At 70.3% G+C, this 57671-nt stretch carries 48 protein-coding genes (2 of these 48 only partly in view); 29 read left to right on the top strand and 19 right to left on the bottom strand.

Annotated features, from left to right (window positions below):
• From ASF94_RS13130 to ASF94_RS13095, 8 genes are all read left to right on the top strand, one after another.
• Positions 1–2040, top strand: partial view of a hypothetical protein gene (locus ASF94_RS13130; RefSeq protein WP_235505357.1) — the 3' portion only. 1566 nt of this gene lie to the left of the window's left edge; 2040 of the gene's 3606 nt are visible here — the last part of the coding sequence; the start codon falls outside the window, past its left edge; the stop codon is at positions 2038–2040.
• 87 nt (positions 2041–2127) lie between these two features.
• A complete protein-coding gene (locus ASF94_RS13125; protein WP_056666908.1) occupies positions 2128–2583 on the top strand; it encodes a hypothetical protein in 456 nt (151 codons plus the stop codon).
• Positions 2584–2711: 128 nt separating this feature from the next.
• Complete coding sequence (locus ASF94_RS13120; RefSeq protein WP_235505356.1) at positions 2712–3890, top strand: CsgG/HfaB family protein; 1179 nt, start codon at positions 2712–2714, stop codon at positions 3888–3890.
• Positions 3887–4765 carry a sel1 repeat family protein gene (locus ASF94_RS13115; protein ID WP_235505355.1) on the top strand — a complete coding sequence of 293 codons (879 nt, stop codon included), beginning with the start codon at positions 3887–3889 and terminating at the stop codon, positions 4763–4765. The genes ASF94_RS13120 and ASF94_RS13115 overlap by 4 nt, the downstream gene beginning before the upstream one ends.
• Entirely contained in the window at positions 4762–5235 is a 474-nt protein-coding gene (locus ASF94_RS13110) for a hypothetical protein (RefSeq protein WP_056666903.1), read from the top strand. Before ASF94_RS13115 ends, ASF94_RS13110 begins: the two co-directional genes overlap by 4 nt.
• Positions 5236–5336: 101 nt before the next feature.
• A complete protein-coding gene (locus ASF94_RS13105) occupies positions 5337–6023 on the top strand; it encodes a hypothetical protein (protein WP_056666901.1) in 687 nt (228 codons plus the stop codon).
• Complete coding sequence (locus tag ASF94_RS21930; protein ID WP_056666899.1) at positions 6023–6757, top strand: OmpA family protein; 735 nt, start codon at positions 6023–6025, stop codon at positions 6755–6757. Before ASF94_RS13105 ends, ASF94_RS21930 begins: the two co-directional genes overlap by 1 nt.
• A gap of 1 nt (position 6758) precedes the next feature.
• Positions 6759–7028 carry a zinc ribbon domain-containing protein gene (locus ASF94_RS13095; protein WP_056666896.1) on the top strand — a complete coding sequence of 90 codons (270 nt, stop codon included), beginning with the start codon at positions 6759–6761 and terminating at the stop codon, positions 7026–7028.
• Between the two features lie 159 nt (positions 7029–7187).
• On the opposite strand, the gene ASF94_RS13090 is transcribed toward ASF94_RS13095, so the two are convergent.
• The 8 genes from ASF94_RS13090 to ASF94_RS13055 all read right to left on the bottom strand — a co-directional run bounded on the left by ASF94_RS13090 (position 7188) and on the right by ASF94_RS13055 (position 17376).
• Entirely contained in the window at positions 7188–8372 is a 1185-nt protein-coding gene (locus ASF94_RS13090) for a DUF1513 domain-containing protein (protein WP_056666894.1), read from the bottom strand.
• On the bottom strand, positions 8356–9465 hold the full coding sequence (locus ASF94_RS13085) for an imelysin family protein (protein ID WP_056666891.1): 1110 nt from the start codon (positions 9463–9465) through the stop codon (positions 8356–8358). The genes ASF94_RS13090 and ASF94_RS13085 overlap by 17 nt, the downstream gene beginning before the upstream one ends.
• On the bottom strand, positions 9462–10943 hold the full coding sequence (locus ASF94_RS13080; RefSeq protein WP_235505353.1) for a di-heme oxidoredictase family protein: 1482 nt from the start codon (positions 10941–10943) through the stop codon (positions 9462–9464). The genes ASF94_RS13085 and ASF94_RS13080 overlap by 4 nt, the downstream gene beginning before the upstream one ends.
• 11 nt (positions 10944–10954) lie before the next feature.
• Positions 10955–12154 (bottom strand): imelysin family protein, encoded by a 1200-nt coding sequence (locus ASF94_RS13075; RefSeq protein ID WP_056667281.1) that lies wholly within the window; start codon positions 12152–12154, stop codon positions 10955–10957.
• 516 nt (positions 12155–12670) lie between these two features.
• Positions 12671–14614: a PhoX family phosphatase gene (locus ASF94_RS13070; protein WP_056666884.1), complete on the bottom strand. Its 1944-nt coding sequence runs from the start codon at positions 14612–14614 to the stop codon at positions 12671–12673.
• Between the two features lie 235 nt (positions 14615–14849).
• Complete coding sequence (locus tag ASF94_RS13065) at positions 14850–15716, bottom strand: BPSS1780 family membrane protein (protein ID WP_056666882.1); 867 nt, start codon at positions 15714–15716, stop codon at positions 14850–14852.
• Between the two features lie 112 nt (positions 15717–15828).
• Positions 15829–16779 (bottom strand): homoserine kinase, encoded by a 951-nt coding sequence (locus ASF94_RS13060; protein WP_056666878.1) that lies wholly within the window; start codon positions 16777–16779, stop codon positions 15829–15831.
• A gap of 225 nt (positions 16780–17004) precedes the next feature.
• Entirely contained in the window at positions 17005–17376 is a 372-nt protein-coding gene (locus tag ASF94_RS13055) for a hypothetical protein (protein ID WP_056666875.1), read from the bottom strand.
• Between the two features lie 96 nt (positions 17377–17472).
• On the opposite strand from ASF94_RS13055, the gene polA reads away from it, so the two are divergent.
• Both polA and yghU read left to right on the top strand, forming a co-directional pair.
• Complete coding sequence (polA, locus tag ASF94_RS13050; protein ID WP_056666870.1) at positions 17473–20265, top strand: DNA polymerase I; 2793 nt, start codon at positions 17473–17475, stop codon at positions 20263–20265.
• A 133-nt stretch (positions 20266–20398) separates the two neighbouring features.
• Entirely contained in the window at positions 20399–21277 is an 879-nt protein-coding gene (gene yghU, locus ASF94_RS13045; protein ID WP_056666867.1) for a glutathione-dependent disulfide-bond oxidoreductase, read from the top strand.
• Here the strand turns inward: yghU and ASF94_RS13040 are convergent.
• Positions 21274–22242, bottom strand: a complete 969-nt coding sequence (locus ASF94_RS13040) for a LysR family transcriptional regulator (RefSeq protein WP_056666864.1) — start codon at positions 22240–22242, stop codon at positions 21274–21276. The genes yghU and ASF94_RS13040 overlap by 4 nt on opposite strands.
• Positions 22243–22372: 130 nt before the next feature.
• Between ASF94_RS13040 and ASF94_RS13035 the strand changes: the two genes are divergently transcribed.
• From ASF94_RS13035 to ASF94_RS13025, 3 genes are all read left to right on the top strand, one after another.
• Positions 22373–22930, top strand: a complete 558-nt coding sequence (locus tag ASF94_RS13035; protein ID WP_056666861.1) for a carboxymuconolactone decarboxylase family protein — start codon at positions 22373–22375, stop codon at positions 22928–22930.
• Positions 22931–23024: 94 nt separating this feature from the next.
• The gene (locus ASF94_RS13030; protein WP_056666857.1) at positions 23025–24020 is read left to right on the top strand and encodes a tripartite tricarboxylate transporter substrate binding protein; all 996 of its coding nucleotides are present in this window, start codon (positions 23025–23027) and stop codon (positions 24018–24020) included.
• A gap of 120 nt (positions 24021–24140) precedes the next feature.
• Positions 24141–25067 carry a LysR family transcriptional regulator gene (locus ASF94_RS13025; protein ID WP_056666855.1) on the top strand — a complete coding sequence of 309 codons (927 nt, stop codon included), beginning with the start codon at positions 24141–24143 and terminating at the stop codon, positions 25065–25067.
• Between the two features lie 26 nt (positions 25068–25093).
• On the opposite strand, the gene ASF94_RS13020 is transcribed toward ASF94_RS13025, so the two are convergent.
• On the bottom strand, positions 25094–26317 hold the full coding sequence (locus ASF94_RS13020; protein WP_056666851.1) for a D-amino acid dehydrogenase: 1224 nt from the start codon (positions 26315–26317) through the stop codon (positions 25094–25096).
• Between the two features lie 333 nt (positions 26318–26650).
• On the opposite strand from ASF94_RS13020, the gene ASF94_RS13015 reads away from it, so the two are divergent.
• Positions 26651–27535, top strand: coding sequence for an amino acid ABC transporter substrate-binding protein (locus ASF94_RS13015; protein WP_056666848.1), 885 nt, complete (start codon positions 26651–26653; stop codon positions 27533–27535).
• A gap of 37 nt (positions 27536–27572) precedes the next feature.
• On the opposite strand, the gene ASF94_RS13010 is transcribed toward ASF94_RS13015, so the two are convergent.
• The 5 genes from ASF94_RS13010 to ASF94_RS12990 form a co-directional block, all read right to left on the bottom strand.
• Complete coding sequence (locus ASF94_RS13010) at positions 27573–28055, bottom strand: DUF2269 domain-containing protein (RefSeq protein WP_056666844.1); 483 nt, start codon at positions 28053–28055, stop codon at positions 27573–27575.
• Positions 28052–28486, bottom strand: a complete 435-nt coding sequence (locus ASF94_RS13005; RefSeq protein WP_056666842.1) for a DoxX-like family protein — start codon at positions 28484–28486, stop codon at positions 28052–28054. The genes ASF94_RS13010 and ASF94_RS13005 overlap by 4 nt, the downstream gene beginning before the upstream one ends.
• Positions 28483–29400, bottom strand: coding sequence for an NAD-dependent epimerase/dehydratase family protein (locus ASF94_RS13000; protein ID WP_056667278.1), 918 nt, complete (start codon positions 29398–29400; stop codon positions 28483–28485). Before ASF94_RS13000 ends, ASF94_RS13005 begins: the two co-directional genes overlap by 4 nt.
• A 94-nt stretch (positions 29401–29494) precedes the next feature.
• A complete protein-coding gene (locus tag ASF94_RS12995) occupies positions 29495–29944 on the bottom strand; it encodes a thiol-disulfide oxidoreductase DCC family protein (protein ID WP_056666840.1) in 450 nt (149 codons plus the stop codon).
• A 124-nt stretch (positions 29945–30068) separates the two neighbouring features.
• Complete coding sequence (locus ASF94_RS12990; RefSeq protein ID WP_056666836.1) at positions 30069–30659, bottom strand: GbsR/MarR family transcriptional regulator; 591 nt, start codon at positions 30657–30659, stop codon at positions 30069–30071.
• Positions 30660–30864: 205 nt separating this feature from the next.
• Between ASF94_RS12990 and ASF94_RS12985 the strand changes: the two genes are divergently transcribed.
• Together ASF94_RS12985 and ASF94_RS12980 are read left to right on the top strand one after the other, a co-directional pair.
• Positions 30865–31773 (top strand): dienelactone hydrolase family protein, encoded by a 909-nt coding sequence (locus ASF94_RS12985; protein ID WP_056666834.1) that lies wholly within the window; start codon positions 30865–30867, stop codon positions 31771–31773.
• 154 nt (positions 31774–31927) lie between these two features.
• Complete coding sequence (locus ASF94_RS12980; protein WP_056666832.1) at positions 31928–32827, top strand: ZIP family metal transporter; 900 nt, start codon at positions 31928–31930, stop codon at positions 32825–32827.
• Positions 32828–32952: 125 nt separating this feature from the next.
• Here the strand turns inward: ASF94_RS12980 and ASF94_RS12975 are convergent, their stop codons facing one another.
• Positions 32953–33702, bottom strand: coding sequence for a LytTR family DNA-binding domain-containing protein (locus tag ASF94_RS12975; RefSeq protein WP_056666829.1), 750 nt, complete (start codon positions 33700–33702; stop codon positions 32953–32955).
• A 38-nt stretch (positions 33703–33740) separates the two neighbouring features.
• On the bottom strand, positions 33741–34814 hold the full coding sequence (locus tag ASF94_RS12970) for a sensor histidine kinase (protein ID WP_056666826.1): 1074 nt from the start codon (positions 34812–34814) through the stop codon (positions 33741–33743).
• 50 nt (positions 34815–34864) lie between these two features.
• Here ASF94_RS12970 and argH point away from each other — a divergent pair, with 50 nt between their 5' ends.
• Both argH and ASF94_RS12960 read left to right on the top strand, forming a co-directional pair.
• Positions 34865–36352, top strand: a complete 1488-nt coding sequence (argH, locus tag ASF94_RS12965) for an argininosuccinate lyase (protein ID WP_056666823.1) — start codon at positions 34865–34867, stop codon at positions 36350–36352.
• A gap of 167 nt (positions 36353–36519) precedes the next feature.
• On the top strand, positions 36520–37356 hold the full coding sequence (locus tag ASF94_RS12960) for an SGNH/GDSL hydrolase family protein (RefSeq protein ID WP_056666820.1): 837 nt from the start codon (positions 36520–36522) through the stop codon (positions 37354–37356).
• A 77-nt stretch (positions 37357–37433) separates the two neighbouring features.
• On the opposite strand, the gene ASF94_RS12955 is transcribed toward ASF94_RS12960, so the two are convergent.
• Positions 37434–38675, bottom strand: coding sequence for an OpgC domain-containing protein (locus ASF94_RS12955; protein ID WP_082493240.1), 1242 nt, complete (start codon positions 38673–38675; stop codon positions 37434–37436).
• A 186-nt stretch (positions 38676–38861) separates the two neighbouring features.
• On the opposite strand from ASF94_RS12955, the gene ASF94_RS12950 reads away from it, so the two are divergent.
• The 11 genes from ASF94_RS12950 (at position 38862) to dinB (ending at position 57569) form a co-directional block, all read left to right on the top strand.
• Positions 38862–44903, top strand: coding sequence for an Ig-like domain-containing alpha-2-macroglobulin family protein (locus ASF94_RS12950; protein WP_082493239.1), 6042 nt, complete (start codon positions 38862–38864; stop codon positions 44901–44903).
• Positions 44904–45148: 245 nt separating this feature from the next.
• The gene (locus ASF94_RS12945) at positions 45149–45988 is read left to right on the top strand and encodes a DUF11 domain-containing protein (RefSeq protein ID WP_082493238.1); all 840 of its coding nucleotides are present in this window, start codon (positions 45149–45151) and stop codon (positions 45986–45988) included.
• 24 nt (positions 45989–46012) lie between these two features.
• Positions 46013–46327, top strand: coding sequence for an IPTL-CTERM sorting domain-containing protein (locus ASF94_RS12940; protein ID WP_056666812.1), 315 nt, complete (start codon positions 46013–46015; stop codon positions 46325–46327).
• Between the two features lie 317 nt (positions 46328–46644).
• Complete coding sequence (locus tag ASF94_RS12935) at positions 46645–48435, top strand: methyl-accepting chemotaxis protein (RefSeq protein ID WP_056666811.1); 1791 nt, start codon at positions 46645–46647, stop codon at positions 48433–48435.
• Positions 48436–48490: 55 nt separating this feature from the next.
• Positions 48491–50992 carry a penicillin-binding protein 1C gene (pbpC, locus tag ASF94_RS12930; RefSeq protein WP_156382533.1) on the top strand — a complete coding sequence of 834 codons (2502 nt, stop codon included), beginning with the start codon at positions 48491–48493 and terminating at the stop codon, positions 50990–50992.
• Positions 50993–51078: 86 nt separating this feature from the next.
• On the top strand, positions 51079–51936 hold the full coding sequence (locus tag ASF94_RS12925) for a DMT family transporter (RefSeq protein WP_056666805.1): 858 nt from the start codon (positions 51079–51081) through the stop codon (positions 51934–51936).
• 167 nt (positions 51937–52103) lie between these two features.
• Complete coding sequence (locus ASF94_RS12920) at positions 52104–53264, top strand: alpha-hydroxy acid oxidase (protein WP_056666801.1); 1161 nt, start codon at positions 52104–52106, stop codon at positions 53262–53264.
• 169 nt (positions 53265–53433) lie between these two features.
• The gene (locus tag ASF94_RS12915) at positions 53434–54372 is read left to right on the top strand and encodes a hypothetical protein (protein WP_056666799.1); all 939 of its coding nucleotides are present in this window, start codon (positions 53434–53436) and stop codon (positions 54370–54372) included.
• Positions 54373–54630: 258 nt separating this feature from the next.
• Positions 54631–55578 (top strand): DUF3034 family protein, encoded by a 948-nt coding sequence (locus tag ASF94_RS12910; protein ID WP_056666796.1) that lies wholly within the window; start codon positions 54631–54633, stop codon positions 55576–55578.
• Between the two features lie 2 nt (positions 55579–55580).
• Complete coding sequence (locus tag ASF94_RS12905; protein WP_082493237.1) at positions 55581–56144, top strand: group 1 truncated hemoglobin; 564 nt, start codon at positions 55581–55583, stop codon at positions 56142–56144.
• Between the two features lie 240 nt (positions 56145–56384).
• Positions 56385–57569 carry a DNA polymerase IV gene (gene dinB / locus ASF94_RS12900; RefSeq protein WP_056667272.1) on the top strand — a complete coding sequence of 395 codons (1185 nt, stop codon included), beginning with the start codon at positions 56385–56387 and terminating at the stop codon, positions 57567–57569.
• 10 nt (positions 57570–57579) lie between these two features.
• Here dinB and ASF94_RS12895 read toward each other — a convergent pair whose 3' ends face one another.
• A protein-coding gene (locus tag ASF94_RS12895) for a hypothetical protein (protein ID WP_056666793.1) crosses the window boundary here: on the bottom strand, positions 57580–57671 show its 3' end. 511 nt of this gene lie beyond the right edge of the window; 92 of the gene's 603 nt are visible here — the last part of the coding sequence; its start codon lies off the right edge, out of view; the stop codon is at positions 57580–57582.

The following is a 57671-nucleotide window of genomic DNA, read 5'->3' as shown; positions in this document are numbered from 1 at the left end:
TCCGCGTCGCAGCAGTCGGCGGCGCTCGCCAACACCCTGGCGGTCACGGGCTCGCAGCTCGATGCCTCTGGCGTCACGGTGGTGGGCAACGACGCGGCGCGGCTGGACGCGCGCGGCGGCAGCCTGCTGGCCAACAGCGTGGCGCTGGAGAGCGGCGGCGGCCGGGCGTCGCAGCTGTCCGCCTCGGGGGTGCTGGCGGGCAATACGGCCACCGACATCGGCACCGAGGGCGGTGCGGTCTCCGGCGCGGTCGGGGCGGTGTCCAGCGAGGCGCGCGCCCGGGCGGCCGCCAACGCGGTGCTGCTGCACGACGGCGCACTGATCGACCGGGCAGCATCCTGGACGGTGGCGGGCAACACCGCCCGCAACGTGCAGGCCACGGGCGGCACGGCCCTGGTGAATGCGCTGGCCGCGTACCGCCAGGCATCGGTGCGCGGCGGCAGCGTGGTGCTGGCGGGCAATACGGCGGACGGCGTCCGCGCGGAAGGGGGCACCTCGCAGATGCTGGGCGTGGGCTCCAACAGCAACGGCGTGCTGGCCGCCAACTCGGTGTACCTCGACGGCTCCGGTGCGGTGGGCCTGTCGCGCAGCACGGCGGTCGTGGCGGGCAACACGGCGCGGCAGTTGCAGGCGCAGGGCGGCCGCATCAACGCCAACGCGCTGTCGGTGAATGCGAGCGGCCAGGTCGATGACGCCAGCGTGCTGATCGCCGGCAACACGGCGGCCAGCGTGCGCAGCGAAGGCCGCGAGGGCACGGTGGGCGGGTTCGCCGCCTTCGGCAAGGGCGTGGGCCAGGCCAATGCCAACGCCGTCCAGGTGCTGGCGCGCCTGCAGGCGGGCAGCGTGCAGCTGGCGGGCAACACTGCGGGCGGCGTCACCGCCACCGAAGGGCTGGCCGCGGCCAACAGCTTCGTGCAGGGCGGCGGCGATGCCCGCGGGGTGCAGATCGCCGTCTCGGGCAACACCGCCGGCACGGTGCGGGCCGACGGCGGCCAGACCGCGCTGGCCAACAGCGTGCAGAGCGACGGCAGCCTGCAGTCGGCCGCCGTGACGGTGGGCGCCAACCAGGCGTCGGCCCGCACCGGGTCGGGCGACGCCCTGGCCAACAGCGTGCGGGTGAAGAAGCAGGCCCGGGTGCAGGGCGCCTCGGTCACGGTGGCCGGCAACCAGGGCCACTCCACGGGCGGCACGGCCAACAGCGTGGACGTGGAAGGCAGCGTGCAGGGCGGCAGCATCACCGTGCTGGGCAACCAGGGGCGCGCGGAGGGCGGCGGCTCCATCAACAGCGTGACCGGCAGCGGCCGGTTCTCCGGCAGCCAGATCACCGTGATGGGCAATTCCGGCACCGCCACGCGCGGCATGGCCAACAGCGTGGCCAACAGCGGATCGATCGCCGGCTCCAACATCACCATCCTGGGCAACCAGGCGTCGGTGCGGGGCGGTGGCACGGCCAACAGCGTGGACAACCACGGCACCATCGGCGGCAGCCAGATCATGATCGCCGGCAACACCGCGCAGGTCACCGGATCGGGCGTGGTCAACAGCGTGCGCAACCGGGGCAGCATGACGGGCGCGAACATCGCCATCCTGGGCAACCGTGGCAGCGCACAGGGCGGCGGCACGGTCAACAGCGTGGACAACCGCGGCAAGCTGACCGGCCGGGTCGTCATCGCCGGCAACGAAGGCAGCGCCACCATGGGCGGCACCGTGAACTCGGTGGTCAACCAGGGCGTGCTGACGGGCAACGTGCTGATCGCCGGCAACCGCGGGCGGGCGCTGGCCGGCGGCGTCTCCAACTCGCTCATCAACCAGGGCATCGTCACCGGCACAGTCGCCATCGTGGGCAATACCTCCGCCGCGGCGGCCGGGATCACCTCGGGCAGCGTGCGCAACGTGGGCGGGGCGATCACGGGCACGGCAGGGGTGGCCGGGAACGCGGCCTACGCGGCCAACCCTGGCTACACCTACACCGTCCCGTCCTCGGGGGTGATAAACCAGTCGGTGACCGTTTTGCCGGCGGTCAACCTGCTCAGCATGTAGTGCGAAGTCGTGCCTGATCGTGCGCGCCCCTCACCTGCCATGCATGCGCGCAGCAGCCCATTCTTTGTCGAACAAGGAGCTTTCTTCATGACAACAACGGTATCGGTAAGCCGCCCCTGCAGCGCCTGGTGGGTCCGCTGCGCGTGCGCGCTGGCAGTGGCCGGCGGCGCGGCGGGCGCCCAGGCGCAGCTGGTCAACTACAACGAGCAGCTGGGCAGCTACAAGGACTCGAACCAGAGCGGCGTGAAGCTGCAGGACAGCGTCTACCCGTCGGTGAGCGCGAAGGCCCGGGTCAACCGCGCCATCGCCCAGAACGCGCTGGTGGACCAGAGCGCGCTGGTGCAGCCCGACGGCACGTTGAAGCTGCCGGAGGACCAGCGCAACGTGGTGATCCGCTCCACCTATTCCGACGTGCAGCGCGGCACCGACGGCACGCTGCGCATCGCGAGCCCGGTGATCCAGGGGCCCGTGAACGGCAACGTGACGCTGTTCGTGGAAGGGCGCGGGGTCGAGAACATCACCGTCATCAACTCGCCGCGCTGAACCTCCGTTCCACTTTTTTTCTTCGTCTTGTCGTGCAGCGTTAAGAGACTGCACGGGCGCCGGCCGGAGCTGAAAGGGCTCCCACGCCGAGACGCCACTCCTTCATTCACATAAAGACCACAAAAATCATGATGCAAACAACACTGCGGTGGGGAGGCGCGCTGCTGGCGCTGGCTCTGCTGGGCGGCTGCGCAACGACCCAGAACGCCCTGGACGATGCGACCAAGCTGATGGCCGAGAGGGACGCCGAGAAGCTGCTGCCGGTGACCAACCTCAGCCCCTATTCGATGGCGCTCGGCCGCTTCGGCTCCATGCTCGACGTCTACAAGGACGGCGACCCGATCATCTACATGCAGACGCGCAGCATCCTCGATGCGACCAATCTGTCGAGCCCGCTGGCGGGCGCTGAAATCCCGGGCGACATCACCGAGATGGTGCGCACGGCGGTCAACCGCATCGGGGCGCGCGTGGTGTACGTGCCCTACCACCCCGACTACCTGGTGGCGCAGGCGCAGCTGGGCGCCAAGTTCGGCGTGACCATGCCCGACTTCCTGATCACCGGCGCGCTCACCGAGTTCGACCGCGCGATCTCCGGCGCCGGCCGGGTCAACTCGGCGGGCATCGAGTTCGGCGGCGGCAACGGCAAGCTCACGCTGGGTGCCGACGTGAAGCGCTCGGCCATCTTCTCGGCGCTGGCGCTCGACCTGAACCTGGTCAGCTTCTCGACCCAGCAGATGGTGCCGCGGATCCAGTCGTCGAACGTGGTCAAGGTGCTGAACTTCAGCTCGGAAGACAACGCCAGCCTGGGCTTCTATGGCGATGCCTTCGGCTTCAAGATGGAAGGCAAGTACCTGCAGGGCCGCCACTCGGCCATCCGCACGCTGGTGGATCTGAGCGTGCTGGAACTGGTGGGCAAGGCCACCAACACGCCTTACTGGCGCTGCATTCCCGGCGGCATGCCCGACCCGGTGGTGATCGAGAACATGCGCGCGGCCTACACGGGCCTCACCCCCGAGCTGAAGCTGGGGCTGATCCAGGTCATGCTGCGCAAGTACGGCGAGCCCGTGCAGGTCACCCAGAAGTACGACGAAGCCACCAAGACGGCCCTGCAGAAGGTGTATTCCGAGCGCTTCGCCGACAAGGGCGAGGTGGACGTCATGCAGTGGTCCGGCTTCGAGCCGCTGTTCTTCAACGTGCCCATGTCGTGGGAGCCTCGCTCGGCCAACGCCAACGCCAACGCCAATGCCGCTACCGCCATCGTGCCGGTCAGCGGCGCCGCCCAGCCCGCAGCGAAGGCCGGCACATGATGGCCCGCCATCCAGGCACCGTGGGCTGGCTGCGCGCCGCAGGCTGCGTCGCCGCGATGTCCCTGGCCGCCGCGTCGGCCCTGGCGCAGACGGTATCGGCCCCGAACGCCACCGTCACCACGGGCACCACCGGCACCACCGGCGCCAACGCGGCCCCCGCCGCGCCGGCCACGGCGGCGGCCGCCACCTCCACCGTGCGCGGCACGCCGGCCGCAGGGGAGGGTGCCCGCTTCGTCGAGGCCTGCAACCAGTCCATCGAAAAGGGCGTGGCGGGCCTCGGCTGCCAGGGTCCCATCTACCGCAACGAGCTCGAGCGGCTGAAGCAGGAGGCGCTGACCACCCAGAACCCCCAGCTGCTGTCGTTCGTGGGCGATGCCTACCAGAACCAGCGCTCCGGCATCGCCGACATCAGCCAGGCCTACCGCTGGTACCTGCTGGCCGCCGTGCGGGGCGATCCACGCGCCATGCAGCAGTTGTCCGAGATGAACCGCCAGGGACGCGCCGGGTTGCCGCAGGACCGCGTCAAGGCCCTGGGCTACGCGAGGCTGGCCGAGCGCCTGAGCAGCCCGGGCATGGCGGCGGCGACCGACGCCACCCGTGCCATCACCGAACTGGGCGGCCAGATGGCCGCCGAAGAGGTGGCGCTGGCCGAGCGCTTCTCGCAAGAGCTGGAAATGCAGGTCCGCCAGCGGCAATCCGGCGGCGCAGCCCCGTCGCCCGCCGCGACCGCGCTGCCCTCGGCCGGCGGAACCTTGCCGGGCGCAGGGCAGGTCGCGCCCTCCACCACACTTCCCGGCGGGGCTGCGACCTCGCCAGCGCCCGCCGGTGCGGCACCGCTGCCCGGCACCCGCTTGCCAGGAACCCCGATGCCATGACCCAGTCCTCTGCCCGTTTCAGCTTCCGCCTCTCCGTCGTGCCCGTGGCCGTGATGTGTCTCGCACCCGTCCTGGCACAGGCGCAGATCGGCCCCGTCGGGCCCATCGGCCCGGTGGGAGCCACCGGCACGAACGCTCAGGGCGGCAGCCGGGAGCGTGCCGCTCCTGCGACGCCGCCCGCAGCTGCCGCTCCGTCCACCGGGGCTGCACCGGTGAGGTCGGTGACGGGGCAGGGCAACCGTATCGAGGTGACCGGCAACACCGCCACGCGCACCGGCTGCGGGCCGGGCGGCGCGTCCGTCAATTCGATCCAGGTCGACCGGCAGAGCCTGGAAGGGCAGACCGTGATCGTGCAGGGCCGCAACAGCAGCGACGTGGACGTGCGGCCCTGTCCTGCGGCGGGGAACGGCAGCGAAGCCGCACCCGCAGCGGGCCCGGGCACGCAGGTCAACAGCATCCGGGTGCGCTAGCCGCCCCGCGTGGTCGCCCGCGCCGGCTGCGGCCGCCACGGCCTGCCGAGCCGGGGCGACCCGTCTCTCCATAACAAACAGGAACCAGAAAGGCCAAGGGAATGAATCTGATCCATACCGCCCTCTCCACCGACACGCGCCCAGCGCCCGCAGCACGCCGCTCCCTCGTGCGCCCGGGTGCCATGGCCATCGCGCTCGCCATGGTCGCGCTGGCCGGCTGCAAGGACCAGTCCGCACCTGCCGTGGCGGCCACGCCGGCCGTGCCAGCGGTGCCGGCCACGTCCGCGGCCCCCGCAGCGCCCGCTGCGGCGCAGGCCCCTGCCGCTCCTGCAGGCCCCGCAGTGCCGGCGGCCCCTGCCGCGACCGAAGTGCCCACCACCACCATGTCGCCCGCTGCCACCGCCGCGCCGCGCAAGCTGCCGCTGGGCCTGCAGGGCGTGGCCCCGGCCGGCGTGACGGTGCGCGTGAAGAGCGTGGAGATCGGCGGCGACGCCACGGTGCTGGATGTGAGCATTTCGTTCGCCAACCGGATCACCGACTCCACCATGCTGGCCCTGGCCGACACCTATCTGCAGGACGAGTCGGGCGCCAAGCTGCACATCAAGCGGCCCGACACCAACCGTGACCTGACCATCCGCGAGGGCGAAACGCTCAACGGGCAGCTCGTCTTCATGGGCAGCGTGGCGCCCACCGCGCGCAAGCTCAAGCTGGTGTTCAACGACGGCGCCCAGGGCGACAACATCGTCTCGCCCGGCTTCTCGATGGACCTGCCGCTGCAGGGCGGCTGATGGCAGGCGCCTACCGCAGTCGCCTGGCGCCGGCCGTGCTGGCCGCCTGCGCGTGCCTGGCCAGTGGCGGGGCCATGGCCCAATCGCTGGTGGTGGAGCGCAGCGGCAAGCCCCTGGCGCAGGTCGCCAGCACTCAGTTGCGCGTGGTGCCCGATGCGCCGCGCACGCAGCTCAGCCCGCAGCCCGTTGCGGGTTCGCTCGCGCCGCAGGGCCCGGCCACCCAGCTGCAGCCGCAAGCCGGCCCGCAGACCCTGCTGCGCGAGGCCGAAGTGCCGCCCGCCCGGCTGGAGCAGACGCGGGCGCTGCTGGTGGAACTGAACGCGCAGCCCACAGCGCAACAGGCCATCTCCGTCGATCTGCCGGCAGACGTGCTGTTCGACTTCGACAAGGCGACGCTGCGGCCCGATGCCGCCGCACCGCTGGACAAGGCGGCCGAAATCATCAAGAGCTATCCGCAGGCGCCCATCACCGTGCTGGGCCACACCGACAGCAAGGGCAATGACGCCTACAACGATGCCCTGTCGCTGCGGCGTGCAGAGACCGTCGCGCAGGCCTTGCAGCAACGCACCTCGCGCCTGCCTGCGGCCCGCGGCCTGGGCGAGCGCGAGCCGGTGGCGCCCAATGCCACGCCGGACGGCCGCGACGACCCACAGGGACGGCAGAGGAACCGGCGCGTGCAGATCCTGATCGGCGCGCTCTCGTCCGGCTCCGCCGCCGCCACTCCAAGGAACTGACATGGCCCTGATCCGTTGCCCCGAGTGTTCACGCGAGGTGTCCTCGCACGCCCCGGCGTGTCCGGGATGCGGCTACCCGATCCAGGCCGGCACGGCGCAGTCGCCCCGGCCCGGCGCGGGCCCGCACGCGCCGCAGCCTGCGTGGCAGTCGCCCGGGGTCTGGGGTCGTATCGCGACCGTGCTGGGCGCCTGGATGATCGTGCCCTGGATCGCGCGCCTGATCTTCGCCGTCGGCGCGCTGGTGCTGGGCTACTTCATGTTCACCAAATAGGCGCGGCCATCGGCCTACGGCCAGCAGCCAACTGCTAGCGACCAGCCACCAGCGGTCTGTGGTGCGGGGCTTCCGCTCGGGCGAGGGCTTCCGGCGGCATGCCGGCTCGCCCGTCGCCCGGTTGACGCACCGGCAGTCGCGTGGCCGGCCATGCCCGCTTCACCGCCCGGCCAGCGTCCAGTGGTTGTCCATGCGCGCACCGGCCAGGGCGCTGGCATGCGCATGCCGCAGCGGTGCGGCGCCTGCCGCGTCCTGCAGCGAATGGTCCAGCCCGGCAGCCCAGAGGCGGCCTGCAGCGGGGGCCAGCGCGCACACCTCAGGCAGCTCCACCAGGCCCCGCCAGCTCCCCTGCGGGGAGAAGGTGGCAATGCCGCCCGCCCGTGGGCAGCTCACCGCCCAGCCTTCGGCCGTGGCCGAGATGCTGCCGCCGTAGCCGCGCAGCGCAGCGGGTGTGGGCGGGGCTGGTTCCGCCAACCGCAGCCGTTGCCCGTCGAAGAGCGCCAGCACCGGCGCCTGGGCGCGGGCGCTGGCGTCGTCGTGTTCCGCCTGCAGCGCAATGCCCAGCATCGAGCCTTCGGCATTCCAGGCCAGGTGCCGCAGGCTGAGGCGCGGGTCCGCCAGCCGCCACTGGCCACGCAGCGCCCCGGTGCGGCCGTCGAGCTGCACGAGCGATGAATCCATGGTGTGCAGATCGCGTTTGACGCGGCCCGTTTCCGGGGCAGTGGGCACGCCGCCATTGGCCACGATGAGGGGCGCCGCCCGGCCCGCAGCTTCGGGCGCGAACGCATGGGGCGCCCACCGCAGTTCATGCGCGTCGATGCCGTGGGTGGGCCACTCGGCCACGGTCTCCAGGCTGCCTGCGTCGCGCATGGCCACCAGGCTGGCGCCGGTATCGACGTCGGTCTCGGTGGTGTAGAGCGCGCTGCCGTCCGCCGACGCGATCACGTGGCCGTTGAACGATCGGCTCGGATCCACCCAGTGCCAGCGCGGCGGCGTGGCCGTGCCCGGTTGCCAGTGCACCAGCCAGTCCCCCGGCCGGCGCGCGGTGGCGACGATGCTGCCGTCGGGCAGCACATGCACGCCGTGGGCCCGGGTGGGTACTTCCAGCGCGTGCAGCACCTGCAAAGGGGCCGCCGGATCGCGGCCCACGCCGAGCAGGCCGACGCGGTAGCCGCCATCGGCCTGCTGCCATGCCGCCGCCAGGCGCGTTTGCGGCCCTGCCGGCGCCGCTTGCGCCACGGCGCTGCAGGGCAGGCCGAGCAGGCCCAGCCACTGCAGCGCAAGGCGCCGGGTGGGCAGGCCGGGATGCCGGGTTCGCGGCGTCACGTCAGTCGCCATCCGCATCCGAAAAGCCGATGCTGACCTCCAGCGCCGGGGCAATGTCCGCCTCGGCCAGGCGTTTGAGCGCGGCCAGTTCGCGGGCCGCCTGCTGCACCGCAGCGGCCGGGGGTGGGCCGCCCGCCTGGTTCATAGCGGTGAAGGCCGCGTCCACCGACCGCGTGGCGGCCAGCAGCCTGTCGGCCAGCGGGTTCAGGCCCCGACCGCGCAGGTAGGTTTCGAGCGGCACCAGCGCCTGGCCGGGCGCGGGGGTGGCGGCACCCGCCGGCAGCACGGCCAGGGTGCGCACGGCCTGCCACTCGGCCTTCCAGGCGGCGACGGTCTGGCCGCTGGCGGCACGGGGGTAGTCGGGCGCCCGCGCGCCCTGTGCGGCGCGCAAGGGCTTTTCCATGTGCGCCCAGCGCAGCCGTTCGATGCCGCCCACCCACTGGTTGATGAACTCCGCCATGGCCTGCGTGGACCGCTCCTGCTCGTCCTCGGCGGCCCAGTCGGTGCGCGCGGCGGCATCGAAGGCCGCACGCAGCGCCACGGCCTCCCGCTCCACGTCCAGCGCGGCTTCGACGGCGTAGCCGCAGGCCGGGGTGCCCGCAGCGGCGGGCTGTGTCCACAGCAGCCACTCCAGCGCCGGCAGGCCCTTGCCGGGCGTGCCCACGCGCTCGAACGCCGCCGCGCCCTGGGGCTGGGCCTTGATGGCGCGCTCGATCAGGTGGGGCCGGGTGGGCGCGAAGTCGATCTGCCGCTGGCTGCGCCGGGCGATCACCGGGCCGACCGCCACGCCCGACAGGCCCTCCCAGGCCAGCATGGCGCCGGTCCAGGCGGCGCGTGCGCCTTGCAGTGCCGCATCGGCCTGGGCGGCCGGTGCCGCGCACAGGGTGCGCAAGGCCGGCGGCAGCGCCTGCGCCGCGGTGGCGAATGCGGCAGCGCGCGGCACGCCCCAGTGGCCGTAGAGGCCCTGCAGCGCCTGGGTGGTGTCATAGAAGGGTACGGCCTCGACCCGCCAGCCGGTCTGGGCCCGGGCCGCCGGCAGGGCGGCCGCCAGCGCCAGGCCGGCGCCCAGCAGGGTACGCCGCGCGGTCACACCAAGGGCGAAGGATTTCATAGCGACTCCACGAACCGGACCAGCGCTTCGCGGTCGGCCTTGTTCATCTTCAACACGTTGTTGCGCGCGTCTTCGGCTTCACCGCCGTGCCACAGCACGGCCTCCAGCACACCGCGTGCGCGGCCATCGTGCAGCAGTCGGGTGTGGCCGTTGACGTCCTTGATGAGGCCGATGCCCCAGAGCGGCGGCGTGCGCCACTGCCGCCCGTTCGCCAGGAAGTCGGGGCGCCCGTCGGCCAGGCCCTCGCCCATGTCGTGCAGCAGCATGTCGGTGTAGGGCCAGATGCGCTGGCCCGACAGTGCCTTGCTCGTCAGGCGCGGGAACGGGCCTTCCTTGGTGACGTAGCTGGGCCGGTGGCAGGTGGCGCACTGGGCCTGCGCGAAGAGGGCCTGGCCGCGCAGCACCTGCGCGTCGCTGGCGTCCCGCCGGGCCGGCGGGGCCAGCGTGGCCTGGTAGAACACCACGTCGTCGAAGGTCTTGTCGTCGATCTCCACGCCATGCTGGCCGCGCGCGCCGGCGCTCACGCCGCTGGGCGAGGCGCTGCAGTCGGCCTGGGTGGTGGTGCACGATTCGCTGGGGAAATGGCGCGAGGTGATGCCCATGTCGCCCACGAAGGCGCCACCGGTCTGGTGGGCGATGGTGGCTACGTTGGCCTTCCAGCCGAAGCGTCCCAGCAGGGTGCGGCCCGAGGGCGCGTCCCACACCCGGTTGGGCATGCCCTTGATGGGGCCGGGCGCGGCGGCCTGGTCGGCCGCGTTCGCCAGGATGTCGGCTTCGTCGATGGCCTCCAGAAGGCCCACGCCGATGATCTGCGGCGCGATGCGCGGGCCGATCATGGTGCCCTTGTGGAGCGGCCCGTAGCCCAGGTCGCGCACCCCGTAGGTCGGCTTCAGCAAGGTGTAGGCCGTCCCGTCGGCAAAGCGGCCGCGCTGGGTGCCGTAGCGCAGCGTGGCCTGGCCTTCGGGCTTGACGCCGTGCACCGCTGCCGTGTTGAGCTGGTCGCCGTACACCGGCTCGGGGTTCGGGCCGCCGTGCGGATCGGTGCCCGGAATCGACAGGCGCAGCAGCAGCGACACCAGCGGGTCGCGCGTCTCGCCCAGGCGGTTGAAGATGGCCGGCGGCTCGCCCCGCCCGTCCTGGATGTGGCAGCCGCCGCAGGACCGCGCGATGAAATGCGGGCCCAGCCCGTCGCGCGCGGTGGTGGAGCCGCCCGTTTCCACCCAGTTGCGGCGGAAGAACGAATTGCCGATCACGAAGCGCGTGCGCTCCGCATCCTCCAGGTTGGCGGCGGGAAAGGAAAACGCGTTGCGGCCGGTGGCGAACACGGTGGTGTCGCCGCCGACGCGCTCGCCCAGCGGGTCGGGCGGGGCGCTGGCCACCAGGCCCGTGGCGGCGGCCAGCCCGGCGCCGGCCACGGCAAGGCCGCGCCAGCCCCTGGCGGCGGGGCGCATGAACGGTCGTCGCGAGATCAAGGACATGGGCTCACGGCTCAGGGTTGCACCAGGGTGAGTTGCGTGATGCCAATGGCGTTGGCGGCCTCCACCAGGTCCTTGCTCTGCTGCGTCAGGCTGTTCACCGCCTTCTGGATGCGCTGGCGGCCGGGGGCATCGTTGCCGCCGATGATCTCGCGGTCGAAGGGCGCCTGGATGCCTTCGGTGGCGGCCACCGATGCGGCGATCTGGGCGGTGACCTTGTCGGCCAGCTGCGGATTCTTGGCGGCGACCAGCGCGCGCAGGGAAGCGCCCTGCACCTGGCTGCCGTCGGCACGGCGGTAGCTGCCCAGCCAGACGTTCTGGATGCCCATGGCGTTGGTCACGGCGTCGCGGTGGGTGTTGTCGGAGAAGCAGGAATGCTCGTCTTCCTGGTCCTGGCTGTTGAGCGCCACCTCCAGGCGTTCGCCCGCCAGCTCGCCGCGCGACAGCGACCCCAGGCCCACCAGCATCTTGCGCACCGACTCCTGGCCGCCACGCACGAACTGCGCGCGGTAGTTGTTCTTCGCCTTCGGGTCCCAGGCCTTGACCAGCGACGTCAGGTCGTCGATCAGCAGGTCGGTCACCACGTTCAGGTACTGGCGGCGACGGTCGGCATTGGGCTTCTTGCCGTCCACGAAGTCCTCGAAGTTGCGGTCGCCCGGGCCCGTGTCGGACAGGTCCTGGCCCCACAGGAAGAACTCGATGGCATGCCAGCCGGTGGCGATGTTCTCTTCGCCGCCCCGTTCGTTCTGTGCAATCAGGTTCTTCTTGTTGATGACGAACTTGCGGTTGTTGATCAGGCCGGAATCGGGCTTGCCCTCGACGCTGTCCACGTACGACTCGTCCATCGGCCAGGCGTTGAGCTGGCCCTCGGGGCCCTTGTCGTCGTCGATCGGGCCGCCGTAGAAGCGGAAGGCCTCGGTCTGGCCGTAGAACTCGCGCGCGGCAAGCCAGGTCTTGCGCGCTTCGGCCAGGGCCTCCGCCGAGGGCTTGGCGGTGAACGCCTTCACGGCGGTCTGCATGCGCCGGGCGGCGTTCAGCGTGTCTTCGTAGTTGGCATGCACCAGCACGGCGTAGTGCGCCGCCACGGCCTGGGCGGTGACCGGCTGCGCCGCCTGGGCGGCTGCGCCTTGGGCCTGCGCCACGCCCACAGCGCCCAGGGTGCCGGTGAACATCAGTGCGGCCAGCGCAGCGGTTTTGAACAGGGGTGTGGGCATGGGCATCTCCAGGAAGGCAAGAGGGTGTAGGGAAAAGGGCGCGGCTCCGTGGGAGCCGGGCCTGCGAGGCGGCAGTCGCGCGGTGTCCGCACCGCCTGCGTCAGCGCAGCCGGCGTGGCGGCCAGGCGCCGTCTCGGCCGCCCGCGAGCGTGCGGGCCGAAGACCTTGAGCGCGCCCGGTGCCGCCGGAGGATTGGACAGCGGGCCATTATAAGAATGCGATTTATTATCATTTGAGCGCCCCGGCGGTTTCGGGCGGAATGCGTGCAAATGGGGGGAAAGCATCGCGCCCTAGGTCCGTCGATTTGCTATCATTATGATAGCTATATGTGCTTATATATCAAGCGCTACAGGCCGATTTTGCTGTGAATCGTGCGGATCGGGGTCGGCGCCGGCCTTGCGCACAGGCCGCGGGCCCGGTGGGAAAGCCCATGCAAAAAGCGAGGCATAGGCCTCGCTTTCTGGATCGACCGCCCCCGGCCTGCGCCGGGGACAAAGGCGTGCTGCCGGCCTGCGGTCAGTTCAGCTTCATCTGCGACGGCGTGCCCGTCAGGTAGCCCACGGCCGAGCCGAACTTGTCCTTGTAGTTGGCGCGGATCATCGGATCGAGCTGGTCCTTGACCTTGCTGTGGATGCTGCCCCAATCACCGGCGTGCTGGAAGTTGCTCATGATGTAGGTGAAGCCGTTGATCTCGTCCACCGCGTGCAGACCGGTGGATTCGCCGCCGGCGGGCACCGACATCAGGCGCGACAGCTGCTTGGTGTCCACGTTGTACGCCCAGAGGAAGTTGTTCACGTGCTGGCTGCTGTCCTCGCCGATGAAGAGGGTGCGCAGCTTTTCCGAGAACTTCAGGTTGTCGGGGTTGGCGATGTTGTTCGGGTTGGCGGTGTTGCCCAGCGCGTCGGCGGTGATGTCCTCGCCGGCCAGCAGGGCCTTGGTGTCCACCGGCATCCAGTCGCTGTTGATGGCAGCGCCGTTCGTGTCCTTCTGGCCGCCGCGCAGGTTCAGCGCCATCACGGCACCGGCCACCAGCTGCTTGGGCACCGAGATGCCGTTGCCCGGCACGTTGGCCGCGTTGCCGGCCACCATGGACGACTGGATGTTCTGCAGGGCGGAGTAGGCGATCTTGTCCTTGGCGTTGACCGTGGTGCCTTCCATCTTGGTGAAGCCCAGGCTGGCGCCGCGCAGCGCGGCGTAGCGGTGGGTTTCGAGGAATGCGGCGGCCTTGTCCATGCCGGGGTTCAGCTTGATCCACTCGGTCTTGCCGTTGGCGACGATCTTGGTGAAGGTCGCGTCCTTGGGGTCGGTGGTGGCCACGGTCATGATGTCCGTGGGCTTGAGCGTGTTGGCGAGCTGCTCGATTTCGGCGCTGGTGGCCGAGCCCAGCTTGATCCAGGTGAGCGCCGCGGCGCTGGTGGCGGCCGGGTCGATGGAGAAGCCCGAGCCCACCTTGGCCGCGTACAGCGTGCCGGAGGACAGGTCCTTTTCCTTGTCGGCCACGAAGACGAAGTAGCCGCTGTTGGTGGCATCGTCCCCCATCAGCGCGGTGCGCTGGTCGGGCATGACCTGCACCAGTTCGTGCGAGATGCGGCCCATGCAGAAATGCTTCTTGATCGACGCGGTGCCATCGGTGTTCACCGTCACTTCGGGCATGTGGCCGTAGTGGTAGGGGTTGGCTGCCGTTTCGCTGCCGAACAGGTTCTTGCTGTAGGCCTTGAACTGCGCGTTCGACGCGGCGGTGAAGGCGTCGGGCTCGTACTCTTCGCTGGACAGGTGGGTGCCCCAGGGCGAGAGGCTCGCGCCACAGGTGATCCAGAGGCCATGCACCTTGGACGTATCCACGTTGTGGTACTTGACCAGCGACAGCTTGCCGGTGGCGGGGTCCTGGTCCAGGCTCAGCACGGCGATCGGCGAAGGCAGCTTGCCGTACATGTCGGTCTTGCCGTCCTGCGCCCAGGTGGTGTATTCGAACTGCACCACGGCGAACACGGGGTTGCCCTTGACGCCGTCCACCTTGGCATTGGGAACCGTGAGCAGCGAGGTGCCGTCCGGCGAGTCGGAAAAGAACTGGCGTTCCTTGCCGGCCACGGTGGTGTCGGCGATCGGCTTGTTGTTGATGTCCACATAGCCGCCGGCCAGGATCTTGCCGCCCTTGCCGTCTGCGACCATGTCGCCCGTCACGAAGAACGGCTGGTAGGCCAGCTGGTAGTTCTGCACCGAATCGTCGCTGAACTTCACGCTCATCGTGGAGCCGACCGAGGTGGTGGCCATGGCGGCGGGGTTGGTCAGGCTGGGCGCGGCCATCGACGTGAAGCTGGCCGACTTGAAGGTGGCGCTGTCGCTGCCGCCGCCGCAAGCGGTCAGGAACGACACGGAAGCGCTGGCGCCCAGCGGCAGCATGGGCACGCCAGCGAGGAATTGGAGGGCCTTGCGGCGGGTGGGCATCGGGGTGTTGGACATCGTTATTTCCGGCGGGTGAGGGGCGCAGCCTGCCGCTGCACGGCTCTTCGGAGCTGCGGCGCAGGCGAGCAAGAGGTGGCCACGGCAGCGGGGCCGCGATCACCGACCGGATGCTAGGCACCGGTCGTGACACCGCATTGACGGATCGATGACGGAAATATGACGGATTGGAGGCGGCGCGCCGGCGCCCCGTGCCCCGGTGCCCCGGTGCCCCGGGGGCCGCAGCCCGGCTGCGTCAGGGCGCGGGTGGCTCGCTGCCGGTGCGGCCGCTGGCGTCGGCCGGCGTGCCGTCTGCCGCTTCGGCCGCGGTGTGCGCGGTCCACTTCTCGGGCGGCTCGAAGCAGTCGCGGAAGGTGAACACCACCGAGCTGAAGAACATGGCGGCCAGCATCAGCGCGGTGCCCACCATGATCCCGCCGGCAATGCCCGTGCCCAGGCCGAACACGGCCAGCAGCGTCACGACCACGCTGACCAGGATGCCGGCGCCCAGGAACACGCCCGTCCAGGCGAAGCCGTACACCGTGAACGCGCCGAAATTGCGCAGGCAGGCGACGATGCTGAAGAAGAGCGCCTTGACCGGCGGCACGCCGTGCCAGTGCACCAGGCCGGGGGCGTGCCAGAACAGCAGCGAGAGCGGCACATACAGCATCAGCGACAGCCACATGGCGGCCTGGAAGTCGCCGGACTGGGCGATCTCGCGCGTCATGGGCGCGCCGCCCAGGTAGACGCGGGCGAACTGGCCGTCGTCCACCAGCGCCGAGATGCCCATCACCGCCAGGAAGCCGACGGCGTAGAGCGCGCCCAGCGACAGCATGGCGCGCAGCCGGTGCTGCCCGGTGCGAAAGGCCACCAGCAGCAGGGCCGGGGTGGGAAAGCGCCCCTGCGTGGCCTCGGCCGCCGCCACCATCATCGCGAGCGTCGCCGACGGCAGCAGCGCCAGCGCCACGGCCGGCCCCACCAGCGGCAGCAGCGACACCAGCGACATGGCCGCCATCGTCAGGAAGAACAGCGCCGCGAGCGCCATGGGCTGGCGCCAGAACACGCGGATGCCGAGGCGAACCCATTCCAGGCCCGTGCGTGCGGGAACGATGTGGAGTTTCATGAAGTGTGTGTGGAGTGCGGGCGCACGGCGCGGGAGCAGACGTCCCGGCGCGCGCGTGCGGTGAATTTACCCCACACGCCGTTGCGCGGGGTGCGCCAAGCCCTTGTGGCCGTCAGGCGTGTAGGGGATGCGCCACGCGCTGGCGCAGCACGCGCTCGAAGTGCGTGGGGTCGTGCGGCGTCAGCAGGGCGGCTTCGCGCGGCAGGTGGTAGTCCCAGAGGCGCGAGATCCAAAACCGGAGCGCACCGGCCCGCAGCATGGCGGGCAGCAGGGCGCGCTCGTCGCCGGTCAGAGGGCGTACCGCCTGGTAGGCGTCCAGCAGCGCCGCCGCCCGGGCCGGGTCGTGGGCGCCGCTGGCCAGTTCGATGCACCAGTCGTTCAGGCACACCGACAGGTCGAAAAGGAAGGTGTCCACGCCGGCGAAGTAGAAGTCGAAGAAGCCGGTCAGCTCCTCGCCCTCGAACATGGCGTTGTCACGGAACAGGTCGGCATGCACCGGACCGCGCGGCAGCGCGGCGTAGGCGGACGAGGCGGCCACATGGTTCTGGTAGGCCAGCTCGGCCCGCAGCAGGGCGGACTGCGCCGCATCCAGGTAGGGCAGCACCACGGGCACGGTGTCGTTCCACCACGGCAGGCCGCGCAGGTTGGGCTGGCGGCGATCGAAATCCTGGCCGGCCAGATGCATGCGCGCCAGCATGGTGCCCAGCGCCGCGCAGTGCACCGCCTGGGGCTGCAGCTGGCTCTGTCCGCGCAGCTTGTTGACCACGGCGGCCGGCTTGCCCGCCACGCGGTGCAGGATGTCGCCATCCGCATCGGCCTGCGGGTCCGGCACCGGGATGCCGGCATGCGCCAGATGCTTCATCAGGTGCAGGTAGAACGGCAGCTGCTCGGCCGACAGCCGCTCGAACAGCGTCAGCACGTATTCGCCCTGGTCGGTGGTGGCGAAATAGTTGGTGTTCTCGATGCCGCCCTGGATGCCGCGCAGCGCAGTCAGGGTGCCCAGCTGCAGGCGCTGCAGCAGCTCGCTCGCCTCGGGGAGGGAGACTTCGGTGAAAACGGCCATCGGTCAGGACAACGAAAATGGAGAAATGAAGGGGCCCATGCCGGTCAGTGAAGGACAGTCCGTTCGGCTCGAGCTTGCCGGAGCCAGGGCAGGTGGCTTGCAAGCCTTGGGGCGGGCTCAGGGCGATCGGGTTGACTGGCTGGGCATCGGGTTGCGGCTCGCGCCATGCGTCGTGCGGCCGCCAGCGGCTGGAAGGGTACGCCACGCAGGCGCTGGATGCGGCGGTCAGAACCGGCCGAGGTTCCAGACACGCGGCGCGGTCATCGTCTCGGCGCCGCTGCGGCTGCCGGGGCGGGCACGCACGCCGTCGGCCGGCTGCACTTCGTATTCGGGCATGGAGCCGGCCTTGGGCTGCACGGTGATGCGCTGGGTCTGGCCGCCCACGCGCAGCTCGTCCACGCGGCTGCCTTCGTCTTCGACGACGATGCGCTCCACGCGCTGGTTGTGGCGGTTGCCCGACTGGTCGCGGTCGCTCGTCACTTCGCGCTGCACCGTGCCGGCGGCAGGGTTGGCGGCGGGGGCTTCGGTGTTCTGGGCCAGGACCAGGGCCGGGGCCGAAGCCAGGGCCAGCAAGAGGAGGGTGTGGGCAGCGCGCATGGGGCGGATTGTAGGGTGTGCGCCCACTCACGCGCGCGCCCGGCCGCTATTCCCGCCCCCGCGGCAGCAGGGGCCGGTGGCGGGCACAATCCGGCCATGAGCAAACCCAAGACCCTGGTGCTGGTGGACGGCTCCAGCTATCTCTACCGCGCCTTCCACGCCATGCCCGACCTGCGCGCGGTGCCCGGCGACCCCACCAGCCCTGCCACCGGCGCGATCCGGGGCATGATCAACATGCTGCACGTGCTGCGGCGCGACGTGCCGAGCGCCTACGCCGCCTGCGTGTTCGACGCCAGCGGCCCCACCTTCCGCGACACGCTCTACCCCGAATACAAGGCCCACCGCGCGCCCATGCCCGACGACCTGCGCGCGCAGATCGAGCCGATCCACGAAGTCGTGCGGCTGCTGGGCTGGCCCGTGGTGTGCGTGCCCGGCGTGGAGGCCGACGACGTGATCGGCACGCTGGCCGCCTGCGCCGCGCGCCAGGGCATCGACGTCATCGTCTCCAGCGGCGACAAGGACCTGTCGCAGCTGGTCAACGAACGCATCACCATCATCGACACCATGAACGGCAAGCGCCGCGACGTGGCCGGCGTCACGGCCGAGTTCGGCGTGCCGCCTTCGCTGATGGTCGACTACCAGACGCTGGTGGGCGATGCGGTGGACAACGTGCCCGGCGTGCCGAAGGTGGGCCCGAAGACGGCGGCCAAGTGGCTCAACGAGTACGGCTCGCTTGACGCGCTGATCGCCCGGGCCGACGAGATCAAGGGCGTGGCCGGCCAGAACCTGCGCGGCGCGCTGGAATGGCTGCCCAAGGGCCGCGAGCTGGTGACGATCAAGACCGATTGCGACCTGGCAGGGCATGTGGAAGGGTTGCCTGCTATCGATTCGATAGCTGTAGGCGACCAAGAGACGGGCGCATTGCGCGATTTCTACGAGAAATTCGGTTTCAAGGGACTGGCACGCGCGCTGGAGGCGGGCGCACCGGCCAACGCCGCGGCCGCGCTGCCGGGCGCGGCGGGCGGCACCGGCGACCTGTTCGCCTCGCCCGGCCCGACCTTCGTCGCCGAGGCCGCCCAGGGCCGCGAGCTGGCCTACGACACCGTGCTGACCTGGGACGCCTTCGACGCCTGGTTCGCCAGGATCCAGGCGGCCGACCTGGTGGCGGTGGACACCGAAACCACCTCGCTCGACGAACTGCGCGCCGAGATCGTCGGCCTGAGCTTCAGCGTGGAGCCGGGCGCCGCCGCCTACATCCCCCTGCGCCACGAGGGCCCCGACGCGCCCGAGCAACTGCCCATCGACGACGTGCTGGCGCGCCTCAAGCCCTGGCTGGAGGATGCCGCGCGGCCCAAGCTGGGCCAGCACATCAAGTACGACCGCCACGTGTTCGCCAATCACGGCATCGACGTGCGCGGCTATGCCCACGACACCATGCTGCAGAGCTACGTGCTGGAGGTGCACAAGCCGCATGGGCTCGCCAGCCTGGCCGAGCGCCACTTGGGCCGCACCGGCATCAGCTACGAAGACTTGTGCGGCAAGGGCGCGCACCAGATTCCCTTCGCCCAGGTGGCGGTGGACAAGGCCGCGGCGTATTCGTGCGAAGACTCCGACCAGACGCTGGACGTGCACCGCGTGCTGTGGCCGCTGCTGCAGGGCGACGAGAAGCTGCGCGGCATCTACGAGCTGGAACTTGCCAGCAGCGAGACGCTGTTCCGCATCGAGCGCAACGGCGTGCTGATCGACGCCGCCACGCTGGCCGGCCAGAGCCACGAGCTGGGCCAGCGCATCCTGCAGCTGGAGCAGGAGGCCTACGAGATCGCCGGCCAGCCGTTCAACCTGGGCTCGCCCAAGCAGCTGGGCGAGATCTTCTTCGACAAGCTGGGCCTGCCCGTGGTCAAGAAAACGGCCACCGGCGCGCGCAGCACCGACGAAGAGGTGCTGGAAAAACTGGCCGAGGACTATCCGCTGCCCGCCAAAATCCTGGAGCACCGCAGCCTCTCCAAGCTCAAGGGCACCTACACCGACAAGCTGAGCCAGCTGGCCAACCCGCGCACCGGCCGCGTGCACACCCACTACGCCCAGGCCGTGGCGGTGACGGGGCGCCTGTCCAGCAACGAGCCCAACCTGCAGAACATTCCCATCCGCACGGCCGAAGGCCGCCGCGTGCGCGAGGCCTTCGTCGCGCCCCCGGGCCGCCTGATCGCCAGCGCCGACTACAGCCAGATCGAGCTGCGCATCATGGCCCACCTCTCGGGTGACGCATCGCTGCTGCACGCCTTCACCGAAGGGCTGGACGTCCACCGCGCCACGGCCGCCGAAGTGTTCGGCGTGGAGGTGGACCAGGTCAGCACGCAGCAGCGCCGCTACGCCAAGGTCATCAACTTCGGCCTGATCTACGGCATGAGCAGCTTCGGCCTGGCCAAGAACCTGGGCATCGAGACGAAATCCGCCGCCGCCTACATCGACCGCTACTTCCAGCGCTACCCCGGCGTGAAGCAGTACATGGACGAAACCAAGGCCCAGGCCAAGGCGCAAGGCTATGTGGAAACCGTCTTCGGCCGGCGCCTGTACCTGCCCGAGATCAACTCCCCCAACGGCCCGCGCCGCAGCGGCGCCGAGCGCGCGGCCATCAACGCGCCCATGCAGGGCACGGCGGCCGACCTGATCAAGAAAGCCATGGTCGAGGTGCAGCGCGTGCTGGACGCGCAGAAGCCCGAGGTGCTGATGATCATGCAGGTGCACGACGAACTGGTGTTCGAGCTGCCCGCTTCGGAAGAGGAATGGGTGCGCACCGAGGTGCCGCGCATCATGGCCGAGGTGGCCCAGCTGAAGGTGCCGCTGCTGGCCGAGGTGGGCGTGGGGCCGAACTGGGACAAGGCGCACTGACGGCGGGATGCGGGTTGTGGGGTGCAGCGGCGGCGGGGCATGGCCCGCGTCCTGCAGACCGCCACCCGAATCGATAGACTCGTTCGCCCGAGGCTGGCGCCCCGCCAGTCCAGCCCTTCGCGTGGAGCCCCGCATGTCCGACACCACCCCCTACACCCCACCCGCCGTCTGGCACTGGAACAAGGAAAACGGCGGCCAGTTCGCCAGCATCAACCGGCCCGTGGCCGGTGCCACCCATGACAAGGAACTGCCCATCGGCCGCCACCCGCTGCAGCTCTATTCCATGGGCACGCCCAATGGCGTGAAGGTCACGATCCTGCTGGAAGAGCTGCTGGCGCTCGGCCATGCCGGGGCGGAATACGACGCCTGGCTGATCCGCATCGGCGACGGGGACCAGTTCGGCAGCGGGTTCGTGGGCGTCAACCCCAACTCCAAGATTCCTGCGCTGCAGGACCGCAGCGACCCGGCCCGGCCGGTGCGCGTGTTCGAGTCCGGCGCCATCCTGATGTACCTGGCCGAGAAGTTCGGCGCTTTCCTGCCCCAGGAGGGCGCGGCGCGGGCCGAGTGCCTGTCGTGGCTGTTCTGGCAGATGGGCAGTGCGCCGTTTCTGGGCGGCGGCTTCGGGCATTTCTACGCCTATGCGCCGGTCAAGATCGAGTACGCCATCGACCGCTATGCGATGGAGGCAAAACGCCAGCTGGACGTGCTGAACCAGCGCCTGGCCGAGACCGAATACGTGGCGGGCGACGAGTACACCGTGGCCGACATGGCCATCTGGCCGTGGTACGGCCTGATGGTGAAGGGCGAGGCCTACGACGCGGGCGAATTCCTGCAGGTGCAGGAATACACCCATGTGCTGCGCTGGGCCGAACAGGTGGGCCAGCGCCGCGCCATCCAGCGTGGGCGCATGGTCAACCGGGTGCGGGGCGATCTGGCCAGCCAGCTGCACGAGCGGCACGACGCCAGCGACTTCGACCATCGCACGCAGGACAAGCTGGCAGCGGGCGCTTAGCCATCCGGCTTCTGGCCGGCCTTCGCGCGTCGCGGGGAAGGCGGCAGCAGCCAGTCCGGGTGCCGGGCCATCAAGGCCCGGCTGACGCTCGCGGCTTCCTGCATGGCCGCCGAGGCGATGGCGCTGGGCTGGCCCAGCCGCCGTGTGACGATGCCCGCCGAGCGCAGCGGCCCGTCGGTGATCTGCGAGACCTGCACGCCGCGCATGCCGGCCAGGATGGGCAGCACACCGAGGTAGGGCAGCACGGCCACGCCCACTTCCTTTTTCACCAGGCCGGCGACGGTGGCCGCCTGGTCCACCTGCATGCGCGGGCGGTAGTCGATGCCGCGCTGCAGGAAGGCCGCGCTCATGTAGCGCATGGCGGTGCTGGCATCGGTCAGGGTGATGAGGGGCAGGGCCCGTAATTCTTCCAGCCGCAACCGGCCCGCCACCTGCTGGCGCCATCGGCCCGCCGACAGCAGCACGAAGCGGTCGCGCAGCAGCTCCTCGTAGTGCAGGTCGGGGTGCGACGGCGCCACCGAGGCGAGGGCGAAATCGGCCTGGTGGTCCAGCAGCCGCTGGATGCAGGCGCTGTTGGCGCAGTCGTGCACCGCCAGCTGCGGGGCGCGGAACTGCCGCTCCAGCGCGGCGCACACCTCCGGCAGCACGGCATAGGCCAGCGACGGCCAGGCAGCCACGGCCAGCTGCTGTGCCTCGCGCTCGGCCGAAGACTGCATGCGCTGCAGGCCGGCGTCCAGCTCGCCCACCACCGACCGTGCCAGCACCGCCATGCGGGCGCCGCCCGGCGTGAGGCGCACGCTGCGCGTGGTGCGCTCGAACAGCGACAGGCCGAGTTCGGCCTCCAGGTCCTGGATGGCCTTGCTGAGCGCCGGCTGGGTGATGAAGAGCTTCTCGGCCGTCTTGCTGAAGTTCAGCGATTCCGGCAGCGCCAGGAACATGCGCAGCTGCCTGGGTGAGATATTCATTCCCTGGACTGATAAATCGATAGATGCAAAGAATTTCAAAAATATATCGCAGCCGCCTAGGATGACTTCACCGACCGCCGCTGCCGGCAGCCCCGCCGACCGCAGCAGCGCATCCAACAGGAGTGAACCCGTGGCCCGTATTCCCTATGCCGATTGCACCAGCGACGCCGTGCGACCGCTGGCAGACCGTATCGCCGCCGAGCGCGGCAGCGTTCTGCACCTCTACCAGATGCTGCTGCACAGCCCGCCGTTCGCCGAAGGCTGGCTGAAATACCTGACGGCCGTGCGGCACCAGGGCTCGCTTTCCGGCGCGCTGCGCGAACTCATCATCATGCGCGTGGCCCTGCTCAACAACGCCCCCTACGAGGCCGACCAGCATGCGCCCATCGCCCTGCGCGAGGGCATCACCCAGGCGCAGCTGGACGCGCTGGCCGCCTGGCACGACTCGGCGCTGTTCAGCGACGAGCAGCGCGCCGTGCTGGCCTACACCGACGCCATGACCCGCCAGGTGCAGGTGCCCGATGCAGTCTTCGCCGCCGTGGCGGCGCTTTACCCCGCGCAGCAGGTGGTGGAGATCACTGCCACCGTGGCGGCCTACAACATGGTGTCGCGCTTCCTGGAGGCGCTGCAGATCCACACCGCGGACGCCAACGCCGACGCCAACCCATCTGCGCCCGGCACGCACTGACTTGCTGACTCCCTGACGCACTGATGCCCTGACCCACGACCTGCCGACCGGGTCCTTCCGCCACCCACAACAAACCACAACGGAGACAAGCCCCATGATCACCACTCGCGCCTTCCTGGCCGCCGCAGCCGCCACGGCAGCCACTCTGGCCCTGGGCCTGCCCATCGCCGCACATGCGCAGCAGGCCGATGCCTGGCCCAGTCGCGCCGTCACCTTCGTCGTGCCGTATCCGCCCGGCGGGCCGACCGACCTGATGGCGCGCCTCATCGCCGTGCCGCTGGCGCAGCGGCTGAAGGTGCCGGTCATCGTGGAGAACAAGGCGGGTGCCGGCGGCAACATCGGCGCAGGGCAGGTGGCCAAGGGCAAGCCCGATGGCTACACGCTGCTGCTGGCGGCCAGCGGCAACCTGGCAGCCAATCAGTTCCTCTACGCCAGGCTGGGCTTCGATCCGCTCAAGGACCTGATGCCGGTGATGCAGATCTCGCGCTTCCCGCTGGTGCTGGAGGTCGCCGCCAACAGCCCGATCCGCAACGTGCAGGAGTACGTTGCCTTCGCGAAGAACCCGGCCCACCGCGCCACCTTCGGCTCGGCCAGCAACGGCACGCCCCAGCACCTGGGCGCGGAGCTGTTCAAGGCGCAAGCGAAGGTGGACATCTCGCACGTGCCCTACAAGGGCGCCGGCCCCGCGCTGGTGGACCTGATGGGCGGGCAGATCACCAGCATGTTCGACATCCTGGGCAGCTCGCTGCCGCACATCAAGTCGGGCAAGCTGCGGCCGCTGGCCGTGACCACCCAGGCGCGGTCGCCGCTGCTGCCCGACGTGCCTTCGATCAGCGAATCGGGCTACCCCGGCTTCGACTACTACGCCTGGCACGGCATCTCGGTGGCGGCGGGCACGCCTCAGCCTATCGTCGCGCGCCTGAACACCGAGCTGAACGCGATCTTCGCGGACCCGGCCTTCAAGGCCAGGTGGCAGGACATCGGCTCCGAGGTCGTCGCCGGCACGCCCGAGCAGTTCGACCGCGTCATCACGTCCGAGGCGAAGCGGATGGAAGCCCTCATCAAGGGCCTGAACATCCAGCTGGACTGAGCGCGCGGGGCACAGACGCGCTGCGTGCGAGGGACCTGGTCAAGGTTGCCCTTACCATCGCCGCAGCCATCCACCACCCCTGGCGGACACCTGTGCCACAGACCGTGTCCGCGCCCCCCAATGCGCCTGCGCCACATCGAAGTCTTCAACGCCGTCATGCTCACGGGCAGCGTCAGCGCCGCCGCCCGCCTCATCAACGTGACGCAGCCGGCGGTGAGCCGCATCCTGGCGCATGCCGAGCTGCAGCTGGGCTTTTCGCTCTTTCACCGCCACAAGGGCCGGCTGGTGCCCACGCGCGAGGCGCAGACGCTCTATCCGCACATCGAGCGGCTCTTCAACCAGCTGGACGACGTCCAGCGGCTGGCCGCCGGCCTGCGGGGCCAGCAGCGCGAAGGGCATCTGCACGTGCTGAGCGTGCTGGCGCTCAGCCATGAAGTGATGCCCAGAGCGCTCAAGGCCTTCCGTGCACTGCACCCGGAGGTGGAAGTGACCATCGACGGCCTGCACTCGCCGCAGATCGTCTCCTCGCTGGTGCTGCAGGAGGCCGAACTCGGCTTCTCCTTCATCGCGCCCGCGCACCCCGCGCTGGCGCAGCAGGTGCTGGCCGAAGGCCGGATGGTCTGCGTGGCGCCGAAAGGGCTGCTGCCGGCCGCGCTGGTGCAGTCCGGCACGGTGCGTCTGTCCGACCTGGCGCAGACCCCGATCGCGCGCCTGGGCTCGAACGACCCGCTGGGAGCGATGGTGAACCTGGCCTGCCGGGAAGCCGACGTCGGCCTGCAGACCGCCTTCACGGTCCAGACCTACCACGCCGCCCTGGCGCTCGCGCACCACGGCCTGGGCGTGGCCCTGCTGGATGTCTGCACGGCGGCCTCGGCCGACCCGGCCCGGGTCGATGTGCTGGAACTGGCGCCGCGCATTCCCGTGCCGGTGACCCTGCTGCGCCTGGCCAACCGGCCGGCATCGCTGCTGGCCGACGCCATGGCCCGCTGCATGCAGGAAGCGGTACGGCAGACACTGGATGACTACGGCCTCGCCGAGCCCGTTTGACAAGGGCCGGCCCGCAGTGACGGGGTTCAGCCGTTCGCGGTGGCGGCGATGTCGGTGGCGACGGAGCCCGCCGTGCCGAAGGCCAGCGTGAAGCCCAGCGCGCCATGCCCCGTGTTGACCCACAGATTGCGCGGCGCGCCAGGCCGCCGGCCGTAGACCGGCAGGCCGGTAGGTGTAGCGGGGCGCATGCCGGTCCAGGGCCGCGCCGCAGTGGCGGGCGTCTCATGGCCGAAGACTTCCTTCACGCTGGCGCGCAGGCTGTCGATGCGTCCCGCAGGAATGCGCGCGTCGTGGCCCACCAGCTCGGCCATGCCGGCCACCCGCAGCCGGTCGCCCAGCCGCGCGAACACCACCTTGCCGGCTGCATGGGTCACGCTCACGCGCGGCGCCCAGTCGCTGGCGGCTGGCGCGTCGACGGTGATGCTGTAGCCCTTGAGTGGATAGACCGGCAGGTGCAGGCCCAGCCCGCGCGCCGCAGCCGGGCTGCCGCTGCCCAGCGCCAGCACGAAGGCATCGGCCTCGATGTCGCCTTGCGCGGTGCGCGCGGCGTGGATGCGCCCCGCCGACCGGGCCCAGCCCCTGAACGGCGTGCCGAACACGAAGCGCACGCCGCGCGCGGCCAGCAGCGCATGCAGCCCGTCGCACACTTTCTGGCAGTCCGCCGCACATTCGCTGGGCGTGTGGATGGCCCCCGCGATGTGCCCGGCATAGTGGCCGAGCGCGGGCTCCAGTTCCACGCAGCGCTGCGCGGACACGGCTTCCTGCACGCTGCCCCAGCCGCGTTGCAGCTCCATCTGGCGCTGCGCGCTGGCGAAGGACGCGGGCGTGCCGTAGATCACCAGCTTGCCGGTGCGCGACAGGTCGCAGTCGATGGCTTCGGTCGCCAGCATGGACTCGAGGCCCGCGCGGCTTCGGGCCGCCAGCTCCAGCAGCGCCGCCGTGGTGCTGCGCGAGGTGGCGCCGTTGCAGGCCCGCAGGAAGCCCACCGCCCAGCGCCACTGCTGTGCATCCCACTGGGGGCGCAGCTTGAGCGGGGAGCGGGGAGACAGCAGCAGCGACGGCAGCTGGGCCCAGATGCCCGCGTCGGCCAGCGGCTGCACGTAGCTGTAGCTCAACTGGCCGCCGTTGCCGCCGCTGGCCCCGGCGCCGGGCCGCGACTGGTCGAGCACGGTCACCGCGATGCCGCGCTGCTGCAGTTCGTAGGCCGTGGCCAGGCCCACGATGCCGGCTCCCAATACACACACGTGCATGACTGTCTCGTTCTCCTGAATCGGTGGTGCCGACTCTAGAGGGCCGGGCGCTGCGCGAACAATGCCGTTTGCTGCGGCGGGCATTCCGCCAGGTTATGGGTGGGGCCGGGGCTGGCGGAAGCTCTCACCAAGCAGCGCCCCACCGCGGCATCGGTCGGATGGCAGAGCGGGCCCGGCACTTGCTTGCAGAGGCGCTACGGGTAAATGCTGGCATAACTTTTCGGTATGCCCTGCAGCATCGAATGCATTGTTCAAGCGCGCCGGTCCTTCCTAGAGTGCGACTGTGCCGCGTGCCGCATCCTGTTTTTTTCCACTGACCGTCAAGGAGTCTCCATGAAGTTTTCCCTGTCCCTCGCTGCCCTGGCCTGCGGCCTGCTGGCCTGCTCCGCTGCCAGCGCCGACACCCTCAAGAAGATCGCCGACAGCGGCAAGATCACGCTCGCCTACCGCGAATCGTCGGTGCCGTTTAGCTATCTGGCCGGCGCGGGGCAGCCGATCGGCTTCTCGGTGGACATCTCCAACGCCGTGGTGGACGCCGTCAAGAAGCAGCTGGGCCGCAACGACATCAAGGTGGAACTCCAGGCCGTCACCTCGCAGAACCGCATTCCGCTGATCACCAACGGCACGGTGGACCTGGAGTGCGGCTCCACCACCAACAACACCGCGCGCGGCAAGGACGTGCAGTTCGCCATCAACTACTTCTACACCGGCACGCGCCTGCTGGTGAAGAAGGCGGACGGCATCAAGAACTACGCGGACCTCGCCAAGAAGACGGTGGCCAGCACCACCGGCACCACCAACGCGCAGGTCATCCGCAAGTACAACCGCGACAACAACCTCGACATGGACCTGGTGCTGGGCAAGGACCACAACGACTCCATGCTGCTGGTGGAATCGGGCCGTGCGGCGGCCTTCGCGATGGACGACATCCTGCTCTTCGGCCTGAAGGCCAATGCCAACAAGCCGGCCGACTGGGACGTGGTGGGCGACTCGCTGCAGGTCGAGCCCTATGCCTGCATGCTGCGCAAGGACGATCCGCAGTTCCAGGCACTGGTCAACGGTGTCATCGGCGGCATGATGAAGTCGGGCGACTTCGAGAAGCTCTACAACAAGTGGTTCCTCTCGCCCATCGCGCCCAAGAGCCAGTCGCTCGGACTGCCCATGTCCAAGGAGCTGCGCGACAACCTGACGGCGCAGAGCGACAAGCCGGCGGTGTGACCTTCGGCGGGCGGCTGTGACGGCGACTGCCCGCCGCTCAGGCCCATCCCCAAAGCGCCGGCTTGGCCACCATCAGGTAGTAGATGGCCAGCATGGCGATGAAAGCCGGATAGCCCAGCCCTTCCCACCAGCGCGCAAACCGGGCGTAGTCGGCAGGCAGTTTGCCGCCGCGCGCTGCGGCATCGGTGGCCATGGCCGCCATGCGCCACTGCAGCCACAGCACCGGCAGCCAGCAGAGGCCTGCCAGCACGTAGAGCCCGATCGACGCCGCCAGCCAGGGCGTGGACAGCGGCCAGCCCGCCATGCCGGCCAGCGCCATGCCGGTGATCGGCTGCACGATGGCCGCTGGCGTGGTGAACCATGTGTCGGCCCGCACCACCAGCCGCGCGACCACCGCCTGCGCCGCCACGCTGCCGCTGCGATTGGCGAAGAACAGGTAGAAGGCCGAGCCGAAGCCAGTGCCCACCAGCAGCACGCTGGAGAGGATGTGCACCCACTTCAGCACCAGATAGGTATTCATGGCGTGCGCTTCGCATCGGCGCGCCACAGCACGCACAGGATGGCGGCGATGGGCAGATTCTTGAGCAGCCGGCCCAGCGGGTCCAGCCACAGCCCGGGCAGCAGCACCGTCGCCAGCATCGTCATGGTGCCCATCAGCAGCAGCGCGGCAGCGTAGGCCCCACGGCCCGGGCGCCACCAGAGCCAGGCGCCCACGGCCAGGTCGGCTGCGGCGCCGGACAGAATCAGCGCGGCGATCCAGAAGTCGCTCCGCAGGCCGGCGGCGAGCAGCAGTTCGCGGCCCTGCGTGTGCAGGCCGATGGCGCTCACCGCCGCCGTCCCCAGCCACACGGCGACCAGGCTGGCCAGCAGCCAGCGGCGGGCCGCGGGGTCGAGCCGGGCCGGCGCGCCGGCAGCGGCGGCTTGACCAACGGCGGCCGGGGGCGCGGTCATGGCGAGCGGCTCCAGGCGCGTGCCACCAGGTCGCCGTAGGCCACCGTGGGGCGGCCCAGCAAGGCCTGCAGCGGGGCGGCGTCGGCCGTGTTGTCGGAGCCCAGCAGTGCCAGGCTCTCGCTGCACCAGGGCGATGCCGGCACCAAGTCGCCCAGGCGCGCACTCAGCCGCGTGAGCGGCCCTGGCAGCGGCAGCACCCGTGCCGGCCGGTGGCCGCACTGGGCCCGCAGACTGGCGATCAGCCCGGCCATGGGCACGGCCTGCGGGCCCGCGAACTCCACCACGCCTTGGCGATCCATCGCGGAGCCCAGCAGCACTGCCACCGCATCGGCAAGGTCCTGCACCGCCACGGGTTGTACCCGGGCCGTCAGCACCGGCTGGGGCAGCACCAGCACGGGCAGCTTCGTCAGGTTCATGAACAGCGCGCTGCTGGCGCCGCCCCGGCCGAACACCACGCTCGGGCGCACCACGCAGGCCGAAAGAGGCGCTGCGCCACCGCTCGGGGCGCGGGCCGCCAGCCCCAGCAAATGCTGGTCGGCCGCCCGCTTGGTGCTGGCGTACTGGGTGTCGCCTTGCGCCACGCCCAGCGCCGAGATCTGCACCACCCGCCGCACCCCCGCCTGCACGCAGGCGTCGAACAGCGCGATCGGCGCGTCCCGATGCAGGGCCGCGATCGGTTGGCGTGGGCTGTCGCGCAGCACGCCCACCGCGTTCACCACGGCGTCGATACCCTGCAGCCGGGGCAGCCAGACGCCGGGCGCGAGGTCGCGGGCGAAGTCCACCACGCATTGGTCGGGGCCAGGCGGGCCGTGCCGTGGCGATACCGCCTCGACGACCCGGTGGCCGTCGGCCCGCAGGCGGGCGGCGAGGCGCCGTCCGATGAAACCGGTGGCCCCGGTGAGAAGAATATGCAGCATGGTGGACAGCCTTTCGGTCGGTGGGCAGGCGGGCGGCGTGCGCCGGTCGGGTTGGAGAAGAAGGGCAGGAAGGCGGGTCGAGGCCTGTGCCTCAGGGCAGGTCGCACCCGCCGTTCGCGTCGCAGCGCTGGCGTGCGGCGCGCTGGCTGGCCCGCTCGAACAGCGGCGCGATCAGCCAGCGCGGCAGCCGGTAGCGATTGCGTGCCAGCACGGGGTAAGCCCGGTCGGCCAGCGGCCCCAGCACCGGCCAGCGGGTGAACGCGGTGACCCAGCCCAGCCCGACTGCCTCGTAGGCCCTGCGGAACACTTCCACGCCGCGCAGCACCTGGCCGTTAGCGCCGCGCGCATGGATCAGCGCCAGCAGATCGTCGAACGTCGCGCTGCCCGGCGGGCCGGCGAAGTCGGGCGCCCAGATGTCGGCAAAGCGCAGTTGTCCGGCGCGGTCGCGCCGCATCAGGTTCTGCATTTCTGCGGTACAGAGCGGGCAGCGGGAGTCGTAGTAGAGGATGAGCGGGTAGAGCGGGTCAGTGGTCGGGGTCATGGAACACCTTTTTCAGCGGAATGGGCCGGCGTGTAGGACGAGAGCTTTTCTTTATTTCTGCAGAAACTGAAACCTCAGGGTAAAAAAAGGGCTGCGCGAAAGGAATGGGGTGGCTGCCGGCCATTCATTCGTCCACGGTTGCCCGCGCAGGCGGTGGCGGCGGAGGGGGCGGGGCGCCTTTCGCGGATGCATCGTCGCCGCGCACGAACCTCTGCACGCTGGCACCCAGGCGCAGTACCTTGTCCAGCGTGGATGGGCTGAGCCGCAGCATCTCGTCGGCCCACACGCCCAGCGATTCCATCAGGCGCAGCGTTTCGCGCACGCGGTCCTGGGCATCGGGCGTTTCGGCGGCCAGATCGGGCCTTTCCGACAGTTCGCGCAGCATGCGGACGGTAGGCTCGAACTCGCGCTGCTTGCGTTCGCGCACCACGGTGCGAAACAGCTCCCACACATCGGCGGAGGTTTCGAAGTAGTCACGCCGGTCGCCCAGCATGTGGGTGACGCGCACCAGGTTCCAGTTCACCAGTTCCTTCAGGCTGTTGCTGACGTTGGAGCGGGCGACCACCAGCGTCTCGCAGATTTCTTCGGCGTGCAGGGGCCGGCCGTGGAAGAACAGCAGGGCGTGGATCTGCGCCACGGTGCGGTTGACGCCCCAGGCGGTGCCCATTTCCCCCCAATGAACCACGAAGCGGCGAGCGATGTCGGACAGTTGCATGGCTGCAGTCTATTGTTTCCGTAATTTCTGTCAATAGAGAAATTTCACCCTGCGGCAACCCCGCGTTGGAGGGCTTCGCCTGCCGTCATGCTCCGCCGACCCGCTCCGCATGGCCCTAGACTGCAGCCCGCACGCCTCTTCACGGCGGCCCCTGCGCGTGCGCTGCCGCCATGCCTGTCGCAACACCCTCACCAGGAGCTTTCCCATGCAGCAAGACGATTTCAAGCAGGACTTCGATGCGCTTTTGCCCGGCCAGTCCACCGAGGCCGGGGCCAGCCGGCGCACGGCACTGCGAGTGGCGCTGGGGGCTGGTTTCGGCGTCGGCTATGCGGCGGCGGCCTTGCCGGTGATGGCGCAGACGGCCATCCAGACGCCGGCCGATGGGCTGACCGCCGGGCGGGTGGAGATCGAAGTGGATGGCTTCAAGGTGCCGGCCTACCGCGCAGCGCCTGCCGGCAAGACCGGCCTGCCGGTGGTGCTGGTGATCCAGGAAATCTTCGGCGTGCACGAATACATTGCCGACGTCTGCCGGCGCCTCGCGAAGGCGGGCTACCTGGCCATCGCACCCGAGCTGTACGCCCGCCAGGGTGACCCGTCCAAGTACACCGAGATCGCGAAGCTGCAGAGCGAACTGGTGTCCAAGGTGCCCGACGCCCAGGTCATGGCCGACCTGGACGGCACCGTCGCCTGGGCGGGACGCCATGGCGGCAACTTGAAGAAGGTGGGCATCACCGGCTTCTGCTGGGGCGGGCGCATCACCTGGCTCTACGCGGCGCACGGGCCGGTCAAGGCGGGCGTGGCCTGGTACGGCCGGCTGGTGGGGCAGGCGAGCGACATGACGCCCAAGCATCCGGTGGATGTGGCGCCCATCCTGAAGGCGCCCGTGCTGGGCCTGTACGGTGGGCAAGACAGCGGCATCGGGCTTGACACGGTTGCTAAGATGCAGACGGCGTTGCGGCAGGGGTCCGCCGCCGCCAAAGCGTCCGAATTCGTGGTGTACCGCGAAGCGCCGCACGCCTTCCACGCGGACTACCGCCCGAGCTTCCGCAAGGAAGCCGCGGAAGACGGGTGGAAGCGGGCGCTGGCCTGGTTCAAGACCCACGGCGTGGCCTGACGCGCCACCGCCGGCCGCCGCGGCGCAGTCTTTGCGCCCGGCATGGCAAGCGCACCGCATCCAAGCCCTTCGGGGCTTTTTTTGCGTTCGCGCGGGCGGGCGACAGTTGGTATGAAAACAGCCCCCGGGGCTTAGATTGGAAGCGCAAGCAGCTATGACATTGATAGCAATCATCCTGGCCACGCTGGCCGCAGGCATTGGCAGCGTGTGGGTGGCCGCATGGCTCATGCGGGCAGGGCTGGGGACCAGCAGCCGCGTCAGCCCGCAGCATCTGCTGAGCCTGGCGGCGGGCGCGCTGCTGGCCACGGCTTTCATGCACCTGCTGCCCGAGGCGTTCGAGAGCCAGGCCGGCGCGCACGACCTGTTCGCCACGCTGCTGGTCGGGCTGGTGTTCTTCTTTCTGCTGGACAAGGCCGAGTTGTGGCACCACGGCCACGAACATGGCCATCCCGCGCCGGGCCCGGCCCCGAAGGTCGAGCACGCGCACCATCACGAGCTTGGCCATGCACACGCCCACGGGCACGGCCATGAGCATGCCCATGCCAACTCCCATCCCCACAAGCACAGCCACGGGCATGACCACGCCCACGGCCATGGATCGCGCGGCGGCGGCTGGGCCTTGCTCACGGGCGACAGCGTGCACTGCTTCGGCGACGGCATCCTGATCGCATCGGCCTTCATGGCCGACATCAAGCTCGGCATCGTCGCCGCGCTGGCGGTGCTGGCGCACGAAGTGCCGCACCATATCGGCGACCTGGTGGTCATGCGCCAGAACAGCGCCAACCGCCGCGCGGCGCTGGTGAAGGTGTCGCTGGCGGGTGCGGTCACCGCCCTGGGCGGCCTGGTGGGCTACTTCCTGGTGGGCCAGCTCGAGTCGCTGCTGCCCTATTTCCTGGTCATCGCCTCCAGCAGCTTCGTCTATGTGGCTCTGGCCGACCTGATCCCGCAACTGCAAAAGCGCCTGACCGCCGGCGGCACGCTGGCGCAGATCGCCTGGCTGGTGGCGGGCATGACGGTGGTCACGCTGGTGAGTGGGCTGGCCCACGCGCACTGACGGGAAAGCCGCCTTACCGCCCTGATGCTATTAAAAATATAGCTAAGGATGGCCTATCCATGGGCGCGGAAGGCCAAAAAGGCTGCCAAGGCGGACGACCGGACAGCCGGAAGGCCGCCCGGCGCTCAGCTCGCCAGCACCTCGCGCACGGCGGCCACCTGCCGGCGCGACACGGCCACCAGCTCCGCCAGGCCGTGCAGGCGCAGCGCCCAGCCTTCGCCTTCCTCAGCGTCGTAATGCTTCTCCAGCGACCGCATGGCGCGGCGGGCCACCAGGGCGTTGCGGTGCACGCGCAGGAAATGCGCCGCGTGCCGCACCTCCAGCTCGGCCAGCGAGGCGTCCAGGATGTAGCTGCGGCTGCCGGTGCGCACCGTCACGTATTTCTGTTCGGCCTTGAGCACCAGCACGTCGGCCAGGGGCACGCGCTCTGTGCGGCCCCGGTCCTGGATCACCAGCGCTTCGCCCGTCGAGGGCGGCGCGGGTGGCACGGCGCTCGCGTGGCCGGCGCTGCGCTGCACCTTGGCCAGCGCCTGCTGCAGTCGCTCCAGCCGCACGGGCTTGGTCAGGTAGTCCACGGCGTCCAGTTCGAAGGCGCTGACGGCATGGTCGGCATGGGCGGTGACGAACACGATGGCGGGCGGCGCCGGCAGGGCACGCAGCTGGTGCGCCAGTGCCAGCCCGCTCTGGCCGGGCATGTGGATGTCGAGCAGCACCGCGTCCACCGGCTGGCGGGCGGCGCAGGCGGCCTGCACGGCGGCCATCGCATCGGCCGCATGGGCGGCTTCGGTGACGGCGTGGCCGGCGGCGCAGTCGCCCAGCAAGGTGCGCAGGCGGCTTCGGGCCAGGGCTTCGTCGTCCACGATGAGGATGTGCATGGCGGGCAGGGTGGGGGTGAGAGAGGGCGGGGGTGGTGTCAGTGCCTCGCCGGCAGGCTGATGCGCACTTGGTAGTGGCGGCTATTTTGCGGTCCCTGCGGGCCTGCGCTGAAGTCGCACTGCACGTCGTGCAGCAGGCGCAGCCGGTCACGCACGTTGGCCAGGGCAATGCCGTGGCCACGCGCTGCGCTGTCCGCCACCGGGGCGGCCGGCAGCGTGTTGGTGATGGTCACGACGACCCGGCTGCCGCGCAGTTCGGTGGCCACGCGCACGCGGCCGCCCGTGGGGCTGGGCTCGATGCCGTGCTTGACCGCGTTCTCCACCAGGGGCTGCAGCAGCAGGGGCGGAAGGCGCGCGCCGTCGGCCCGCGCATCCAGCAGCCATCGCACCCGCAGCCGTTCGCCGAACCGCACCTGCTCGATGTCCAGGTAGCGGCGCGCCAGCAGGATCTCTTCCCCCAGCGTGGCCGACTCGCCCTGTTCCACCAGGGCGTGGCGGAACAGGTCGCTCAGGTCTTCCAGAATGGCTTCGGCCTTGGCTGGTTCGGCCCGCACCAGGGCGATGGCGCTGTTGAGCGTGTTGAACAGGAAATGCGGCCGGATGCGCGACTGCAGCTCGGTCAGCCGGGCGGTGGTGGCCGCCGGGGTGCGGCCCCGGGCGCGCAGCACCAGCGCGGCCACCAGTGCGGCCGACAGCAGGGCTCCGGTGGCGGCGCTGGCCAGCCAGGGCGGCTCGGCCGCGGCGCCCACCAGCGCCAGCGTGCCGCAGGCCCACAGGCCCGCCAGCGCGCCCAGCACCACGCCCACCGCGTAGTGCCAGGGCGCCGGCAGGCGTTGGAGCACCTGCTTCAGGCTGCAGGCCGTCAGCAGCCAGGCCAGCGTGGCGGGCAGGGCGCCGCCAGTCAGCAGCGCCAGGCGGGCCAGCCATTCCACCGGCGACGGCGCCACGAACAGGGCGCCCACGCCCAGCACCGCTTCGACGACCAGCACAGCCCGCAGGATCACGCCGGCATGGCAGGCGTCGAACACCAGCGCGCGCCCCGTGGGCGCCGCGGCCGGGGCCGCTGCGGCGAGGGGGGCCGGCTGGGTCGATAAAATTTGCGTTTCTTGCATTGCGGCATCCGGGTGTTCCGGGTGTCTGAACCACCGGATTATTGCCCTCCATGTCCACCAGCCCCGCCTCCAGCCCAGCGTCCGCGCCCTCCCACAACCAGCTCGACACCAAGGCGCAGGCCTGGTCGGCGCTGTTTTCCGAGCCCATGAGCGACCTGGTCAAGCGCTACACGTCGAGCGTCTTCTTCGACAAGCGCCTCTGGCAGGCCGACATCGCGGGCAGCCTGGCCCATGCCGAGATGCTGGCCGCGCAGGGCATCATCAGCGGCGAAGACCATGCCTCCATCCAGCGCGGCATGGCGCAGATCACCGAAGAGATCGAGTCCGGCGCCTTCGAGTGGAAGCTCGACCTGGAAGACGTGCACCTGAACATCGAGGCGCGCCTGACCCAGCTGGTGGGCGATGCCGGCAAGCGCCTGCACACCGGCCGCAGCCGCAACGACCAGGTCGCCACCGACGTGCGCCTCTGGCTGCGCGGCGAGATCGACCTGATCGCCGATCTGCTGAAGGAGCTGCAGGTGTCGCTGGTGGACGTGGCCGAGCAGAACGTGGAGGTGATCCTGCCGGGCTTCACCCACCTGCAGGTGGCCCAGCCGGTGAGCTTCGGCCACCACATGCTGGCCTATGTGGAGATGTTCGCCCGCGACGCCGAACGCATGCAGGACGTGCGCCGCCGCGTCAACGTGCTGCCGCTGGGCAGCGCAGCGCTCGCCGGCACCACCTACCCGCTGGACCGCGAGCGCGTCGCCCGCACGCTGGGCATGGTGGATGGGAACGGCGCTCCCATGGTGTGCCAGAACAGCCTGGACGCCGTGAGCGACCGCGACTTCGCCATCGAATTCACCGCCGCGGCCAGCCTCTGCATGGTGCATGTGAGCCGCCTGTCGGAAGAACTCATCATCTGGATGAGCCAGAACTTCGGCTTCATCAAGATCGCCGACCGCTTCACGACCGGCTCGTCGATCATGCCGCAGAAGAAAAATCCCGACGTGCCCGAGCTGGCGCGCGGCAAGACCGGCCGCGTGGTCGGCCACCTGATGGGCCTGATCACCCTGATGAAGGGCCAGCCGCTGGCCTACAACAAGGACAACCAGGAAGACAAGGAACCGCTGTTCGATACCGTGGACACGCTCAAGGACACGCTGCGCATCTTCGCGGAGATGGTGGGCGGCCAGCCGGACGCGGCGACCGGCAGGAAAGAGGGCGGCATCGCCGTCAACGCCCAGGCCATGGAGCAGGCGGCGCAGAAGGGCTACGCCACCGCGACCGACCTGGCCGACTACCTCGTCAAGAAGGGCCTGCCGTTCCGCGACGCGCACGAAACGGTGGCGCATGCGGTCAAGGCCGCCGTGTCGCACGGCGTGGATCTGTCGGAACTGCCCCTGGCCGTGCTGCAGGGCTTTCACCCGGCCATCAAGAAAGACGTCTTCGACGCCCTCAGCCTGCGGGGTTCGCTCAATGCGCGCAACACGCTCGGCGGCACCGCACCGGCGCAGGTCCGGGCCCAGCTGGCACGCCACCGGGCGCGGCTGGCCTGACCTTCCTCGGAGGGTCATCGCTCGGGCGGCCCGCCCGCTGCCCGGGCTGGCCCGACCCGGGCTGAGGTTGCGGCCGACCGGCTTCAGTTGTAAAAAGTGTGTCTTGTAGGAATTTTCTGGCAACCAGCGCATCACACGCCGCTGCCCGTCCTTGATGGAACCGCTCCATGTCACTGAATCGGTCGTCCGCTTTTCGTCTGCTTGCTGCTGCCGGCATGGCCGCGCTGGCGTTCGCTGCCCAATCCGCGCCGCAGGGTGACGCCAGCCCTGCCGCCGTCGCGGCCGAGGTGCTGCCGCCCGCCTATGCGCGCTGGCAGTCCAGCATGGACGCCTTTGCCGCCGCCGACCGCGACCAGGCGCCGCAAGCCGGCGGGGTGCTGTTCGTGGGCAGTTCCACCATCCGCCTGTGGCCCGATCTGCGCGAGGACTTCCGGCAGTTGCCGGTGGTCATCAACCGGGGCTTCGGCGGCTCGACCATGGCGGACTGCAACTATTTCGTCAAAAGCCTGGTGGTGCAGTACCGTCCACGGCATGTGATCGTCTATGCCGGCGACAACGACCTGGCCGAGGGACGCAGCCCGGCGCAGGTGCTGGAGAGCTTCCGTTCCTTCGTGACGGCGGTGCGCACGGCGCTGCCCGACACGCGCATCAGCTACATCTCCATCAAGCCAAGCCCCCTGCGCAGCGCGCTGCTGCCCCAGGTGCGCGAGGCCAACGCCCTGCTGGCAGGCTACCTGCAGAGCGTGCCGCAGAGCGACTACATCGACATCTTCACCCCCATGCTGACGGCGGCGGGCGAGCCGCGCACCGACCTGTACGGCCCGGACCGGCTGCACATGAACGGCGCGGGCTACGACCTCTGGCAGGCGGTGATCACCCACCACCTGGGGGCCTCGGGGAACGGCGCCGCGACGCTGCAGGCTGCCCGTGGGGGCCAGCCCCCGGCCGCGGTGGCCGCGCCGGTTCAGCCGGGCGGGCTGATGCAGGTCAGCGCGGGCCGCTAGCCTCGCGGCCTTTCTTCTGGCTTGCCCGGCTTTGCCGGCTCGCCTGGCGTCGGTCGCGCGCCGCCGGGTTCTTCGGTCTACAACGGGCGGATGGCGGGCGCCACCACCGTGTCCGGTTGGTGTGGCAGCAGGTCGGTGTCTTCCGTCAGCGGCGTGGGCTTTTCCGCATACACCACGGGCGGCGGCGCGGGCGCGTCGTCCTCGGCGGGTTGCCGGTCGAACCAGAGCGTGACCTTGGCGGCCGCATACAGGCTGCCGAAGCAGGCCGCCAGCAGGGCGATGTCCAGCGGCCAGGGGCGTTCGTAGTTGGCCCCGAACAGCGTCAGCACCAGCAGCACCACCACCAGGTGCGCGCAGAACACCGCCAGCGAGGCGGATCCCAGCGTTTCCAGCCAGCGCATGCGCGGCAGCCGCGCCAGCAGCGGCGGGCCGAAGCGGATCGCCAGAACCACCAACGCGAACAGGTCGATCAGCCGCAGCGGGGCGAGCAGCCACTTGTCCTGCAGCACGTTGGCCCAGGGAGCGTGCGGAAACGGCACCTGCCCGACGGCATGGCGCCACACCAGGCCGACCAGGGCGATGGCGCCGGCCAGCCACAGCGTCCAGCGCGGGAACTCGAACGGCGCTGCCGCCGGGTCGTTGCGGCTCGCGCCCATCCAGAGACCCATGATCCAGAGAAACTGCCACGCGCCCATGACGAATGAGCCGGTCTCGCTGAACGGCACCGACACCGGCAGGATGCGGCTGAACTGCGACCATGCCCATTCCGCGAAGCCGAACTGCGACAGCACCCAGAGCAGCACGCTCACCGCCATCACCGGCAGCCAGCTGCGCTGCAGCGCAAAAGCCAGCACCCAGGGGCTGATCAGCATGAACAGCACGTAGAGCGGCAGGATGTCGAGCAGCGGGGGCTCATACACCAGCAGCAGCCCGCCGACCAGGGCGTCCACCGGCTGGGCGAAGTAGAAATTCAGCAGGCCTTTGACGGCCGGCTGGTCCACATACAGGCCCACCGTGGTGATGACGGTGAACAGGAACAGCAGCGTCGCGGCCTGGCAGCCGTAGATGGTGAGTGCGCGGCGCCAGAACGCCTGGCGCATGGGCGCAATGCCCTTGCGAAAGGCCACGCGCCCATACACCAGGCCGGCCATGTAGGCCGACAGCAGCACGAAGCCTTCGGCCGCCGACACGAAGCCGAACGGCTGGCCGAGCGGAATCGACACCCGGGTCGGCAGGTGCGTCACCGTCATCAGCCCCAGCATCAGGCCGCGCACGAAGTCGATTTCCCAGCGGCGTTGGGAGGAGGAGGGTGGTGGCATGGGTGGGTGGAGCCTTCTCCGCGCATCTTGGCGGCCGAGGCCCGCTCAGCGGTGTAGGTCGAGTCCACCGGCGCGGTTCGGCGGCCGGCTCGCCGCACGGCATGGAAGGGGCGCCTCGCGATGGGCTAACCTTGCCGCCTCCGGAGCCGGCGCTCCGCCCCCTGTTCGGTATCCACTCGGCACGCCATGACTACAACGACAGCGACGACCACACCCGATCCTCTGGCCCCCGCCCGCCCGCACCGCTGGCACCGCCCGCGCCCCTGGAGCCGCTGGCTCCTGGCGGCATCGCTCGCAGCGCTTGCCACCGGCGCCCAGGCGCTCACGGTCGCCAGCCTCTCGCCGCAGGGCGAGGTGGCGCGCGTGCGGCAGGTGGTCGTCAAGTTCGACAGCGCCGCCGTGTCGTTCGGCGACCCGAAAGCCCCCGCGCCCTTCGCCGTCAGCTGTGACGATGCGGCCGCCGGCCAGGGCACCGGCCGCTGGACCGGCGAGCGCGAGTGGGTCTATGACTTCACCGCCGACCTGCCGCCCGGCGTGCGTTGCTCCGTCACTGCCAAATCCGGGTTCAAATCGGCCGCTGGCGCCCCATTGACGGGCACTTCTAGCTATCAATTCAATAGTGGCGGGCCGTTCGTGCAGAACGTGCGTCCCGGCACCTACCAGCGCATCGACGAAGAACAGTTCTTCACGCTGCAATTCAACGGCGCGGCCACCGCCGCCAGCGTGCTGGCCCATGTCTGGTGCGTGGCCGATGGGGTGGGCGAACGCATTCCGGTGCGTGCCGTGGAAGGCAAGGACCGGCAGGCCCTGCTGAAGTCGCAGAGCCTGGAAGGCGCGGCAGCCAAGGAGCCGCTGCGCTACGCGACGCTGGCCTGCAACCGGCGGCTCACTTCGGGCTCCAAGGTGCAGCTGGTCTTCGGCCGCGGCGTGGCCACGCCGAGCGGTGTGGCCAACAACGTGGAGAAGCGCTTTGCCTACCAGGTGCGCGAGCCGTTCTCCGCCGACTTCAGCTGCGAGCGCGAGAACGCGCAGGCCGCCTGTCTGCCGATCCGGCCCATGCGCCTGTCGTTCAACGCCCCCGTGCCGCGCAAGCTGGCCGAAGCCATCCGGCTCAAGGGCGATGAAACCCTCAAGCCCACCGTCGATGCGCAGGGCGACGGCGACTCGGTCGTCACCGGCATCACGTTCGCGCCGCCGTTTCCGGCCAGCGCGAAGTTCTCTTTGCAGCTGCCCGGCGACTTCAAGGACGCCTCGGGCCGCACGCTGGCCAATGCGGGCAGCTTCCCGCTGGCGGTGGCCACCGGGGCGATGCCGCCGCTGGCCAAGTTCGCCGCCTCGCCCTTCGGCCTCGTCGAGCGCTTCGCGGAAGGCCCGCAAGGCCCCGCCCTGCTGCCGGTGACGCTGCGCAACGTGGAAGCCGACCTGCGCGTGCAGGGCCTGCAGCCCGGGCTGGCAGGCGCGCCCGATGCGGCGGCCTCCAAGGTCGCGACCCTGCAGCCGACCACCGACGCCGAGATCATTGCCTGGATGCACAAGGTGCGGCGCTACGACAGCGGCACCGTGGACCGCGCCCAGGCGCGCCGCGATGCGCGCGGGCCGCTGCCGGCCGTGCTGGGCGACAGCGACCGCCAGCAGGTGCAGACCCGCATGCTGTCGCTGCTGAGCGGCCTGCCCGGCGTGAAGGCGCTCGACCTGCCCAAGGCCGCCAGCGGCGACCCGCGCCCGTTCGAGGTGGTCGGCATTCCGCTGCCGCAGGGCTTCCATGTGGTGGAGATCGCCTCGCCGCTGCTGGGCCGGTCGCTGCTCGACGAGCGGCACGGCGCGGGCCGCACCATGTACGTGCGCACCTCGGCCCTGGTGACCAACCTGGCGGTGCATTTCAAGCTGGGCCGCGAGAACGCCGCCGCCTGGGTGACGACGCTGGACAAGGGCCAGGTCGTGCCGAATGCGCAGGTGCGCGTGTCGTCGTGCGATGGGAAGGAGCTGGCGCAGGCCACCACCAACGCCGAGGGCGTGGCCACCTTCGAGGGCCTCTCGCCCCAGGCGCCGGTCTGCCAGGGGCAGGGCGACTGGATGCAGGCGTACTTCGTCAGCGCCCGCGCCACCGGCGCGGATGGCGCGCCCGACATGGCCTTCACCTGGAGCGACTGGCAGCGCGGCATCGAGCCCTGGCGCTTCAACGTGCCCACCAGCAGCGATCCGCAGCCTGACGAGATCGCCCACACGATCTTCGACCGCACCCTGCTGCGGGCGGGCGAGACGGTGTCGATGAAGCACGTGCTGCGCCTGCAGAACAAGAGCGGCTTCGGGCTGCCCGAAAGCGAGCCGGCGACGCTGGTGATCACCCATATCGGCAGCGGCCAGCAGTTCACCCAGCCGCTGCAGTGGCGCAAGACGGCCACCGGCGGCCTGAGTGCGGAGAACACCTTCGCCGTGCCGCCCGCTGCCAAGCTGGGCGCGTACAGCGTCGAATTGCGTGGCAGCGATGCCCGGGGGGGCGACCGCAGCTTCGGCTCCGGTGGATTCCGGGTGGAGGAGTTCCGCCTGCCGGTGCTGGAAGGCCGCGTGGTGCCTTCGACCCAAAAGCCCCTGGTGCGCGCCACCAGCGTGCCTGTGGACGTGCAGGTCAACTATGTGGCCGGCGGGGGAGCGGCCAACCTGCCGGTGCGCGTGTCGGCCATGGTGCGCGGCAAGGGTCTGCAGTACCCGGACTACGACGCCTTCAGCTTCGGCGACAGTTCCAGCGGCGGCGCCGCGGGGAACGGCGAGGAAGAGCCGGCCGCGAGCCAGGACACGCACGTCATCGCCGACAAGCTGGCCGTGACGCTGGACCGCAACGGCGCGGGCAAGGCCACCATCGCCGACGTGCCCCAGGCCCGCCAGCCGCAGGACCTGGTGCTGGAGGCGACCTATTCCGACCCGAACGGCGAGGTGCAGACGCTGCGCAGCACGCAGACGCTGTGGCCGGCCGCCGTGGTGGCGGGCATCAAGACCGAAGGCTGGGTGTCGGCCGCGCAGAAGATCCGCTTCCAGGCGCTGGCCCTGGGGCTGGAAGGCCGCGCGCAGGAAGGCGTGCCGATGGCGGTGAAGGCCGTGGCGCGCATCACCACCAGCAGCCGCAAGCGCATGGTGGGCGGCTTCTACAGCTACGACAACAAGACCGAAACCAAGGACCTGGGCACCGTGTGCTCCGGCAAGACCGACTCGCGCGGGCTGCTGCTCTGCGAGGCCAAGCTGGACGAGGCAGGCGAGGTGCAGCTGATCGCCACCGCGCGCGACAAGGACGGCAACGAGTCGCAGGCATCGTCTTCCGTCTGGGTCACCAAGCAGGGCGAACTCTGGTTCGGCGGCGAAGACCACGACCGCATCGACCTGCTGCCCGAGAAGAAGAGCTACCAGCCCGGCGAAGTCGCCAAGCTGCAGGTGCGCATGCCGTTCCGCCACGCGACCGCGCTGGTGGCGGTGGAGCGCGAAGGCGTGCTGAGCACCCGCGTGGTGCAGCTGAACGGCCAGGACCCGACGGTGGAGCTGAAGGTGGAAGAGGGCTGGGGCCCGAACGTGTACGTGAGCGTGCTGGCCCTGCGCGGCCGGCTGCGCGAGGTGCCGTGGTACAGCTTCTTCACCTGGGGCTTCAAGGCGCCGCGCGAATGGTGGAGCGCGTTCTGGTACGAGGGCAAGGAATACGTCGCGCCCACGGCCATGGTGGATCTGTCCAAGCCGGCCTACCGGCTGGGGCTGGCCGAGATCAAGGTCGGCGCCCAGGCGCACCGCATCGACGTGAAGGTGGCCGCCGACCAGGCCAGCTACCCCGTGCGCGGCAAGGCGCAGGTCACCATCACCGCCACGCTGCCCGGCGGCAAGCCGGCGGCCAACGCCGAAGTGGCCCTGGCCGCCGTCGACCAGGCGCTGCTGGAGCTGATGCCCAACACCAGCTGGAACCTGCTGGAAGCGATGCTGCAGCGCCGCGCCTGGGGCGTGGAGACCTCCACCGCCCAGATGGAGATCATCGGCCGGCGCCACTATGGCAAGAAGGCCGTGCCCGCCGGCGGCGGCGGCGGCCGCGCGCAGACCCGCGAGCTGCTGGACACCCTGCTGCTCTGGCAGCCCGCCATCCAGCTTGACGCGAAAGGCCAGGCGAAGGTGACGGTGCCGCTCAACGACGCGCTCACCACCTTCAAGATCGTCGCCGTGGCCGATGCAGGCACGGGCCTGTTCGGCACGGGCACCACCAGCATCCGTGCCACGCAGGATCTGCAGATCATCAGCGGCCTGCCGCCGCTGGTGCGCGAGGACGACCAGTTCCGCGCCCAGCTCACGCTGCGCAACACCACGCCCAAAGCCATGAAGGTGGAGGTCGCGCCGCGAGCCACGCTGCTGACGCTGGAGCCGCGCACGGTGGACATTCCCGCCGGCGAATCGCGCGAGGTGGCCTGGAACGTCACCGCCCCGGCGCAGTTGGCGCAGACCCGCGCCGAGGCGCTGCTCTGGGAGATCGAGGCGCGCGACACGCTCGGCGGCGCGAAGGATGCGCTCAAGGCCCGCCAGCGGCTCATTCCCGCCGTGCCGCTGACGGTGCAGCAGGCCACGCTGGTGCAGGTGGATGGCCTGTTCCAGATCGACGTGGCCCCGCCCGCCGATGCCTTGCCCGCCAGCGGCGCCAAGCGGGGCGGCCTGAAGATGTCGCTGCAACCCAAGCTGGCCGAAGGCCTGCCCGGCGTGCGCGACTGGTTCGCCAACTACCCCTTCGCCTGCCTGGAGCAAAAGACCAGCAAGGCCGTGGGCCTGCGCGACGGCAAGCTGTGGCAGACGCTGGTGGCCCAGTTGCCCACCTACCTCGATACCGCTGGCCTGGCCAGCTACTTCCCGCCGCAGGCGGGCAGCGACGACCGGGGCAGCGACACGCTCACCGCCTATCTGCTGGCCGCCACGCACGAGGCCGCGGCGCTGCACCCCGAGTTCAAGCTGCCCGACGACGCCCGCGCCGCCATGGAGCGCGGCCTTGCCGCCTTCGTCGAAGGCCGCATCCAGCGGGACTTCTGGAGCCCGCGCAAGGACCTGGACATGCGCAAGCTGGCCGCCCTGGAGGCGCTGTCGCGCTACGGCAAGGCGTCGGGGCGCATGCTGGGCAGCATCACCATCGCGCCCAACCAGTGGCCCACCCACACGGTGATCGACTGGCTGAACATCCTGAAGCGCGTGCCCGACGTGCCGCAACGCGACCAGCGGCTGGCCGAGGCGACGCAGATCCTGAAGGCCCGCCTGAGCTACCAGGGCACCAAGCTCGTCTTCAGCACCGAGCAGGACGACTACTGGTGGTGGCTGATGCAGAACGGCGACGTCAATACCGCCCGCCTGATGCTCGCCGTGATGGACGACCCGGCCTGGAAGGACGACATGGGCCGCCTGGCCAATGGTTTCATCAGCCGCCAGCAGAACGGCGCCTGGCACACCACCACCGCCAACCTCTGGGGCGGGCTGGCGCTGGAGAGGTTCAGCGCGAAGTTCGAGGCCGTGCCGGTGGCGGGCACCACCCAGGCCGCGCTGGCCGGACAGACCGCCAGCGTGGACTGGGCCAGGGTGGAGCGGGTGAAGGCCAGCGACCCGGCAGGCGCCCCGCACCAGACCACCTGGTTCGGCGCGCCGGCAGCGCCCGGCAACCTGCGCAACAACGGCATGTTCGTGCCCTGGCCGCCCGCTCCAGGCAAGGGCAGCCTGGCCGTGTCGCACCAGGGCGCCGGCAAGCCGTGGCTCACGCTGCAGTCGGTGGCGGCGATCGACCTGAAGGTGCCGTTCTCGGCCGGCTATTCCATCAAGAAGACCATCACCCCGGTGGAGCAGGCCGTGGCCGGCAAATACACGCGCGGCGACGTGCTGCGCGTGCGCCTGGAGATCGACGCCAGCGCGCCCATGACCTGGGTCGCCGTGACCGATCCCATTCCGGGCGGCGCCACCATTCTGGGCAGCGGCCTGGGCCGGGACTCGGAGATCGCCACCCGCGGCGAGACGCGCGGCGGCAACGGCTGGGTGGCGTTCGAGGAGCGCAGCTTCGAGTCGTACCGCGCCTATTACGAGTACCTGCCCAAGGGCAAGGTGGAGACGGAGTACACCGTGCGCCTGAACAACGTCGGCGACTTCGCCCTGCCGCCAAGCCGCGTGGAAGCGCTCTATGCGCCGGAAATGTTCGGCGAGACGCCGAATGCGCGGGTGAAGGTGGGTGAGACGCGGTGAGGGCCTGACCAGAGTGCGGCGCCGCAAGAGTCACGGAGTCGAAAGAGGAGCTGACCGGTTGAATATGGTTATCAATTAACCATATAAATTGATAACGTCAATCGCTAGCATGGGTACGCCCAGTGCGTTTCGCGGTGGGTGGGGTTGTCTACAGCGCGACGACCTCCCTTTCATTCCGTGAAGTTGATCGTGGAGTGTTCCCGCCTCACGCATCCCGCACTTCGCACTGGCATGAGGTTCTCTCCATGGTCGTGTCCTCTCAACCTGTCGTCCGCCTCGTCCAACCGAAGGCGGTTCTTGCAGGGGTGGTGCTGTGTCTTGGGGCCGTCCTGTCCCTGCCCGTCATGGCCGCGCCTCCCACGCTGACGTGCCAGTCCGATGCCAACGTGTTCAACACCGGCTATGACGGCAATGGCGGCAAGCTGAGTCGTGGCACGTCGGACCTCAACTGGGAGGCCGGCCTGGGTGACCCCAGTGGCTTCACCAGCGTTACCAACTGGACGCCTGCCAACGTGGTGGGCAATCTCGCTCCGAATGCCTGGGTGAATTCGCCGTACGGCAATGCCGAGTGGGTGGCGCGGGAGAATGGCCAGTCGGACGGTCGGGGATCCATCGTCTACTACCGGTACCGGTTCAATCTCGATCCGGCGGTGCCGCTGGATTCGTTTGCCTTGCAGTTCGATTTCTATATCGACGACCGGATCCAGCAAATGGTCGTCAATGGAGCCGAGTACAAAAACTATGTGACGCCCGCTTCGCCGACCGGACAAGGGGGGTACACCAGTGACAGCCGCCTCAGTGAAACGCTGCTGAACGGTCCGACCCTGGCATGGCGGACCGGCGAGAACAGCATCATCATCAAGTCCTGGAATCTGGTGCGTCCCACCGGCTTCCTCGCCCAGGTCAAGGTGCGAGCGCCATGCCCACCGCAGGTTGCCATCGAGAAGACGGCTTCCGCCAACGGCCCCGTCCCGCGCGGCTCCGACATCGACTACACCGTCACGGCGAAGAACACAGGTGCGGTGTCCGCCGATGGCGCTGTCGTTTCCGACCCGCTGCCTGCTGGAATCAGCTCGGCTTCCTAGACCTGCACGTCCAGCGGCGGCGCCGTGTGTCCCGCACCGTCCGGCACGCTCCCGCTGAGCGAGGCGCTGGGCACCTTTCCCGCAGGGGGGCAGGTGACCTATGCCATCACGGCCCGCGTGGCTGACGATGCCCCTGAGTCGGTGACCAACGTGGCGACCATCAGGCTGCCGGACGCCGTCACCGTGCCGCCCGATGGCACCTCCGGTGTGACCAACGACGTCACCGATCCCGTGGCCGTGCGCAGGGCCGTGCCCACCCTGTCCCAGGGGGCGCTATTCCTCGCGTCGCTGGGTCTGGCCATGTTGGGGGGCTCTGCGGTACGCCGGCGTATCGGGTGAATGCCCCTCGGTACCCGCCCTCGTTTTGTATGTTGAAGCCCGCGCCGATGGCCGCGGGCTTTTTCATGCGTCACAGCGGGGGCGTGGCGACGGAGTGACGTGGTCCTGCCGCAGTGGGGGCATGTGTTTCCTCTGGCGCTGCTCCCTGCTGCACGCCCCCACCAAGTGGGAGTGGCCGGCATCTGTAGTCTCCGTACGGCAAATGCCTACAAGTCGAGACAGTTTGTAACTTTAGTATCGATGCGACCCATCCTGTGACGTTCGGTGAGCGTTGCACCGGGTCGAAAAGTACTTAGGTTTCAAGCAGGAGCGAATCGATGAATCTTTCCCATTGGCCGCTGGCGCGGCGTCTGGGCCTGGCCTTCGGTGGCGTGATCGCCATCTTCCTGGCCGTGATCGTGGTGGCGATGACCAGCCAGTCCAGGTTGCAGGAAGCGGAACGCTGGAATGCGCACACATCCAAAGTGCTGCTGGCTGCCGATCAGGTGCTGCTGGGCATGGTGAACATGGAGACCGGTACCCGCGGCTTCGCCCTGGCCGGCGAGGCGCGGTTCCTGGAGCCCTGGGAGCAGGGCACGCAGCTCTTCAACACAGCCCTGGCCGAAGCCCGCTCCTTGACGGCCGACAACCCGGCCCAGCAGCAGCGGGTGCAGGACATGCAGGTCGCGGCCAACCAGTTCGTCGACGTCTCGCGCGCCACGCAGTCCTTGCGGCGCGAGGTGGATGCCGGCAGCAGCACGCTGGAGGCCCTGGCCACCGAGGTGAAACGCGCCCGTGGCAAGGCCGCCATGGACCAGTTCCGGGCCATCCACACAGACTTCATTCGTACCGAAACCCAGCTGCTGGAGCAGCGTACCGTCGAAGCCGAGCGCACCCGCACCATGACCCTGTGGCTGGAAATGGGCGGTGTCGCCCTGGCGCTGGGGGTGGCCGTGGTGCTGGGCACCTGGGTCACCCGCTCCATCACCCGGCCGGTGGCCCAGGCCGTGGCCGTGGCGCAGGCGGTGGCGGCAGGCGATCTGACCAGCCGCATCGAGGTGCAGTCGCGGGACGAGGTGGGCGTGCTGCTCGACAGCCTGCGCACCATGAACACGTCGCTCACCCAGGTGGTGTCGCGGGTGCGCCAGGGCAGCGAGTCGGTGGCTTCGGCCAGCACGCAGATCGCGCAGGGCAACTCCGACCTGTCGGGCCGTACCGAATCGCAGGCCAGCGCGCTGGAGCAGACCGCCGCGTCGATGGAAGAGCTCGGCTCCACCGTGACGCAGAACGCCGACAACGCCCGCCAGGCCAACCAGCTGGCGCAGGCCGCCAGCAGCGTGGCGCAGCAGGGCGGCGTGGTGGTGTCGCAGGTGGTGGACACGATGAAGGGCATCAGCGAGAGCTCGCGCCGCATCGCCGACATCATCAATGTCATCGACGGCATCGCCTTCCAGACCAACATCCTGGCGCTGAACGCCGCCGTGGAAGCGGCGCGGGCCGGAGAGCAGGGGCGCGGTTTCGCCGTGGTGGCGGGCGAGGTCCGCAACCTGGCGGGCCGCAGCGCCGAGGCCGCCAAGGAGATCAAGCAGCTCATCACCGACAGCGTCTCGCGCGTGGAGGCCGGCACCGTGCTGGCCGACGAGGCCGGCAGCACCATGACCGAGGTGGTCAGCAGCATCCGCCGCGTGACCGACCTGATGGGTGAGATCAGCGCCGCCAGCACCGAGCAGAGCGCGGGCGTGGGGCAGGTGGTAGAGGCCGTCAGCGAGATGGACCAGTCCACCCAGCAGAACGCCGCGCTGGTCGAGGAGATGGCGGCGGCTGCGGCGAGCCTGAACACGCAGGCGCAGGATCTGGTGCAGTCGGTGAGCCTGTTCCGCCTGGGGTCGGGCTCCGCCTACGTGGCAGCGGGCGTCGCCGCGCCGGCTGCTGCTGCTGCTGCGGCGGCTTCCATCGCTGCTGCGCCCGCCGTAGCCCCGGCCCCGGCACCCGCTGCAATGCGCAAGGCCCCACCGGCCGCTGCGCCGCGTGTCCCCCGGCCCCGGACGGTGTTCGCATCGCGCCTGGCGCCGGCATTGGCCACGCCGGGCGCGGCAGCCGGCGGCAAGGACGACTGGGAATCCTTCTGAGTTGAGTCGAGCCGTCACGGGCCGCGCGGCTGGGCAGTGGTAGCCTGCGCGCGGCATGTTCCACCTTCTCCCAGCATTCTTTCGGGCCCCCGTCATTCGCGCCGCCGACGCCCTGCCCGGGCGCCTGCCAGACCGGCGCGGCCAGGGCGTTACACGGGCGGTGCGGCGTGCGCGGCGGCTGGCCGGGGTGGGCGCGCTGCTCCTGGCGCTGTCGCCCACCGGCGCGCTTGCCTTGCCCTCACCGGCCGAGGTCCGCGCCGACTGGCGCCCCTCCGACACCTTGTTGCTCTCGCGCGAAGGCGAGGTGCTGCAGCGGGTACGCACCGATGCCACGGTGCGGCGCGGCCAGTGGGTGGCGCTGGCCGACGTGTCGCCCGCGCTGCGCACGGCGCTGGTGCTGAGCGAGGACAAGCGCTTCTACGAGCACAGCGGCGTGGACTGGAGCGCGGTGTCGGCCGCGGCCTGGGGCAATCTCTGGAACCAGCGCACCCGGGGTGCCAGCACCATCACCATGCAGCTGGCGGGCCTGCTGGACGGTGACTGGCGCCAGGGGCCGGGCGGGCGCAGCGTGACGCAGAAGCTCGGCCAGACGGTGGCCGCACAGGTGCTGGACCGCCGCTGGCGCAAGGACCAGATCCTGGAGGCCTACCTGAACCTGGTGCCGTTCCGGGGAGAGATCGTCGGCATCGATGCGCTGGCGCGCACGCTGTTCGGCAAGGCGCCGCACGGGCTCGATGCGCGCGAGGCTGCGGTGGCCGCCGCGCTGGTGCGGGCTCCCAATGCCCGTCCCGCGCTGGTGGCCCAGCGGGCCTGCGGCGTGCTGCGCGAGATGGATCGCCCGCTGAAACCGCCGCGCGGCACAGCGAACCCGCAGACCGTGGATTGCGATGCGCTCGACCTCTTCACCACCGCCGCTCTGCAGCGCCGCGCCTTCGACGCCAGCGAGGGCATCGCGCCACATTTCGCGCGCCAGGCGCTGCGCGAGGCGGCCGAGGCGCCGCAGGGGCGCTCGGGCCAGGGAACAGCGGCTGCGGCTGCGGCTGCCGCAGCGGCAGCGACCAGCGCGACCAGCGTGACCAGCACCCTCAGCGCCCCGCTGCAGCGCGTGGCCCTGCAGTCGCTGGACCAGCACCTGCGCGAGCTGCGCGGCCGCAACGTGGAAGACGGCGCGGTGGTGGTGCTGGACAACGCCAGCGGCGAGGTGCTGGCCTGGGTGGGCTCGTCGGGCCTGCTCAGCCGCGCCGGCGAGGTGGACGGCGTGCTGGCCCTGCGCCAGCCCGGCTCCACGCTGAAGCCTTTTCTCTATGCCCAGGCGATCGCCGAACGGCGCCTGACGGCGGCCTCGCTGGTGGAGGATTCGCCGGCCCACATTCCCACGGCCAGCGGCCTCTACATCCCGCAGAACTACGACCGCAGCTTCAAGGGCTGGGTGTCGGCGCGCACGGCGCTGGCCGCATCGCTGAACGTGCCGGCCGTGCGCACGCTGGTCATGGTGACGCCCGATGCCTTCTTCACCCAGCTGCGCGCCCTGGGCCTGCCGCTGCGCGAATCGGGCGGCTACTACGGCTACAGCCTGGCGCTGGGCAGCGCCGAAGTGCCGCTGCTGCAGCTGACCAACGCCTACCGCGCCCTGGCGCAGGGCGGGCTTGCGAGCCCGGTGCGGCTGCTGCCGGCTGCCAAGCTGCGCCGGGGCGATGACCCGCGCGCCGCCTCGGACCGGCCGGTGCAGGCACTGGATGCGCGCGCCGCGTTCATCGTCGGCGACATCCTCTCCGATGCCAACGCCCGCGCCCGCACCTTCGGCACCGACAGCGTGCTGGCCACGCGCTTCTGGTCGGCGGTGAAGACCGGCACCAGCAAGGACATGCGCGACAACTGGGCCGTCGGCTGGTCGCAGCGCTACACCGTCGGCGTGTGGGTCGGCAATGCCAGCGGCGCGCCCATGCACGACGTGAGCGGCACCAGCGGCGCAGCGCCCATCTGGGCCGAGGTGATGGGCTGGCTGCACCGCGGCACGCCCAGCCGCGCGCCGCAAGCGCCCGCCGGCCTGGTGCATGCGGCGGTGCGCTACGGCCCGCAGGAGGGCCAGGCCGCCAGGCCGCTGGAAAGTGCGCGCAGGGAATGGTTCCTCGCCGGCACCGAGCAGCCTCTGTTTGCTATTGATTCGATAGCTACGGGCCCTGATGCATCCAGCGCGGGAGCAGGAAAAGGCACCAGGAAGCAGCCTTCTGCTTCATCGCAGCGCTCTGCCGATGACGCCCCGCGCCCGCGCATCGTCGCGCCCGCCCCCGGCACCATCGTCGCGCTGGACCCGGACATTCCGCCCGAGCGGCAGCGCCTGCGCTTCGCCGCCAGCATGCCGGCGGGCAGCCCCGAGGCCGGCGCCGGCACGCTGCGCTGGCGCATCGGCAGCCAGTGGCAGGGGCAGGGCGCGCAGTGGGGCTGGCTGCCCTGGCCCGGCCGGCACCAGGTGGAGCTGCTGGACGCACGCGGCCAGGTGATCGACCAGATCCAGATCGAGGTGCGCGGCGCCGGCCTGCGCGCCGGGGCGCGCTGACGGGCCAGCTCCTACACTGCCTGTCGCCGCCCGCCCGGCCACATACGCCGCGCCCACCTGGCGCCCCCACCTTTTCCGCCCGCCCCATGCACACCGCCGCCCCCTTGCTCTTCGTGATGATCTGGTCCACCGGCTTCCTGGTGGGGCGCGGCGTCGGGGCGCATGCCGACCCGTTCTGGTTCCTGACGATGCGCTTTGGCGGCGTGGCGCTGGTGTTCGTTGCCCTGGCGCTCTGGGCGCGCGTGGCCTGGCCCCGGGGCGCGCGCCGCATCGGCGTGCATCTGGCAGCTGGGGCGCTGATGAACGGGCTGTACGTGGGGCCGAGCTGGTGGGCCATGTCGCAAGGACTGCCGGCCGGGGTGATGGCGCTCATTGGCTCCCTGCAGCCCCTGTTCACGGCGCTGATCGCGGTGGCGGTGCTGCACAAGCGCCTGTCGCGCACCACCTGGTGGGGGCTGGCGCTGGGCTTCGGCGGGGTCACTCTGGTGCTGCTGCCGCGCCTGCAAGCCGTGGGCGCGGGCAGCCTGGCGCTGCCGGTGGTGCTGACGGGGGTGGGCAGCATCCTGGCGCTCACCGTGGGGTCGATGGCGCAGAAGTCGCCCTGGGCCACGGGCGACCTGCGCAGCGCCGGCGCGCTGCAGAACGGGGGCGCGGTGCTGGTGCTGCTGTGCATGGCGCTGCTGCTGGGCCAGCCGCGCTGGGACCATTCGCCGCTGCTCTGGGGCTACCTCGCCTACTCGGTGCTGGGGCTGTCCATCGGCGGCGCCACGCTGCTGATCTGGCTCATGCGCCGGGGCGAGGCCACCCGCACCAGCGCGCTGCTGCTGGCGGTGCCGCCTCTGTCGGCCGTGCAGGCGTGGTTGATCTTCGGCGAGACGCTCTCGCCCGTGCAGTTGCTGGGCTTCGCGGTGGCGATCGCCGGGGTGGCGCTGGCGCGCCGCTGAAGCGCGGGGCGGGGGTGCCGGGCGCGCGGCTGCAGAAATTTCAAACGCGCGGCAAAAGCCTTCACGCGGCGCTGCGCGGTGGCGGGCTAGGATCGCCCATCGCGTCCGTTGCGCGATGGCTCTTGCCCGTTTGCCCTTCCTCCTCTCTCGTCCGGAGACAGCCCGCCGTGCCCAATCTTTCCAAGATCACCACCATCGAAGACCTGCGCGTCGTTGCCGAGCGGCGTGTGCCGCGGATGTTCTACGACTACGCCGATTCGGGTTCGTGGACCGAGGGCACGTACCGCGCCAACAGCGACGACTTCCATCGCATCCTGCTGCGCCAGCGCGTGGCGGTGAACATGGAAGGGCGCAGCACCGCCTGCACGATGGTCGGCCAGTCCGCCCGCATGCCGGTGGCCATCGCCCCGGTGGGGCTCACGGGCATGCAGCATGCCGACGGCGAGATCCACGCCGCCCGCGCGGCCGAAAAGTTCGGCATTCCGTTCACGCTCTCGACCATGAGCATCTGCTCCATCGAAGACGTGGCCGAGAACACCACCGCGCCTTTCTGGTTCCAGCTCTACATGATGCGCGACCGCGACGCCATGGCCCGCATGATCGCGCGGGCCCGCGCCGCCCGGTGCAGCGCGCTGGTGCTCACGCTCGACCTGCAGGTGATCGGGCAGCGCCACAAGGACATCAAGAACGGCCTGACCGCGCCGCCGCGGCCCACGCTGAAGAACATCGCCAACCTGATGACCAAGCCGCACTGGTGCCTGGGAATGGCCGGCACCAGGCGCCACACCTTCCGCAACCTGGTGGGCCATGTGAAGGGCGTGTCGGACATGCGCTCGCTGTCGGCCTGGACCAACGAGCAGTTCGACCCCAGCCTGTCGTGGGCCGACGTGGCCTGGGTGAAGGAGCAGTGGGGCGGCAAGCTGATCCTGAAGGGCATCATGGATGCCGAAGACGCGCGCCTGGCCGTCGCGGCCGGGGCCGATGCCATCGTGGTCAGCAACCACGGCGGCAGGCAGCTGGATGGCGCGCCCTCGTCCATCGCCGCGCTGCCCGCCATCGTCGACGCGGTCGGCTCCCAGACCGAGGTGTGGATGGACGGCGGCATCCGCTCCGGGCAGGACGTGCTCAAGGCCTGGGCGCTGGGCGCGCGCGGCACGATGATCGGCCGTGCCATGGTGTATGGGCTGGGCGCCTATGGCGAGGCGGGCGTGACCCGGGCACTGCAGCTGATCCACAAGGAACTGGACGTGACCATGGCCTTCTGCGGCCATGTGGACATCCGCAACGTGGGCCGGCGGATCCTGATTCCAGGCACCTATCCGGTGTGATGGCGGACCGGGGAGGGTGACGGGGCTTTCGGAAATCCCGCCGGCCCGTGTCTTCGTGGGGCGGCCCGGGGGGCGGCCGGAGCGAGGCATCGCCATTGCCTGCGGCTGACATGCCGAGGCGCGGGCGCTGGAGCCCGCCGGGCCGCGCGCGCCGCGCTACGCTCGCGGCATGTCATCTCTCCCCTGGCTCGCCTGGATCTGGATTCCCATCACCCTCTGGGCCGCCTTTGCGCAAACCGTGCGCAACGCGGCCCAGCGCACCCTCATCAGCGATCTGGGCACGCTCGCGGCCACCCTGGTGCGGTTTCTCTACGGCCTGCCGCTGGCGGCGGCCTGGGTGCTGGGCACCTGCGTGCTGGGTGACCGGCCCGGCCTGGTGCCGGTGTTCACGCCCACCTACGCCGCCTGGCTGGCCGTCGGTGCGGTGATGCAGGTGGCCGCCACCGCCTTCGTGCTGCTGGCGATGAAGGAGCGCAACTTCATCCTGGCGGTGGCCTATTCCAAGACGGAGGTGCTGCAGGTGGCCCTCTTTTCCGCCGTGCTGCTGAACGAGCTGCCCGGCCCGCTGGCACTGGCGGCCATGGCGGCGGCGACCTGCGGCGTGGTGCTGCTGTCGCTGCCCCGCGGCGGCTGGCGGCTGCTGCTGGCCGGCGGCGCACCGGGGCAGGGGCGGCTGGTGGCCTGCGGGCTGGCCTCGGGCGCCTGCTTTGCCATCGCGAGCGTGGGCTTCCGGGGCGCGTCGCTGGCGCTGGGCGACGGGGTGGCACCCTGGGTCGCGGGTGGCTGGGGCGTGCTCTGGGCGCAACTGCTGCAGACAGTGGTGCTGGGCGCTTGGCTGCTGGCGCGGCAGCCGGGTGTGGCCCGCGCCATCGGCCGGGCCTGGAAGCTGTCGATGGTCGCGGGCTCCATGGGTGCGCTGGCGTCCATCGCCTGGTTCACCGCCTACGCGCTGCAGCCGGTGGCCGACGTCCGCACGCTGGGTCTGGTGGAAGTGCTGTTCAGCTATGCCGTGTCGCGCCGGGTGTTCCGCGAAAGCCTGTCACGCACCGAGACGGCAGGCCTGGCGCTGGTACTGGCGGGGTTGGTGGGCATCTGCGCCCAATGGTGAACGTGGCGGGCGGGGCAGCGTTCCGCTGCGCGGCACGGCGCCGTGGCGCTCAAGATCCGGGCGCCTGCGCCGAAAGTGATGCTGGCGCCTTCGCCGGAACGGACCGGCCGCCGTGGAAAGCGCGCGTTGTTCCGGGCCAACCCCGATGCCGGGCACGCTTCGCTTCGCTAGATTGACCGAGGATGGCCCCTTGCAGGGCGCCATGCACGGTGTGGTGCGATGGGTCCATCGCATGCCCATTTTTTTCCCGAGCCTGCCATGAACGCACTCTCGCTTCCCCCTCTCGTCGCGGCGCTGGCCTTGAGCGGCGTGTGGGCCTTGCCCCTGGCGGCCCAGGCCGAAACCGGCAAACTGCTGCTGACCGGCGGCGTCAGCACCGTCAGCGGCCCGGCGGGCGGCGGCATGGTGCCCTGGGCCGTCATCGGCACGCAGGCCACCGAGGGCGAGGTGGGCGTCACCGCGCACGCCACGCGCGTGGGCACGCTCGACTATGCCTTGAAGAGCTACGGCGCCACCGTGGGCGTGCACGACCGCGTGGAAGTGTCCGTCGCGCGGCAGGACTTCGATGCCGGGGCGGCCGTGGCGCTCAACGCCATCGCGCCCTTCGGCGTGGAGCCGGGCGCGCGGCTGAAGATGGACATCGTCGGCGTCAAGGTCAAGCTGCTGGGCGATGCGATCCTGGAGGCGCACACGCTCATCCCGCAGGTCGCCGTCGGCGTGGAGCACAAGCGGCTGCATGCCGGCTCGCTCGGCAACGTGCTCGACTTCCTCGGCACCGACCGCAGCGGCACCGACCTCTACGTGAGCGCCAGCAAGCTGCTGCTGGACAAGGGCCTGCTGCTCACCGGCACGCTGCGCTACACCCGCGCCAACCAGAACGGCCTGCTGGGCTTCGGCGCGGCCGGGCCGGGGCGGGACGGCTACAGCCTGCAGCCCGAAATCTCGGTTGCCTACCTGCTGCGGCGCGACCTGGCCATCGGCGCCGAATACCGCTTCAAGCCCGACAACCTGCGCGCGCTGGGCGAGGCGGCGGGCCTGGGCAACGGCCTGCAGGAAGACGACTGGAAGGACGTCTTCATCGCCTGGGCGCCCCACAAGAGCCTGTCGCTGACGCTGGCCTATGTGGACCTGGGCCGCATCGTGCCGGGCATCACGCGCAACAAGCGGCAGACCGGCTGGTATGTGTCGGCGCAGGCGGGGTTCTGACCATGGCGCCATCGACTGCCCTCCTGCGCACCGCTGCCGTGCTGCTGACGGCCACCCTGGGCGCCTGCGCGCAGGCGCCGACGCAGCCGTTGTCGTCGTCGTCAGCGTCTTCGTCGTCCCCGCCCCAGCCCGCCGCCGCACCGCGCCAGCCCATTCCCGGCGGGCCGGTGGCTGCCGGCCTGCGCGGCCCGGCGCCCGCCGGGCTCTACCAGGCGCTGGGTGAGCAAGAGGGCATTGCCCGGCTGATGGACGACCTGGTCGAGCGGGCGGTGAAGGACCCGCGCATCGGACCGATCTTCCAGGAGTCGTTCAAGCAGACGAAACCGCAGGCCCTCAAGGACAGCCTCACCGCGCAGATCTGCCTGCTGGCCGGCGGACCGTGCGAATACGACGGCGTGGACATGCAGTCCGCGCACATGAACATGAAGATCGACAAGTCGCACTTCAACGCGCTGGTCGAGCTGCTGCAGGACGCGATGGACGCGCGCCGCATTCCCTTCACCCAGCAAAATCGCCTGCTGGCCCTGCTGGCGCCCATGCACCGGGACATCATCACCGTGCGCTAAAGCATTTGCTATTGAAATAATAGCTAGGTGCCCATATTTATCAAGCGCCAGGGGCCGAAAAGGCTTGAAGTCTGAGCAGGCCGCCCCGGCACTCGGACATCCCCGCGCCGTGCTGCGGCCAGCGCCCCGGCGAAGCACAATGGCGGCTTGACCGACGCGCCCGCACTCCCTCCCGAAGACCACGCCGCTGGCGACGCCCCGCCGCCCGGCGGGCGGGTGCGGCGCATCGCCCACCTGGACATGGACGCGTTCTACGCCTCCGTGGAGCTGCTGCGCTATCCGCAGCTCAAGGGCCTGCCGGTGGTGATCGGCGGCGGCGGGCGCGAGTCGCACGAGGCGCTGCTGGCCGAATACGGCGGCGACCGCGCGGCGGTGCCCGTGGTGGCGTTTCCGCGCCTGGGCGACTACGTGGGGCGGGGCGTCATCACCACCGCCACCTACCCGGCGCGCAAGTTCGGCGTCGGCTCGGCCATGGGCATGATGAAGGCGGCACGGCTGTGCCCGCAGGCGCTACTGCTGCCGGTCGATTTCGCGGAGTACCGCCGCTTCTCGCGCCGCTTCAAGGACATCATTCTGTCCATCGCCCCGCTGATGGAAGACCGGGGCGTGGACGAGGTCTACATCGACTTCACCGACGTGCCCGGCGGGCAGCGCCAGGGCGGGCGGGCGCTGGCGCGGCTGATCCAGAAAAGCATCCATGACGACACGGGGCTGACCTGCTCGGTGGGCGTGGCGCCCAACAAGCTGATCGCCAAGATGGCGAGCGAATTCAACAAGCCCAACGGCATATCGATCGTGCACGAAGACGATCTGCAGAGCGTGATCTGGCCGCTGGCCTGCCGCAAGATCAACGGCGTGGGTCCCAAGGCCGAGGCCAAGCTGCTGGCGCATGGCATCGAAACCATCGGCCAGCTGGCCGAGCGTCCGCGCGACTGGCTGATGCAGCACTTCGGCCGCTCCACCGGCGCCTGGCTGCACGAAACATCGTGGGGCCGCGACGACCGGCCGGTGGTGACCGAAAGCGAGCCGGTGTCGATGAGCCGCGAAACCACCTTCGACCGCGACCTGCATGCCGTGCGCGACCGGGCCGAGCTGGGCCGCATCTTCACCGACCTGTGCGTGCGCGTGGCGGAAGACCTGCGCCGCAAGGGCTACATGGGCAAGACCATCGGCATCAAGCTGCGCTTCGACGACTTCAAGATCGCCACCCGCGACCAGACCATCGACGGCTACACGCAGGACGCGGCCGCCATCCGCCGCGCCGCGGGCCAGTGCCTGAAGCGCGTGCCCCTGGACCGGCGCCTGCGCCTGCTGGGCGTGCGCGTGGGCAACCTGCTGCCGGAGGAAGCGGCCCGGGCCGCCGAGAGCACGGCGCCGGCCGAGCCGGCTGCGGGCGGCGTCGGCACCAATGCCGTGCTGTTCTAGCCGGGGGTGTTCAGGGCAGCAGCGGCTTCACGACCCGCACGAAGCGTTCGGCCTCCGCCTTGTCTGGCACTTTCCTGCACTGCACCGGGTAGTAGAACGAGT

Source organism: Acidovorax sp. Leaf160 (genome assembly GCF_001424265.1).
Taxonomy (GTDB): Bacteria; Pseudomonadota; Gammaproteobacteria; order Burkholderiales; family Burkholderiaceae_C; genus Paracidovorax.
The sequence above is the reverse complement of the archived record's forward strand: the minus strand, read 5'-3'. Positions and strand labels throughout refer to the sequence as shown.

Excerpts from the sequence above, each read along its gene's own strand:
- ASF94_RS13125 (WP_056666908.1), top strand. The coding sequence starts at position 2,128 with ATGACAACAACGGTATCGGTAAGCCGCCCCTGCAGCGCCTGGTGGGTC.
- ASF94_RS13120 (WP_235505356.1), top strand. The coding sequence starts at position 2,712 with ATGATGCAAACAACACTGCGGTGGGGAGGCGCGCTGCTGGCGCTGGCT.
- ASF94_RS13115 (WP_235505355.1), top strand. The coding sequence starts at position 3,887 with ATGATGGCCCGCCATCCAGGCACCGTGGGCTGGCTGCGCGCCGCAGGC.
- ASF94_RS13110 (WP_056666903.1), top strand. The coding sequence starts at position 4,762 with ATGACCCAGTCCTCTGCCCGTTTCAGCTTCCGCCTCTCCGTCGTGCCC.
- ASF94_RS13105 (WP_056666901.1), top strand. The coding sequence starts at position 5,337 with ATGAATCTGATCCATACCGCCCTCTCCACCGACACGCGCCCAGCGCCC.
- ASF94_RS21930 (WP_056666899.1), top strand. The coding sequence starts at position 6,023 with ATGGCAGGCGCCTACCGCAGTCGCCTGGCGCCGGCCGTGCTGGCCGCC.
- ASF94_RS13095 (WP_056666896.1), top strand. The coding sequence starts at position 6,759 with ATGGCCCTGATCCGTTGCCCCGAGTGTTCACGCGAGGTGTCCTCGCAC.
- ASF94_RS13090 (WP_056666894.1), bottom strand. The coding sequence starts at position 8,372 with ATGCGGATGGCGACTGACGTGACGCCGCGAACCCGGCATCCCGGCCTG.
- ASF94_RS13085 (WP_056666891.1), bottom strand. The coding sequence starts at position 9,465 with ATGAAATCCTTCGCCCTTGGTGTGACCGCGCGGCGTACCCTGCTGGGC.
- ASF94_RS13080 (WP_235505353.1), bottom strand. The coding sequence starts at position 10,943 with ATGTCCTTGATCTCGCGACGACCGTTCATGCGCCCCGCCGCCAGGGGC.
- ASF94_RS13075 (WP_056667281.1), bottom strand. The coding sequence starts at position 12,154 with ATGCCCACACCCCTGTTCAAAACCGCTGCGCTGGCCGCACTGATGTTC.
- ASF94_RS13070 (WP_056666884.1), bottom strand. The coding sequence starts at position 14,614 with ATGTCCAACACCCCGATGCCCACCCGCCGCAAGGCCCTCCAATTCCTC.
- ASF94_RS13065 (WP_056666882.1), bottom strand. The coding sequence starts at position 15,716 with ATGAAACTCCACATCGTTCCCGCACGCACGGGCCTGGAATGGGTTCGC.
- ASF94_RS13060 (WP_056666878.1), bottom strand. The coding sequence starts at position 16,779 with ATGGCCGTTTTCACCGAAGTCTCCCTCCCCGAGGCGAGCGAGCTGCTG.
- ASF94_RS13055 (WP_056666875.1), bottom strand. The coding sequence starts at position 17,376 with ATGCGCGCTGCCCACACCCTCCTCTTGCTGGCCCTGGCTTCGGCCCCG.
- polA (WP_056666870.1), top strand. The coding sequence starts at position 17,473 with ATGAGCAAACCCAAGACCCTGGTGCTGGTGGACGGCTCCAGCTATCTC.
- yghU (WP_056666867.1), top strand. The coding sequence starts at position 20,399 with ATGTCCGACACCACCCCCTACACCCCACCCGCCGTCTGGCACTGGAAC.
- ASF94_RS13040 (WP_056666864.1), bottom strand. The coding sequence starts at position 22,242 with ATGAATATCTCACCCAGGCAGCTGCGCATGTTCCTGGCGCTGCCGGAA.
- ASF94_RS13030 (WP_056666857.1), top strand. The coding sequence starts at position 23,025 with ATGATCACCACTCGCGCCTTCCTGGCCGCCGCAGCCGCCACGGCAGCC.
- ASF94_RS13025 (WP_056666855.1), top strand. The coding sequence starts at position 24,141 with ATGCGCCTGCGCCACATCGAAGTCTTCAACGCCGTCATGCTCACGGGC.
- ASF94_RS13020 (WP_056666851.1), bottom strand. The coding sequence starts at position 26,317 with ATGCACGTGTGTGTATTGGGAGCCGGCATCGTGGGCCTGGCCACGGCC.
- ASF94_RS13015 (WP_056666848.1), top strand. The coding sequence starts at position 26,651 with ATGAAGTTTTCCCTGTCCCTCGCTGCCCTGGCCTGCGGCCTGCTGGCC.
- ASF94_RS13010 (WP_056666844.1), bottom strand. The coding sequence starts at position 28,055 with ATGAATACCTATCTGGTGCTGAAGTGGGTGCACATCCTCTCCAGCGTG.
- ASF94_RS13005 (WP_056666842.1), bottom strand. The coding sequence starts at position 28,486 with ATGACCGCGCCCCCGGCCGCCGTTGGTCAAGCCGCCGCTGCCGGCGCG.
- ASF94_RS12995 (WP_056666840.1), bottom strand. The coding sequence starts at position 29,944 with ATGACCCCGACCACTGACCCGCTCTACCCGCTCATCCTCTACTACGAC.
- ASF94_RS12990 (WP_056666836.1), bottom strand. The coding sequence starts at position 30,659 with ATGCAACTGTCCGACATCGCTCGCCGCTTCGTGGTTCATTGGGGGGAA.
- ASF94_RS12985 (WP_056666834.1), top strand. The coding sequence starts at position 30,865 with ATGCAGCAAGACGATTTCAAGCAGGACTTCGATGCGCTTTTGCCCGGC.
- ASF94_RS12980 (WP_056666832.1), top strand. The coding sequence starts at position 31,928 with ATGACATTGATAGCAATCATCCTGGCCACGCTGGCCGCAGGCATTGGC.
- ASF94_RS12975 (WP_056666829.1), bottom strand. The coding sequence starts at position 33,702 with ATGCACATCCTCATCGTGGACGACGAAGCCCTGGCCCGAAGCCGCCTG.
- ASF94_RS12970 (WP_056666826.1), bottom strand. The coding sequence starts at position 34,814 with ATGCAAGAAACGCAAATTTTATCGACCCAGCCGGCCCCCCTCGCCGCA.
- argH (WP_056666823.1), top strand. The coding sequence starts at position 34,865 with ATGTCCACCAGCCCCGCCTCCAGCCCAGCGTCCGCGCCCTCCCACAAC.
- ASF94_RS12960 (WP_056666820.1), top strand. The coding sequence starts at position 36,520 with ATGTCACTGAATCGGTCGTCCGCTTTTCGTCTGCTTGCTGCTGCCGGC.
- ASF94_RS12955 (WP_082493240.1), bottom strand. The coding sequence starts at position 38,675 with ATGCCACCACCCTCCTCCTCCCAACGCCGCTGGGAAATCGACTTCGTG.
- ASF94_RS12950 (WP_082493239.1), top strand. The coding sequence starts at position 38,862 with ATGACTACAACGACAGCGACGACCACACCCGATCCTCTGGCCCCCGCC.
- ASF94_RS12945 (WP_082493238.1), top strand. The coding sequence starts at position 45,149 with ATGGTCGTGTCCTCTCAACCTGTCGTCCGCCTCGTCCAACCGAAGGCG.
- ASF94_RS12935 (WP_056666811.1), top strand. The coding sequence starts at position 46,645 with ATGAATCTTTCCCATTGGCCGCTGGCGCGGCGTCTGGGCCTGGCCTTC.
- pbpC (WP_156382533.1), top strand. The coding sequence starts at position 48,491 with ATGTTCCACCTTCTCCCAGCATTCTTTCGGGCCCCCGTCATTCGCGCC.
- ASF94_RS12925 (WP_056666805.1), top strand. The coding sequence starts at position 51,079 with ATGCACACCGCCGCCCCCTTGCTCTTCGTGATGATCTGGTCCACCGGC.
- ASF94_RS12915 (WP_056666799.1), top strand. The coding sequence starts at position 53,434 with ATGTCATCTCTCCCCTGGCTCGCCTGGATCTGGATTCCCATCACCCTC.
- ASF94_RS12910 (WP_056666796.1), top strand. The coding sequence starts at position 54,631 with ATGAACGCACTCTCGCTTCCCCCTCTCGTCGCGGCGCTGGCCTTGAGC.
- ASF94_RS12905 (WP_082493237.1), top strand. The coding sequence starts at position 55,581 with ATGGCGCCATCGACTGCCCTCCTGCGCACCGCTGCCGTGCTGCTGACG.
- dinB (WP_056667272.1), top strand. The coding sequence starts at position 56,385 with ATGGACGCGTTCTACGCCTCCGTGGAGCTGCTGCGCTATCCGCAGCTC.